Annotated in this window: 50 protein-coding genes and 1 pseudogene; 45 read left to right on the forward strand and 6 right to left on the reverse strand. The window is 40.7% G+C overall.

Annotated features, from left to right (window positions below):
- Positions 1 to 323 precede the first annotated feature (323 nt).
- The 11 genes and pseudogenes from LI074_RS10450 to LI074_RS10500 all read left to right on the forward strand — a co-directional run bounded on the left by LI074_RS10450 (position 324) and on the right by LI074_RS10500 (position 8619).
- Entirely contained in the window at positions 324 to 584 is a 261-nt protein-coding gene (locus LI074_RS10450; protein WP_173698163.1) for a hypothetical protein, read from the forward strand.
- Between the two features lie 3 nt (positions 585 to 587).
- A complete protein-coding gene (locus tag LI074_RS10455; protein ID WP_173681576.1) occupies positions 588 to 878 on the forward strand; it encodes a hypothetical protein in 291 nt (96 codons plus the stop codon).
- A gap of 19 nt (positions 879 to 897) precedes the next feature.
- Positions 898 to 1203, forward strand: a complete 306-nt coding sequence (locus tag LI074_RS10460) for a hypothetical protein (protein ID WP_173681577.1) — start codon at positions 898 to 900, stop codon at positions 1201 to 1203.
- Between the two features lie 13 nt (positions 1204 to 1216).
- A complete protein-coding gene (locus LI074_RS10465; RefSeq protein WP_173681578.1) occupies positions 1217 to 2155 on the forward strand; it encodes a phage major capsid protein in 939 nt (312 codons plus the stop codon).
- Between the two features lie 267 nt (positions 2156 to 2422).
- On the forward strand, positions 2423 to 2632 hold the full coding sequence (locus LI074_RS10470; RefSeq protein ID WP_173681579.1) for an excisionase: 210 nt from the start codon (positions 2423 to 2425) through the stop codon (positions 2630 to 2632).
- Between the two features lie 108 nt (positions 2633 to 2740).
- Positions 2741 to 2950: a DNA-binding protein gene (locus LI074_RS10475; RefSeq protein ID WP_173698164.1), complete on the forward strand. Its 210-nt coding sequence runs from the start codon at positions 2741 to 2743 to the stop codon at positions 2948 to 2950.
- Positions 2950 to 4230 (forward strand): annotated as a pseudogene (locus tag LI074_RS10480) (tyrosine-type recombinase/integrase). Before LI074_RS10475 ends, LI074_RS10480 begins: the two are co-directional and overlap by 1 nt.
- A 117-nt stretch (positions 4231 to 4347) precedes the next feature.
- Positions 4348 to 5712: a KAP family P-loop NTPase fold protein gene (locus tag LI074_RS10485; protein WP_243246275.1), complete on the forward strand. Its 1365-nt coding sequence runs from the start codon at positions 4348 to 4350 to the stop codon at positions 5710 to 5712.
- 22 nt (positions 5713 to 5734) lie between these two features.
- Positions 5735 to 6838 carry a TIR domain-containing protein gene (locus LI074_RS10490; protein ID WP_173681581.1) on the forward strand — a complete coding sequence of 368 codons (1104 nt, stop codon included), beginning with the start codon at positions 5735 to 5737 and terminating at the stop codon, positions 6836 to 6838.
- A gap of 177 nt (positions 6839 to 7015) precedes the next feature.
- Positions 7016 to 7492, forward strand: a complete 477-nt coding sequence (locus tag LI074_RS10495; RefSeq protein ID WP_120062321.1) for a low molecular weight protein-tyrosine-phosphatase — start codon at positions 7016 to 7018, stop codon at positions 7490 to 7492.
- Between the two features lie 176 nt (positions 7493 to 7668).
- A complete protein-coding gene (locus LI074_RS10500; RefSeq protein WP_022380368.1) occupies positions 7669 to 8619 on the forward strand; it encodes a DUF5688 family protein in 951 nt (316 codons plus the stop codon).
- Between the two features lie 73 nt (positions 8620 to 8692).
- Here the strand turns inward: LI074_RS10500 and LI074_RS10505 are convergent, their stop codons facing one another.
- From LI074_RS10505 to LI074_RS10515, 3 genes are all read right to left on the reverse strand, one after another.
- A complete protein-coding gene (locus LI074_RS10505) occupies positions 8693 to 9487 on the reverse strand; it encodes an ABC transporter ATP-binding protein (RefSeq protein WP_008703743.1) in 795 nt (264 codons plus the stop codon).
- Positions 9488 to 9489: 2 nt separating this feature from the next.
- Positions 9490 to 10407 (reverse strand): ABC transporter permease, encoded by a 918-nt coding sequence (locus LI074_RS10510; RefSeq protein ID WP_118520985.1) that lies wholly within the window; start codon positions 10405 to 10407, stop codon positions 9490 to 9492.
- A 150-nt stretch (positions 10408 to 10557) separates the two neighbouring features.
- On the reverse strand, positions 10558 to 11622 hold the full coding sequence (locus LI074_RS10515) for an ABC transporter substrate-binding protein (RefSeq protein ID WP_062807804.1): 1065 nt from the start codon (positions 11620 to 11622) through the stop codon (positions 10558 to 10560).
- A gap of 263 nt (positions 11623 to 11885) precedes the next feature.
- Between LI074_RS10515 and LI074_RS10520 the strand changes: the two genes are divergently transcribed.
- Both LI074_RS10520 and LI074_RS10525 read left to right on the forward strand, forming a co-directional pair.
- Positions 11886 to 12650, forward strand: a complete 765-nt coding sequence (locus LI074_RS10520; RefSeq protein ID WP_008703740.1) for an N-acetylmuramoyl-L-alanine amidase — start codon at positions 11886 to 11888, stop codon at positions 12648 to 12650.
- A gap of 278 nt (positions 12651 to 12928) precedes the next feature.
- Positions 12929 to 13531 (forward strand): YdcF family protein, encoded by a 603-nt coding sequence (locus LI074_RS10525; RefSeq protein WP_330597711.1) that lies wholly within the window; start codon positions 12929 to 12931, stop codon positions 13529 to 13531.
- A 3-nt stretch (positions 13532 to 13534) separates the two neighbouring features.
- Here the strand turns inward: LI074_RS10525 and LI074_RS10530 are convergent, their stop codons facing one another.
- Positions 13535 to 14818, reverse strand: a complete 1284-nt coding sequence (locus LI074_RS10530) for an HlyC/CorC family transporter (protein WP_022380371.1) — start codon at positions 14816 to 14818, stop codon at positions 13535 to 13537.
- Between the two features lie 344 nt (positions 14819 to 15162).
- On the opposite strand from LI074_RS10530, the gene LI074_RS10535 reads away from it, so the two are divergent.
- The 14 genes from LI074_RS10535 (at position 15163) to LI074_RS10600 (ending at position 32768) form a co-directional block, all read left to right on the forward strand.
- Positions 15163 to 16671: a hypothetical protein gene (locus tag LI074_RS10535; protein ID WP_173702686.1), complete on the forward strand. Its 1509-nt coding sequence runs from the start codon at positions 15163 to 15165 to the stop codon at positions 16669 to 16671.
- 49 nt (positions 16672 to 16720) lie between these two features.
- Positions 16721 to 17071 (forward strand): TIGR04086 family membrane protein, encoded by a 351-nt coding sequence (locus LI074_RS10540; RefSeq protein ID WP_118610898.1) that lies wholly within the window; start codon positions 16721 to 16723, stop codon positions 17069 to 17071.
- A 73-nt stretch (positions 17072 to 17144) separates the two neighbouring features.
- The gene (scfA, locus tag LI074_RS10545) at positions 17145 to 17285 is read left to right on the forward strand and encodes a six-cysteine ranthipeptide SCIFF (protein WP_008703734.1); all 141 of its coding nucleotides are present in this window, start codon (positions 17145 to 17147) and stop codon (positions 17283 to 17285) included.
- 80 nt (positions 17286 to 17365) lie between these two features.
- Positions 17366 to 18733, forward strand: coding sequence for a thioether cross-link-forming SCIFF peptide maturase (scfB, locus tag LI074_RS10550; RefSeq protein ID WP_008703733.1), 1368 nt, complete (start codon positions 17366 to 17368; stop codon positions 18731 to 18733).
- Positions 18734 to 18844: 111 nt separating this feature from the next.
- Positions 18845 to 21253, forward strand: a complete 2409-nt coding sequence (secD, locus tag LI074_RS10555) for a protein translocase subunit SecD (RefSeq protein ID WP_118610897.1) — start codon at positions 18845 to 18847, stop codon at positions 21251 to 21253.
- A gap of 81 nt (positions 21254 to 21334) precedes the next feature.
- A complete protein-coding gene (gene recJ / locus LI074_RS10560) occupies positions 21335 to 23047 on the forward strand; it encodes a single-stranded-DNA-specific exonuclease RecJ (RefSeq protein ID WP_173698166.1) in 1713 nt (570 codons plus the stop codon).
- 147 nt (positions 23048 to 23194) lie between these two features.
- Positions 23195 to 23719 carry an adenine phosphoribosyltransferase gene (locus tag LI074_RS10565; RefSeq protein ID WP_008703730.1) on the forward strand — a complete coding sequence of 175 codons (525 nt, stop codon included), beginning with the start codon at positions 23195 to 23197 and terminating at the stop codon, positions 23717 to 23719.
- Positions 23720 to 23756: 37 nt separating this feature from the next.
- Positions 23757 to 26087 carry a RelA/SpoT family protein gene (locus tag LI074_RS10570; protein ID WP_008703728.1) on the forward strand — a complete coding sequence of 777 codons (2331 nt, stop codon included), beginning with the start codon at positions 23757 to 23759 and terminating at the stop codon, positions 26085 to 26087.
- Positions 26088 to 26151: 64 nt separating this feature from the next.
- The gene (locus LI074_RS10575; RefSeq protein WP_022380375.1) at positions 26152 to 26781 is read left to right on the forward strand and encodes an MBL fold metallo-hydrolase; all 630 of its coding nucleotides are present in this window, start codon (positions 26152 to 26154) and stop codon (positions 26779 to 26781) included.
- Positions 26753 to 28288: a coproporphyrinogen dehydrogenase HemZ gene (gene hemZ / locus LI074_RS10580; protein WP_173698167.1), complete on the forward strand. Its 1536-nt coding sequence runs from the start codon at positions 26753 to 26755 to the stop codon at positions 28286 to 28288. The genes LI074_RS10575 and hemZ overlap by 29 nt, the downstream gene beginning before the upstream one ends.
- 17 nt (positions 28289 to 28305) lie before the next feature.
- Positions 28306 to 28968, forward strand: coding sequence for an HD-GYP domain-containing protein (locus LI074_RS10585; protein ID WP_022380377.1), 663 nt, complete (start codon positions 28306 to 28308; stop codon positions 28966 to 28968).
- On the forward strand, positions 28901 to 30157 hold the full coding sequence (hisS, locus tag LI074_RS10590) for a histidine--tRNA ligase (RefSeq protein WP_026648797.1): 1257 nt from the start codon (positions 28901 to 28903) through the stop codon (positions 30155 to 30157). Before LI074_RS10585 ends, hisS begins: the two co-directional genes overlap by 68 nt.
- A 53-nt stretch (positions 30158 to 30210) precedes the next feature.
- Positions 30211 to 32007, forward strand: coding sequence for an aspartate--tRNA ligase (gene aspS / locus LI074_RS10595; RefSeq protein WP_173698168.1), 1797 nt, complete (start codon positions 30211 to 30213; stop codon positions 32005 to 32007).
- 2 nt (positions 32008 to 32009) lie between these two features.
- Positions 32010 to 32768: a sulfite exporter TauE/SafE family protein gene (locus LI074_RS10600; RefSeq protein ID WP_173698169.1), complete on the forward strand. Its 759-nt coding sequence runs from the start codon at positions 32010 to 32012 to the stop codon at positions 32766 to 32768.
- 167 nt (positions 32769 to 32935) lie between these two features.
- Here LI074_RS10600 and LI074_RS10605 read toward each other — a convergent pair whose 3' ends face one another.
- Positions 32936 to 34147, reverse strand: coding sequence for a hypothetical protein (locus tag LI074_RS10605; RefSeq protein ID WP_025578890.1), 1212 nt, complete (start codon positions 34145 to 34147; stop codon positions 32936 to 32938).
- 283 nt (positions 34148 to 34430) lie between these two features.
- On the opposite strand from LI074_RS10605, the gene LI074_RS10610 reads away from it, so the two are divergent.
- From LI074_RS10610 to LI074_RS10695, 18 genes are all read left to right on the forward strand, one after another.
- A complete protein-coding gene (locus tag LI074_RS10610; protein WP_020994015.1) occupies positions 34431 to 35909 on the forward strand; it encodes an efflux RND transporter periplasmic adaptor subunit in 1479 nt (492 codons plus the stop codon).
- Entirely contained in the window at positions 35906 to 36577 is a 672-nt protein-coding gene (locus tag LI074_RS10615) for an ABC transporter ATP-binding protein (RefSeq protein ID WP_008703710.1), read from the forward strand. Before LI074_RS10610 ends, LI074_RS10615 begins: the two co-directional genes overlap by 4 nt.
- Positions 36578 to 36582: 5 nt before the next feature.
- Entirely contained in the window at positions 36583 to 38604 is a 2022-nt protein-coding gene (locus LI074_RS10620; protein WP_173698170.1) for a hypothetical protein, read from the forward strand.
- A gap of 19 nt (positions 38605 to 38623) precedes the next feature.
- Complete coding sequence (locus LI074_RS10625; protein ID WP_173698171.1) at positions 38624 to 39883, forward strand: ABC transporter permease; 1260 nt, start codon at positions 38624 to 38626, stop codon at positions 39881 to 39883.
- 297 nt (positions 39884 to 40180) lie between these two features.
- Positions 40181 to 40438 carry an HPr family phosphocarrier protein gene (locus LI074_RS10630; protein WP_008703704.1) on the forward strand — a complete coding sequence of 86 codons (258 nt, stop codon included), beginning with the start codon at positions 40181 to 40183 and terminating at the stop codon, positions 40436 to 40438.
- Positions 40439 to 40492: 54 nt separating this feature from the next.
- Positions 40493 to 42109: a phosphoenolpyruvate--protein phosphotransferase gene (gene ptsP, locus LI074_RS10635; RefSeq protein ID WP_062807796.1), complete on the forward strand. Its 1617-nt coding sequence runs from the start codon at positions 40493 to 40495 to the stop codon at positions 42107 to 42109.
- Between the two features lie 208 nt (positions 42110 to 42317).
- Positions 42318 to 43190: a DegV family protein gene (locus LI074_RS10640; RefSeq protein WP_173698172.1), complete on the forward strand. Its 873-nt coding sequence runs from the start codon at positions 42318 to 42320 to the stop codon at positions 43188 to 43190.
- Positions 43191 to 43214: 24 nt separating this feature from the next.
- Positions 43215 to 44981, forward strand: coding sequence for an arginine--tRNA ligase (gene argS / locus LI074_RS10645; RefSeq protein ID WP_173698173.1), 1767 nt, complete (start codon positions 43215 to 43217; stop codon positions 44979 to 44981).
- A 423-nt stretch (positions 44982 to 45404) separates the two neighbouring features.
- Positions 45405 to 46661, forward strand: coding sequence for a serine/threonine protein kinase (locus LI074_RS10650; protein ID WP_173698174.1), 1257 nt, complete (start codon positions 45405 to 45407; stop codon positions 46659 to 46661).
- Positions 46645 to 47658, forward strand: coding sequence for a hypothetical protein (locus LI074_RS10655; RefSeq protein ID WP_118341848.1), 1014 nt, complete (start codon positions 46645 to 46647; stop codon positions 47656 to 47658). The genes LI074_RS10650 and LI074_RS10655 overlap by 17 nt, the downstream gene beginning before the upstream one ends.
- Before the next feature lie 66 nt (positions 47659 to 47724).
- Positions 47725 to 48372 (forward strand): HAD-IA family hydrolase, encoded by a 648-nt coding sequence (locus LI074_RS10660; RefSeq protein WP_008703695.1) that lies wholly within the window; start codon positions 47725 to 47727, stop codon positions 48370 to 48372.
- 68 nt (positions 48373 to 48440) lie between these two features.
- Positions 48441 to 49211, forward strand: a complete 771-nt coding sequence (locus tag LI074_RS10665) for a CPBP family intramembrane glutamic endopeptidase (RefSeq protein ID WP_265107670.1) — start codon at positions 48441 to 48443, stop codon at positions 49209 to 49211.
- A gap of 44 nt (positions 49212 to 49255) precedes the next feature.
- Complete coding sequence (locus tag LI074_RS10670) at positions 49256 to 50023, forward strand: pseudouridine synthase (RefSeq protein WP_055053986.1); 768 nt, start codon at positions 49256 to 49258, stop codon at positions 50021 to 50023.
- A 215-nt stretch (positions 50024 to 50238) separates the two neighbouring features.
- Positions 50239 to 50982: a 30S ribosomal protein S2 gene (rpsB, locus tag LI074_RS10675; protein ID WP_008703689.1), complete on the forward strand. Its 744-nt coding sequence runs from the start codon at positions 50239 to 50241 to the stop codon at positions 50980 to 50982.
- A 100-nt stretch (positions 50983 to 51082) separates the two neighbouring features.
- Positions 51083 to 52021 carry a translation elongation factor Ts gene (tsf, locus tag LI074_RS10680; protein WP_008703687.1) on the forward strand — a complete coding sequence of 313 codons (939 nt, stop codon included), beginning with the start codon at positions 51083 to 51085 and terminating at the stop codon, positions 52019 to 52021.
- A 472-nt stretch (positions 52022 to 52493) separates the two neighbouring features.
- On the forward strand, positions 52494 to 53021 hold the full coding sequence (locus tag LI074_RS10685; RefSeq protein ID WP_022380889.1) for an O-acetyl-ADP-ribose deacetylase: 528 nt from the start codon (positions 52494 to 52496) through the stop codon (positions 53019 to 53021).
- Positions 53022 to 53024: 3 nt separating this feature from the next.
- Entirely contained in the window at positions 53025 to 53579 is a 555-nt protein-coding gene (locus tag LI074_RS10690) for an SGNH/GDSL hydrolase family protein (protein ID WP_022380888.1), read from the forward strand.
- Between the two features lie 24 nt (positions 53580 to 53603).
- A complete protein-coding gene (locus tag LI074_RS10695) occupies positions 53604 to 53867 on the forward strand; it encodes a hypothetical protein (protein ID WP_147419030.1) in 264 nt (87 codons plus the stop codon).
- A 273-nt stretch (positions 53868 to 54140) separates the two neighbouring features.
- On the opposite strand, the gene LI074_RS10700 is transcribed toward LI074_RS10695, so the two are convergent.
- Positions 54141 to 54399: hypothetical protein (locus LI074_RS10700; protein WP_330597709.1), on the reverse strand; the 259-nt coding region annotated here is incomplete at its 5' end.

Here is a 54399-nt window from a genome sequence, read left to right on the forward strand (position 1 = left end):
TCATAGTTTTATAAATACTTACGATTTCTGCTTTTTGCTAAAGTTAATGACATTGAGTAAACACAAGGCTTTGAGTATATTGGTAGCAATGGGTAGCAGAGTTTTTAACTTCTTAGCTGAAAAATAAAAAGTTTAATGCAGAAATAAAACGGCATATAAAAAGAGTAATTGTGATTATAAAACCGTGAGAACTGCTACCTTCTGCTACCGAATAGCCGGAAACCCTTGGTAAACAAGGGATAAGCCGGGTAGCAGTTACAGAAATTGCTGCTACCTCGGAAGATAGAACTGCTACCCACAGATAAAAGAAAGGAGAGAAGAAGATGACACACAGAATATTTTGTGGAATTGATTTCAAGTTGACAGATTATGATAAGAAGATGTTTTCAAGAAAGGGTTATGAATGCAAGGATTTATTGCAGGGTAGGGCAGGATTGCCTGTGGTGGTATCTCAGAAACAGGATATGGATTTTCCAATATGGAAAGTGCAGTATGGATTTTCGTGTCTGGTGTTCCCTACTTATGAAGATGTAATGGATTTCTGCAGAGACAGATTTACAAGATTAGATGGAAAGGCGGTGTAGTGGATGCAGATGATAAGATACCATCCTCTGATTGATGGAGATACAGATGGACTGGAAAAGGTACCGATGTTTTTATCAACAGACAAGGAAACAGTACGGCAGAACAGTAGAATGTACCTGTCGGAGATTATTTCCAATTATTACAGGCTTTATTCAAAAGAGCCGATGAGCCAGAATGCTACTGACAGCATAGAAATTCACTGTCCTTTGTGCGGTGCGGTATTAAGGCAGATGGCTCAAAACCATGATGCAAATAAATTTGGTCTGTACACCTGTGACAGGTGCAGACAATAGAAAGAAGGAGGATTTTACTATGGTATTTCCATTAACAAAACTGAATAAGGAAGGAACATTGTTGAATGCGTCCCATTCCTATTATTCTGAAGAATATGCACAGAGAATGTGTAGCTTGTATTTGACGGATGAACTGAGCCGGGATGAGATCGGAAAGATAAAGAGAACGTACAGACTTCATGCGAGCAATGATCATACAGAGGAAATGGCATTTGCGTATGAAATTCATTGCCCTAAGTGTGGCAATCATCTGAAACAGATTGGGAGACAGCTGACATTAAATACACTTGGACTTTATAAATGCCCTGTGTGCGACAGAAATTAAGGAGGAGAAGATTATGATTAGTAATACGAAGATTACGGCACAGCCAGAATATGATATTCAGTTCTGGAATGCGATGAGAAACAAAGAGGCGAGAGAGGATATTCTTGCAAAGGGCAGGGATATTAGCACAGGAACTTACAGTATGCCGACTGTTGCAGCCGGAAAGGTCATGAATGAAATTGAAAAGGAATCTGATTTCAGAAAGATAGCGACAGTTATTCGTGCATACAAAAACGGATATAGAATCTTTGCAAAGGACTGCAAGGATAGGGCGGAATTTGTAGCGGAGGGGGCTGCAATTCCGGTATATGAAAGTGCTGGAGATTTCAATGAAAAAACGATTGAAAGCTATAAGCTGGCATCTATCGTTACATTGGATGAGGATTTTGTAAATGACGCAGGATTCGATATTGAAAAGTATCTGACACAAAAGCTTGGAAAGTTATTTGGAAAAGCAGAGGATAACGCATTTATTAATGGAACCGGAGCAGATGAGCCTATTGGTATCCTTCATAATACAGATGGAGCCAAAACAGCTCTGACAGTAGAAACGTTGACTTATGATGATGTGATTTCTTTATATTTTAGTGTTGATAAGGAATATAGAAGAAAGGGTATCTGGCTTATGAATGATAAGACTGCACTTGCACTCAGAAAGCTGAAGGATAATGATAGCAATTATTTGTGGAATCAGGCAAATGATACAATTCTTGGCAAACAGGTTATTATTTCGGAATATATGCCGGATATTGAAGCAGGTACTAAGCCGATTGCATTTGATGACTTTTCTTATTACTGGATTGTGGGAAGAAAGCCTGTGACGGTAAGAACATTGTTGGAAAAATTTGTACTGTATGATCAGATTGGATATCTTGCATTTGAGTTCCTTGACGGAAAACTTGTAAGAAATGAAGCAATCAAGGTTATTCAGATGGCAGATGTAGGAAAATAATCATAGAATTGTTTGATTTTATTTCTATCATCTTGAATGGGATATATGCCCTTTGTATGGTATTTAGCTGTATTGGGGGTTAATACCCCGTTTAAATTCGCAATTTTTGTGCGTGAAGGGGCGGCACCGTTGCCCTGCATAAAAGGTGACAGAGATTCAGACCGCCCCTGGGGGCAAGTATCACAGAATCAGAGTGAAAATGACAAAAAAGAAAAAATAGTACAAAGGAGTCAGCTGTGTGACCACCTTGTCGGAAGGAGAGATACTATGAATGCAGAAAGCAATGAAACGTTTCCTGTTAGTGAGAAGTATATGCTCACCATCAAGGAGGCAGCAGCTTATTTTAATATTGGTATAAAGAAACTGAGAAGAATTGCAGAGGACAACCTTGGAACAGTGGCGGTGTACTGTGGAAACAGATTCCTGATCATCCGCCCGAAGTTCGAAGAATTTATCCTTAATTCTTCAGAAATATAGTTCCTTTTATCTGCCAAAAGTAGTTGCTATTACAGGGCATAAGAGCGAACATAGGATGACCCCGAAAACCCCTGAAAACAGCCACTTTTGGCAGAAAGGAAGTGCTTTATGGCAAGACCAGATTTAGGAGAAAAGGATATTTTGAATCCTTCTGAGGCAATTGAACATTTTGTTTTGAGCCGGAGAAAATTTTATGATTTATTGAATAATACGGGTGGAGAAGATTTTCTGGCATACTACGGAGAACGCAAGCTGATTCTTCGTGTAGCCTTTGAAAGGTATCTGCGTAACCATCCAGAGTTGAGGAGGCGGGTATAATGGCAAAGGCAGGAAGAGGACAGATAAGGCGGGATTCCAAGCGTAGAGTATTAAGACCGGGAGAAAGTGTAAGAGCGGATGGAAAATATTAATATAAATATCATATTGATGGAAAACCACATTTTGTATACAGTTGGAAACTGGAGCCTACGGACAAACTTCCAAAGGGCAAGAAGCCATGCCTCTCCCTTCGTGAATTGGAAAAACAGGTAAACACAGATTTGGATTTGCTTGTAAATATCGTGGACGGACAGATGACAGTCTGTGAACTGGTAGATCGATATTTGAAAACAAAGACAGGAGTAAGGCAAAGCACGAAACAGGGATATGTTACAGTACAGAGATTACTTGCGAAGGAAGCATTTGGCAAAAAGACGATACGAAGTGTGAAAACATCCGATGCAAAGCTGTTTCTCATAAAATTGCAACAGGAAGATGGGAAAAGCTACAGTTCCATTCATACCATCCGGGGAATGCTGCGACCAGCCTTTCAGATGGCAGTGGATGATGACATTCTGGTAAAGAATCCATTCGGATTTCAGCTTGCCGGAGTGTTGGTAAATGATGCAGTTACAAGAGAGGCAATTTCCAAAGACCAGATGAGAAAGTTCTTAAAGTTTGTGCATGACGATGTGGTGTATTGCAAATATTATGAAGTGGTGTACATACTCTTTCATACGGGAATGCGAATATCGGAATTTTGTGGCTTGACGCTGAAGGACATTGATCTTGAGAACAGAACTGTAAATATTGACCACCAGTTGCAGAGAACATCGGATATGCGGTACATCATAGAAACCACAAAAACGGATGCTGGAACAAGAGTATTGCCGATTACAGAGGATGTGGCACAGATGTTTCAGGCAATCATTGAGGATAGAAATGCATCAAAAGTGGAAAAATCCATAGACGGATATAGTGGATTCCTATTTTACGATGATAATGGAATGCCACTTGTTGCAATGCATTGGCAGCACCGCTTTAATCATATGGTTGGCAGATACAATGACATTTACCGAGTACAGATGCCAAATATTACACCTCACGTATGCAGACACACCTATTGCTCGAATATGGCAAAATCGGGAATGAATCCTAAGACACTACAGTACCTCATGGGGCATTCGGATATATCGGTTACAATGAATGTGTACACGCATATCGGATTCGATGATGCTGAGGAAGAATTGAAACGGATGGAAGAGTTTAGGAAAGCACAGGCGGAGGTTGAGCAGAAGAAAGAGAAACCTATGTCGCAGAAGATGTTTAAGGTAGTTTAATATGGAAAAGAGATGACGCTCCGGCTTAGGCTGGGGCATTTTTTCTATGGAAAAAAGTCGGCTTTGAGGATATAATATATATTAGACATGTTTATAAAAAGGAGAGTGCTCTTATTTATGAAAAAGTATGAAATGCTACCTACAGAGGAAAATATTATAGAAACTTTGTATAATGACCCGATCAATAGAAATAAAGATATTGTTTATTTTTATAATATTTTGCAAGCTCAAGAATCAGCTAGTGCAATTGCAATTGATGGAAGATGGGGAAGTGGTAAGACTTTTTTTGTTAGACAAACCAAAATGGTTATCAATGCATTGAACCCGTCAAGTACAATAGATGAAGAAACAAAAGCAAAAGCTACTGTTAGACTTCCTTTTTCTAAAAATGACGAAGAAAATGAAAATTATAGTATAGCCGTATATTACGATGCATGGGAAAATGATAATGACACTGAGCCAGTGCTATCATTAATTTATGAGATTACGAAGCAGCTAAGTGTTGATTTTTCATTGTCCGATATAAGTGTTGTCAAAACAGCAGGAGCAATTATTGAGGCAATAAGTGGTCATAATATAAATGGAATAAAGGATGCTCTTACATCAGAAGATCCATTTAAAAAGTTTAAAGAAGAGAAAGATGTAGAACAAAAAATTAAAGATTTTTTTGCTAGTATATTGGTAGAAAGAGGAAATAGATTAATTATATTTATTGATGAATTAGATAGATGTAAACCAACTTTTGCAGTTCATCTTCTTGAACAAATAAAGCATTATATATTTGATGATAGAATTACATTTGTGTTTTCTATTAATTTGGAACAGTTGCAACATACAATAAAACAATATTATGGTGCGGATTTTGATTCTTGTAGATACTTAGATAGATTTTTTGATTTGAGAATTTCTATGCCGCCTGCTAATATGGAAAAATTTTATAGTGAGATTGGGCTTGAATCTAGATATTATGTTGATATAGTAACAAAAAGAATCATAAACATGTATAATTTTGAATTGCGCGAAATAACACGATTTTATTCACAGATTAAAGCTGCAGTGTATGAGCCGACTCACGATAGTGAAAAATATGATTTTATGTTTCCTGATGGTAAAGGTCGACAAATTATCCTGATATATATAGTACCTTTGCTAATAGGATTGAAGATTGCTGATATTTCAAAATATGATCAATTTATTAATGGACATAACAGCGAGCCTTTAAAAGAATTATTAGATTTTGATAATGACAATCGCTTGTTGGAAAACATGTTAAATCGCGATGAGTCATTTACAAAAGAGGAAGGAAAAACGTTAATAACAACTGATGAAATGATAGATAAATTCTATAATGCGATTTTTGTAGATCAGTATGATGGAAGAAAGTATAACACAACGTTAGGACAGTATGAGTTTACTAAAGAATCAAAAGGATTTGCTATCAGCGCATCGAGTATGCTATCGCGATTTGCAGAATTATCTTGAACAATAGGGGAGGTGGGATAAAATGGAAAAACCTACAGTCTTTATTTCATATAAACGAGATAAAAGCGATATAGTCAATAAATTGGAAGTTAAAATTGGCGGACGAGCAGAAATAAAAAGAGATACAAAAGAAATTGGGGCATGGGAAAGCATAACTACATTTATGAAGAGTATAAGAACACAAGATTTTGCGATTCTTGTTATTTCTGATAATTACTTAAAATCTGTTGCATGTATGTATGAAGTGATTCAACTTATGAAAGAGGACGATTGGTTGAGTAAAACAATGATAATGTTAGCTGATGACATTAATATTTTTGGAACAAAGGAGCAGCTAGTATATATTAAATATTGGAATGATGAATATAACAACGTTTCTGAGTTAATAAAATCATTACCACCAGAAACTGTAAGTAGTCAGTCAGAAGAGTTGAAAAAGATATCAAGGATAAAAGATGAAATAGGTTTGTTTTTACATATTATTTCGGATAGAAATATTCCGGCAGATGATGTTTATGAACAAATCAATTTACGCTTGGATAAGTATGTTGTACTTCCTAAAGAAGATAATGCCGAGGAAACTGTAAAGTTAGGAAGGGATGCAATTGCGTTGTTAGTTACTGTTTGTAATGCTTCAGGTATATTGCAAATTTCAACATCGTTAGAATCGTATTCAATTTTAATAGATTGCAATAATTTTGTTGATTGCAGTTCATTAGATAATAGAACAATTGCAAGGTGGAAAGAAGCACTTAAAAAATTAGAAACTTATGGGCTAATTGAAACAGATGACAATGTTTTATACCGAGTTACACAAAGTGGTTATAATGCTTCTGATGACCTAGAAAAACAGATAGGAACTGAAAAGGTTAGATGCAATAATTGCCATTATCATGGTGCTTCCGACAAAAAGAACAAATGCCCAATATGTAATTGTGAAATTGGTGGAAGAGAAGAAATAATCCTCGATGCAATTAGAAAAGATTCTACAGTTACGAGGAAACAACTTTCAGAATTGTTATCTTGTTCAGAACAAACAGTTTTAAATGTGTTAAACAGTTTGTCAGAGAAAGGAATAATTGAGAGGGTTAGTAGTAACAGAGGTGCGTCTTGGAAAATAAAATAAAAACCCTTAGTAGTAAACATTTTCCTTTTACTACTAATTTTACTACTAACAAGTAGTAACAACATGCTCAATTCTGCTCTGTTTTGCCACAATCTGTAATTTCAGAGCATTTTACCATAACCCCATAACCCCTTGCAAAACAGGGCATTCCGGGGCAAAAGAAGGAGAAACAAAACTATGATTAAAGTACTTTTCATCTGCCACGGCAACATCTGCCGCTCACCAATGGCAGAATTTATTTTTAAAGACATGGTTTCTAAGCAAGGTCTTTCAGACCGATTTTATATCGCATCTGCTGCAACCAGCACTGAGGAGATATGGAATGGAATCGGGAATCCGGTATATCCTCCGGCGCGAGAGGAGCTTGCTAAGCATGGGATTGATTGTAAGGGTAAGCGCGCAGTTCAACTAACGAAGGCAGATTATGATAAATATGATTATATTCTCGGTATGGACCACTGGAATCTGAAGAATATGTTAAGAATATTGAAATCGGATCCAGAGGACAAGGTTAAGCTTCTTCTGGATTATAGTGATGATCCGAGGGATATCGCAGATCCATGGTATACAGGTGGATTTGATGTCACATATTCGGATGTGGTGGAGGGCTGTGAGGCTTTTCTGGAATATCTGAAAGATAAAAAGAAACTGTAATAAATATTGTCGATGAAATTTACTTTACAAATAGCTGTGGCTATTTTATACTATGTCTACAGCGACTCTTAAGGGGGCTTTCGCTCCCTTATTTTCTTTTTTCCGAAAACGGAAAGTCAACATTCAAATCAGGGCATCCTGCCCGTATTATTTTCAAAGCAAGAAAGGAACTGAATATGCAGAAAGACTATGAAACATTCGTAGAGAAACTGGAGATTGGTATTTACGAGGCTACAGGGATTCCGAGGGAAAATATTTCTTTTGAGAAAGAAGGCGGGAGGTTTGCGCCTGTAGGAGACAGACTGCTGGTGAAGTTTGCAGAGCATGATGATGCCTGGGAGGTCTGTGGACTTTATACACAGGAACTTTTTAAATCTTATCAGAATGGCAGTCCGTTTGAGGAAATTATAAAAGAAATCACAGATGATCTGAATCGGATAAAAAAGGCGGATATTTATGAGAAAACAAGAGTGATCAGGGATTATGAGAAGACAAAACCCCGCCTGTTTATAAGATTGCTGAATGCAGATAAATATTCCGCGGATCTTCAGGATGCGGTGTATAAAACTCTTGGTGATATTGCACTTGTGCTTTATATGAAAGTTACGGAATATGAAGGATGTGTGACAAGTACAAAAATCCGGCAGGGAATGCTGGAACAGTGGGGGAAAGAATGTGATGAAGTGTTTAAGGAGGCGATTCTCAATACGTATTTCATGAGTCCGCCAAGAATTTACAGATGGGAACAGATGATTTTTAATCCGGAATATGAAGGTGAAAGTTTTATGAATCTGGGTGATAAGTGTGAATTGAAGAAAGATGCAATGGGAAATTGTCTCAGTACAACGAAGAAAACAAATGGTGCAGTTGCAGTGTTCCTGCCGGGAGTGGCAGAACAATTGGCATATATGCTGGATTCCGATTTCTATATGGTGTTTACCAGTGTACATGAGGTAATGATCCACAATGATAAATTTGTAGAACCTGAAGATTTGCAGTGTGTTTTGCGGGATACGATCAGGGAGGCTACACCGAAAGAGGACTATCTGACGTCGAGAATCTACCAGTACAATAGGGAAACACATAAATTTATCTGTGTAACTCCACTGGAAAAAGATGAGAAATAAAAATATGAGAGTACTCTGTAAAAAGTACTCTCATATAAAGGATATTTAGAAACGTTATGAGTAATTTATACGGTTATCCGAGCAGTGCAGAGTCATTGCTGAACTCTTCTCCGCTTGCTTTTTCAAACTGATCCAGAAGGTTTTTAACTGTCAGTTTTTTCTTTTCTTCTCCCTGGATATCCAGAATGATTTTTCCTTCCATCATCATGATCAGACGATTGCCATGTGCAATAGCGTCCTTCATGTTGTGAGTGATCATCAATGTCGTAAGGTGATCGCGGTTTACGATCATATCTGTAATCTCCAGAACTTTGGCAGCTGTTTTCGGATCAAGAGCTGCGGTATGTTCATCCAGAAGCAGAAGCTTTGGTTTCTGAAGCGTTGCCATCAGAAGAGTAAGAGCCTGTCTCTGACCACCCGAGAGAAGCCCTACTTTAGAAGTCAGTCTGTCTTCCAGACCAAGACCAAGAATTTTCAGGAGCTCTTTGTATTCTTCGCGCTCTGCTTTAGTGATTCCGGAGCGGAGAAGACGGGATTTTCCGCGGCGTTTTGCAAGTGCAAGGTTTTCTTCGATACCCATTGTTGCAGCGGTTCCTGTCATTGGATCCTGAAACACACGTCCAAGGTATGTAGCACGTTTATGTTCAGAAAGTTTTGTAACATCAATATTGTCGATAAGAATCTGTCCTTCATCAACCGGCCAGGTTCCTGCAACAGCATTTAGCATAGTAGATTTGCCGGCGCCGTTTCCTCCGATAACAGTTACAAAATCGCCTTCGTTCAGCTTCAGGTTCAGACCATTTAATGCACGTTTCTCATTAATGGTTCCGGGATTAAAGGTTTTATAGATATTTTTAAGTTCAAGCATTTTTATTTACCTCCCCTTTTGGCTGGTTTATTAAAGTATTTGCCTTTCCAGTATGGGAATGCAAGGAAGAGAGCAACTACGATTGCGGACAGCATCTTCAGCAGGTCAGTGTCGATACCCATCCAGATAACAATCTGAAGTACCAGATAATACAGAATGGAACCGAAGATAACTGCTAACAGGCGAAGGGCAAAGTTGCGGAAAATACGTCCAAAGATTGCCTCACCAATAATAACTGCTGCCAGACCGATAACGATGGAACCACGTCCCATGTTGACATCTGCAAATCCCTGATACTGTGCAAGGAGTGCACTGGAAAGTCCTACCAGACCGTTGGAAATCATAAGTCCGAGAACTTTATTCCTGTTTGTGTTGATACCCTGGGCGCGTGACATATTTGGGTTACATCCGGTTGCGCGAAGGGAACAGCCAAGCTCTGTTCCAAAAAACCAGTAGAGAATGGCAATCAGGAGAATACACATAACTGCTACAATAAAAATTGTGTTTTTGGAAAGAGATGCATTTTTTATATGTCGCAGGGAAACCAGAAGATTATATTTATCAACGTTGATTGCCTGATTTGCTTTTCCCATGATTTTCAGGTTTACGGAATACAGAGATAACTGTGTCAGGATTCCGGCAAGGATTGCGGGAATTCCCATAAAGGTGTGAAAAATTCCGGTTACAAGGCCTGCCAGCATTCCGGCGAGAGTAGCGGCCAACATAGAAATCCAGACATTATGACCGGAAAGCATCATCATAATACACACTGCACCACCGGTGCACATAGTGCCATCAACTGTAAGGTCTGCAATATCAAGAATACGGAAAGTGATATAAACACCGATTGCCATAATTCCCCAGATCAGACCCTGGGCTACTGCACCCGGAAGTGCAGTGATTAATGTTATAATTTGCATTTGTAATTTCCTCCTGTTGAGATGCGAAAAGCGAGAGAGGCGTCAAACCTTTCCCGCTGATCGCATATAAATTGAATTTTTTATAACTGTTTGATAAGCTGTTATTTAAAATCCTGTTGGTGTGAGTATTTTTCAACTGTCTGACCGGATTTATTTGGCAGCTTCTTCAGTTGCATTATCTTCTGTTGTTTCATCAGAAGATTCGTCTGCTGCCGTTGCATCATCAGAAGCCTCTTCTGTGTCTTCAGCAGCTTCACCGATTGCAACATAATCGTCCGGAACTTCGATGCCCAGCTCTTCGCAGATATCTTTGTTATATTCTTTTGTGAAGTTTGGTGCATATTCGATCGGCATTGTGGAAATATCTTCACCGTCCTTTAAAATCTTAACAGCCATCTTACCGGTTGTAACACCAAGGTCATAATAGCTGATGGAAAGTGTCGCAACACCGCATCCGCTGCAGATACCTTCTTCGCCTGTGATTACCGGAACTTTTGCCGGAAGGCAGATGTTGTTGATGATCTCTGTGTTGGAAGCAACTGTATTATCTGTCGGTACATAAATTACATCACTTGCGTCAGTTGCTGTTGTAGCAACAGAAGAGAGATCATTAGAGTCAGAGAATGCATAATATTCACATGTATATCCGAGTTTTTCAAGTTCAGCTTTTACTGTATCTACCTGATACTGAGAGTTTGCTTCGGCAGAACAGTAGAGAAGACCTACATTTTTTGCATCCGGGAAAAGTTCATTGAGCATTGCTGCCTGCTGATCAAGGGGAGCAAGGTCTGCAGTTCCGGAAATATTTCCGCCCACAGTCCCGTCGAAATCATCCAGTCCAAGTGCAACACCGTATTCAGTAACAGAAGTACCAAGAATCGGAATATCGCTTGTTCCTGCTGCAGCTGCCTGAAGAGCAGGAGTTGCATTTGCAAGAATCAGGTCAACATTATTGGAAACGAAGCTGTTAATGATTGTAGAACAGGTGTTGGAATCTCCCTGTGCGTTCTGCTCGTCAAAGGTAACTGCGTCTTCTCCCAGTTCTTTGGTGACTTCATCCTTGAATCCCTGTGTCGCAGCGTCGAGAGCTTCGTGCTGTACAAGCTGACAGATACCGATTGTATATTTGTCTCCGTCAGCAGCACTTGCTGTTACTGCGCAGGTTCCCATAGCCATGGCTGCTGCAAGAGTGATTGCTAATGCTTTTCTTTTCATAATGATATATCCTCCTAATATAATGTTTAAATTAAGTCAGGTAAGAATTGCGTTTATTATTTGATAATATAAAACTTACCTGAATCCGAAAGATTTTCTGCAGGGAAAGCAGTACTGGTAAATGATTCGGATAATGTCATCGGGCTATTCGACTATGACGTTTTAAAGTATAACGCTTTAGTGTGAAAAAGTCAAGCGACCTGCACAATTATATTTTTAATTCATATAGTATAAAGAGTATATGAAGAAAGCAGAGTGTCGTCATGGCATATTCGATCATGCTGGATGCCGGACATGGAGGTCAGGATCCGGGAGCCGTATATAAGGGAAGACAGGAAAAGAATGACAATCTTAAACTTGCTCTTGCGGTAGGTGAGATTTTAAAAAATAAAGGGATTGACATCTCTTATACCCGTACCGGTGATGTCTATCAGACACCTTTTGAGAAGGCACAGCTTGCAAATCAGGCAGGAGTAGATTACTTTATTTCATTTCACCGAAACAGCAGTCCAAAGGAAAATCAGTATAATGGAGCGGAAGTTCTGATTTATGATAAAAGCGGGATTAAATATCAGATGGCTGAGAATATTCTGGGAGCTCTGGGAGAAGTGGGATTCCGCGAAATCGGTGTAAAAGAGCGGCCGGGACTTGTGGTCCTCAGACGAACCAGGATGCCGGCTCTTTTAATAGAAACCGGATTTATCAATTCCGAAGAAGATAATAAACTGTTTGATAACAAGTTTAGCGATATAGCTCAGGGAATTGCAGATGCGATTCTTGGAAGCCTGGATGAGGAAACAGTGCAGGAACCGCTTTATTACAGAGTGCAGACTGGAGCGTTCAGAAAAAAAGAGAATGCGGACCGTATGTTATATCAGTTACTGGAAAAAGGTTATCCCTCTTTTATGTTACATGAAAACGGATTGTATAAAGTTCAGACAGGTGCCTATCAGCAGATTGGTAATGCAGTAAATATGGAGCAGAGACTGAGGGATGATGGTTACAGTACGGTTATTGTGACAAAATAGCCTTCTGGAAATATTGGAAGTCTGTGCATCGCGAAGCGTGTTGCTGTGAACAGAGTGAACAGTAACATAAGCAGTGGGGGACATAGTTTTAAGAATTAACTTGGTTGTACGTTAATAGAAAAAATATGGTACACTGTATCTATCTATAGAAATTCCATAGAAATCTTCGTAAATAATGCATATTGTTCCGGTTCATCAGAGCGTGAATTTTTGTTGGACTGTTACAAACGCATTATTTGAGAGGTGCTGTAGAAAAAACAGATAACGAGGAGTTAGTAATGATGAATAACGTATATGAAAAATTTTTAAAAAGTTCAGAAGAGTTTATTTTTGCAGAAAACAAGCCGGAAAAATCTGACATTATTTTTGTCCCTGGAAATGGTTATCCGCAGATGGCGGAAAAAGCAGCAGAATTGTTTAAGAAAGGGATGGCGGACTGGATTCTGCCCAGTGGAAAATACAGCGTAGTAAATGGAAAGTTTTCAGGCGTTCTTGAAAAAAGCAATGTATATGATAAGGAATATGGAACAGAATGGGAATTTCTCAGGGATGTTCTTATAAAAAACGGAGTTCCGGATCAGAAAATCCTGAAAGAAGATCAGGCAACCTTTACTTATGAGAACGCAATTTATTCCAGACAGGTGACAGATCATGCAGAACTGGAAATAGAAAGAGCGATTTTGTGCTGCAAATCTTACCATGCAAGAAGATGTCTGATGTATTATCAGCTCTTGTATCCGGAAACAGAATTTTATGTGGTGCCTGTGAATGCAGATGAAATTACCAGAGAAAACTGGAGAAAGAACGAAGAAGGAATTGATGCGGTTACAGGAGAACTCTCCAGAATCGTGAAACAATTTTCACTGATGCTGGAGAGATGACAGTTACGGCTGTTCTTCTGTTTCGGTTTTCTTCTCGGGAAGCCAGATGTGGACAAGTTCGATTCTGTTCTTGTCCAGACGGTCAACAACCAGGCGGATGCCACTTTCAAGTGTGACAGACTGACCCTCTTTGGGAAGGCAGTCAAGCTGTTCAATAATATATCCGCCAATAGAATCATAATCTTCAGATTCCAGATTAATATGGAGGGCTTCGTTGATATCATCCAGCTTGGCAGAACCCTGAACAACATATTCTCTTTCAGGCTGGATTTCTTTAATATCTTCGACTTCATCCTCATCGTATTCGTCGCGAATCTCACCTACGATCTCTTCCAACAGGTCTTCCAATGTGACCAGACCGGCTGTGGCACCGTATTCGTCCAGAACGATTGCCAGATTGACGGATGCTTTACGCATTTCGATCATCAGGTCTGCTGTAGCTTTGTATTCATAGGTAAAATAAGGCTCACGCAGGATGTTGCGGATTGAAAAAGGTTTGTCCTTTGGATAAACAAGAAGATCTTTCATATTGATAATACCGATTACGTTATCAGTGTTGTCCTCATAAACCGGAAAACGGGTATGCATATCTTCACTGAAGACCGCCATAAGTTCATCATAGGAAAAATTGATATCTATAAAGGTCATGTCGATTCTGGGAATCATGACATCTTTTGCAGTTGAATCGCCAAAATCAAACACATTGTAGATCATCTGTTTTTCTTCGTTTTCAATGACGCCGTCTTTTTCACCTACATTGACCAGGGTACGCAGTTCATGTTCAGTCATGGCATTTGCCTTTTCGTCCGGGTTAACATGCAGAATGACCAGTACACCTTCTGTTATTTTATTTACAATGAAAACAACGGGAGTAAGGAGAATCATAAGTCCGTATATTATTCTTGAATAGGCCAGGGACAATTTTTCAGCATGGATTGTTGCCAGGTTTTTGGGGGTTATCTCACCGAAAATGAGAATCAGCAGAGTCAGGATGCCGGTTGTGATTCCTACATATGCGTTTCCCAGAATCTTTATGGTGAGTGTAGTCATGAGAGAAGAAACAGACATATTTACAATGTTGTTTCCGATTAATACGGTACTGAGCATCTTTGGGGAATTGGAAATTATTTTTTCCAGAATAACAGCACGTTTGTTGCCCTGCTCGGCAAGAGACTGTATCCGAATCTTATTTACGGTTGTCATAGCGGTTTCCGCAGAAGAAAAAAATGAAGAAAGTGCGATCAGTATCAGAATCGCCACCGCCTGAAAGGCAATACTTGAATCCAAGATTTATTCACTCCTTTTGATTATCTTTATTGATTGAATCATATCATAAAACATTTAAGCAAAATATACATGATTTCATATAAAAAATCAAGAAAAAGCTTTTGGTTCAAAGATAGTATAAAAAAATTTAAAAGAGGACTGTCGAAAAAGTAAGATTTGTGTTATAATTCACTCGATTAAAATGAAAAAAAACATTACAGAATATTTACAAAATGATAAAAGTTTGATAATATACAGATATGTAATATTATTGTATTACGTAAAAAGAGAACTGATATTTGGCTGAAAGTAAAAAAATGATTATCAGGAAACATAAGAATCGAATATAAATATAGAGGTGCGATATGTCCAATAATATAAATAGAATAAGAAAAAATAAATTAAAAGGAACGGGTATTTTTGCGGCAGCGGCTTTAACAGCGGCTTTGATTGCAGGAAATAATATACCGGGTGTAACAAGACAGGTCAGTGCGGCTGAGTCACAGGAGAATACTGTGTCTTCTCTGATCCCGGACAACATCACGCTTGATAAGCCTGTAGAACTTGCGGATGTAGAACTTCCGGCAACGGAATATGGAACTTTTGAATGGGCAGATGGAAGTTTCGTTCCTGCACAGCGTGTACAGAGCTGTGAGGTACTTCTTATACCGGCAGAAGGGCAGGATTTAAGCCATGTGGATGGATGGGATCCGGAGAGCGGCGCGGTTGTCGGTTACATCAATGTAATAGTGAACAGTATTACGGATGGTGATAATGTTGATAAGACAGAAGGCTCAGGTAAAACAGATCCAACAGAAAATGCAGATCCAACAGAAACGCCTGAAACTTCGTCAGAAAAACCTGCCGCAGATGAAAACGCTGATACAGACAATAAAGAAGATAAGGAAAGTAAATCAGATCAGGATAATAAAACTGATACAGACAATGAAGAGAATGAGATTGAAGAAGATAAAACAGATAATAAAAACAACAAAGATAATAACAGCAATGCAGATAAGACGGATAAAGATACAGAAACTACCGGTAAGCTGGAACCTGCAGATGATATGACACAGGATAAAGAAGATACGAAGAAAGATGATGAAGATGGCGCAGATGATAATATCTTTGATAATCCTGTTCTGCCGGACGATAAGGATGACCGTCCTACAGATGCAGAGGATTCTCTTTCTGATGAAGAAAAAGAAGAGAGGGCCGCACTTAATCATACCTGCGACGGTATTACAGTAAGCGGAGTTAATCTTCCATGGTATGTACAGTTCAGAGTTTCAAGCGGTGACAGCTATCAGTTTACCAATGAATCAGATGCAATGATTTTCCAGTCTTATGAATTTGAACTCTGGGATCTTAAGAATAATACAGAATATGAGATCCCTAATGGAGATTATATCAGTGTCACTGTGCCGGTAAAATCCGGATATCAGTATACTATCGAACATCTCCTGGACAACGGGGCAACTGAGACGATTATTCCGAGTGTAGAGAATGGTATTATGGTATTCAGCACACATTCTTTCAGTCCATTTGGAATTGCAGGAAGCAGACAATTAGTAGGACCTGATGCGGGGAATGATACGGACGACACAGATGCGGTAACTCCTGCACCGGCTTCCTCCGACAGTCAGAGCTCTGATTCCGGAAAGAACAATACAGTATCTGTGAATGACAGTTCTGACAGCAAAAATGGTTCTTCTTCTGATCAGAATGATAATTCAACGGAAAATAAAGCTGTGAAAAATAACAATACAGTAAATACCGGAGATACAACATCAATTATGCCGTTTGTGATACTGTTTGTGGCAGCTGCAGTGATCGCCGGTGTGGCTGTATTTATAAAAAAGAGAAAGAAATAAAAGAATAACACTGATTCCTCCCCCATATAGTTTAACAGGAGGGGGAGCAATGAAAGTCAGAGCAATTTTGAAATCACTATTATTTGCATATGCATTAACAGGAGTGGCATTACTGCTTTTGGCCCTGGTACTGTTTGCTTTTGATCTGGGAGAAACAGCTGTAGATGCGGGGATTATTATAATTTATGTACTTGCATGTTTCATGGGAGGCTTTATGGCAGGCAGAATTGTGCGTAAAGACAAATATCTCTGGGGTGTTATCACAGGTCTGGCTTACTATGTATTACTGTTGACTGTCTCTGTTATGGCAAAAGGCGGCTGGGATATGAGTGCAGCGCATGCAGTTACAACATTTTTTATGTGCACAGGCGGTGGAACACTGGGTGGAATGCTGTCGTAAAAAAAAGCTTTTAAAATGAAAAGATATATGATATACTATGCCAAGAATATAATTACATAAGGAGGATAGAGTTATGGAACATATCAAAACCCTGAATACAAAGAATTTACAGAACACTGTAAAAAAAGGTGGATGTGGCGAGTGCCAGACTTCCTGCCAGTCCGCATGTAAAACTTCCTGTACAGTAGGAAACCAGAGCTGCGAGCAGAAATAAGATCAGCTATGGAGAAATGAGATAAGCAGCGGAACTTTTATTCCGCTGCTTATCTTACGCTTAGAAAGGATTTTAGTAAAATGAGTCTGATTCACCGTTATAAAAGCAATGGCTTTAATATTGTACTGGATATCAACAGTGGATGCATCCATCTGGTAGATGAGGTTACATATGAGGTTCTTCCATATCTGGAAGAGGGCCTTGGCACAGAAGCTATTGCAGAGAAACTGGAAAACAAATATAACAGAGAAGATATTGAGACATCTGTAAGAGAATGTAATAAGCTGAAAGAAGATGGAATGCTTTTTACAAAAGATGTTTATGAGAATGTAATTGAAGAATTTTCAAATAACCGGCAGACCGTTGTAAAAGCATTGTGCCTGCACATTGCTCATGACTGCAATCTGGCCTGCCGTTATTGTTTTGCCGAAGAAGGCGAATATCATGGCAGAAGAGCTCTTATGTCTTATGAAGTCGGCAAAAAAGCTCTTGATTTCCTGATCGCGAACTCCGGTTCCAGAAAAAACCTGGAAGTAGATTTCTTTGGCGGCGAGCCGCTGATGAACTGGCAGGTTGTAAAAGATCTGGTAAAATATGGCAGAGAGCAGGAAAAGCTTCACAATAAGAAATTCCGTTTCACTTTAACAACAAACGGAGTTCTTCTGAATGATGAAGTAATGGAATTCTGCAATAAAGAGATGGGCAACGTTGTACTGAGTGTGGACGGACGTAAGGAAGTACATGATTACATGCGTCCATTCAGAAAAGGTGCAGGAAGCTATGACCTGATCATGCCGAAGTTCCAGAAGTTTGCAGAATCCAGAAATCAGGACAAGTATTATGTAAGAGGTACTTTTACTCACCATAATCTTGATTTCTCCAAGGATGTGCTTCATCTGGCAGATCTTGGATTCAAACAGATTTCTGTAGAGCCTGTAGTTGCGGCTGATACGGAGGAATATGCGATCCGCGAGGAGGATATCCCCCAGATCATGGAAGAGTATGATACTCTTGCAAAAGAAATGATTAAAAGAGAGAAAGAGGGAAAAGGATTTAACTTCTTCCATTTTATGATCGACCTTACAGGTGGCCCTTGTGTATACAAGAGACTGTCAGGCTGCGGTTCAGGAACAGAGTACCTGGCTGTAACACCCTGGGGTGATTTTTACCCATGTCACCAGTTTGTTGGTGAAGAACAGTATCTCATGGGAAATGTAGATGAAGGCATCACAAAGCCGGAAATCCAGAAGGAATTCGGCGGATGCAACGTTTACACAAAGAAAGACTGCAAAGACTGCTTCGCACGTTTCTACTGTAGTGGCGGATGTGCGGCAAATGCATTCCATTTCCAGGGAGATATCAAAGGCAATTATGAAATCGGATGCGAACTCCAGAGAAAACGTGTGGAGTGCGCCATCATGATAAAAGCCGCACTGGCATGTGATTAGTGGGCAGTAATCTGTCTGACTGATACCGCCGTCGGCTGTTATCATAACAGAAAATGGCTGGCAGGCGGATGAACATGACCGCGGACAAAAAATCAAGAAGGGAAAAGAACTATGAAGAAAAGTAAAGGAATCGTAGTGCTGCTTCTGACACTGATCCTGACTGTGTTCTTTTGCTTTACTGCAGCCGTAGGTATCGGTCCTACCGGAACCGGTGCAGCAAAACATATCAACACGGGTCTTGATCTTGCCGGTGGTGTCAGCATTACCTACCAGGCTAAGGAGAGCAATCCGACAAGCGAAGAGATGTCAGATACGATCTACAAGCTTCAGAAGCGTGTAGAGCAGTACAGTACTGAGGCTCAGGTATACCAGGAAGGATCAGACCGTATTACAGTTGAAATTCCTGGTGTTACAGATGCAGATACTATTCTGAATGATCTGGGTAAACCAGGTTCCCTGTATTTCATCACAAAAGAAGATGCTGACGGAAACCAGAACTTTACTACAGGACAGGATGGATATGTTCTCTCCAGAACTATGGATGAGATCAAGGAATCCGGAAGTGTTGTTCTGGAAGGTTCTGATGTAGCAGATGCCCAGGGTGGTGCGATCCAGAATCAGAACACAAGTGCAAAGGAATATGTGGTAAGTCTTACTCTTACTTCTGATGGAGAAAACAGTGGTAAAACAAAATTTGCAGAAGCTACAAAGAATAATGTAGGCAAGCAGATCGCTATCGTCTATGACAATAACATTATCAGTGCTCCGAATGTAAATGAAGAGATTTCCGGCGGAAAAGCACAGATCAGCGGAATGTCTGACCTGGAAGAAGCACAGAACCTTGCTTCTTATATCCGTATCGGTTCTCTGGGACTGGAACTGGAAGAACTTCGTTCCAGTGTTGTAGCTGCACAGCTTGGTGAAGAAGCAATCTCTACAAGTGTTCTTGCAGGTGCGATCGGTCTGATCATCGTTATTATCTTTATGATCATTGCATACCGCATACCTGGTATAGTTGCAGGTATTGCACTGATTCTTTATACATCATTAATGCTGATCACGCTGAATGCCTTTGATATTACTCTTACTCTTCCGGGTATTGCGGGTATTATCCTTGGTATCGGTATGGCGGTGGATGCCAATGTTATTATTTATGCCCGAATCAGAGAGGAAATTGGTGCAGGAGTTTCAGTAAGGAATTCTATTAAGTCCGGTTTCAGCAAAGCTTTCTCTGCAATCTTTGATGGAAATATTACAACACTGATCGCAGCCTTTGTGCTGATGTGGCTTGGTTCAGGTACTGTTAAGGGATTTGCTTATACACTTGCCCTTGGTATCGTGATCTCCATGTTTACAGCACTGGTTGTATCCAGACTGATTGTAAATGCACTTTATGCAGTTGGTGTACGTGATCCGAAATTCTACGGATCTGCAAAAGAACGTAAGGCAGTTGATTTCCTTGGAAAGAAGAAAGTATTTTTTGCTATTTCCATTATCCTGATCCTCTGCGGTCCGGCAGCGATGTTTGCTAATTCGCATGCAGGAAACAAAGCGTTAAATTACAGCCTTGAGTTCTCAGGCGGTACTTCTACAACTGTTACATTTAACGAAGATATGGATATTAAGACCATTGATTCTGAAGTAACTCCTGTTGTAGAAGAGGTGACAGGAGATAAAAATGTTCAGCCTACAAAGGTAGTCGGAACAAATCAGGTTGTGATTAAGACACGTTCTCTGAATCAGAGCGAACGTGAAGCTCTGCAGAGTGCACTGGTCGAGAAATTTGGTGTAGATGACAGCACGATTTCCACAGAAAGTATTTCTTCTACAGTAAGTAGTGAAATGCGTCGTGATGCGATCGTAGCCGTTATAGTAGCTACAATCTGTATGCTTCTTTATATCTGGTTCAGATTTAAAGACATCCGTTTTGCAAGCAGTGCGGTATTGGCGCTTCTGCATGATGTTCTGGTTGTACTTGCATTCTATGCTATTGCCAGAGTATCTGTCGGTAATACATTTATTGCCTGCATGCTTACGATCGTAGGTTATTCTATCAATGCTACAATCGTTATTTTTGACCGTATACGTGAGAACCTTCACAGTGGTTCCAGAGAAAAACTGGCAGAAATTGTAAACACAAGTATCACCCAGACTCTTACAAGAAGTATTTATACCTCTTTTACAACTTTTGTTATGGTAGCTGTTCTTTATATCATGGGTGTTTCTTCTATCCGTGAATTTGCAGCACCTCTGATGGTTGGTGTTCTTGTCGGTGCATATTCTTCTGTATGTATTACAGGTGCGTTGTGGTATGTGATGAAAAAGAAATTTGCAGGAAAAGGACAGCCGGCAATTGCTGCAGCTTCCGCATCTGCAAAGTCCTCTTCAAAGCCGAAGAAAGCACGTGATGTATCACAGAAAGATCCGACTCAGCCAAAGAAGAAAAACAGAAAAAGAGTAGCTGAACGTCTGGCTGCCGAAGAAGCAGCTAAAAAACAGCAGAATGATGATGCTGAATAAAACAATAAGTGTCTGAAAAACAGGCAGACAGAAATATCCCGGGGTAAAACTCCGGGATATTTTTATGAGGAGAGAAAATATATGGAGAAATGGGTAATAGCAGCAAAAAGAGCAGATTTTAACCAGATCGGTCAACAGTTTCATATTGATCCGGTGATTGCGAGACTGATCAGGAACAGAGATGTGATCGGAGAAGATAAGATAAGAGAGTATCTGTCAGGAACAGTACAAGAGCTTCCTTCTCCCTGGCTGATGAAGGATATGGAAAAAGCTGTAGATATCCTGGAGAAAAAAATATCGCAGAAAGCAAAAGTCCGTATTATTGGTGATTATGATATTGATGGTGTGACCTCTACATACATTTTAATGAAAGGCCTTGCGAGAATCGGAGCAGATGTGGATACTTATATTCCGGACAGAGTTGCAGACGGATATGGGATTCATGCACATCTTATAGAAAGAGCGGAAACGGACCGGATCGATACAATCGTGACCTGTGATAATGGAATTGCTGCGGCTGCTGAAATCCAGATGGCAAAGGATAAGGGAATGACAGTGATTATTACAGATCATCACGAGGTTCCTTACAGGGAGGAAAAGGGAGAACGCCAGATGGTGCTTCCTCCGGCAGATGCGATTTTGAATCCGAAACAATATGATTGTCCATACCCGAATAAAAACCTGTGTGGGGCAGTGGTGGCCTTTAAATATATTGCAGCACTTTACGAGAGATTTGGTGTTCCGGCAGAGGAGCTGGAAGATTATTATGAACTGGCGGCTATTGCAACAGTAGGAGATGTTATGGATCTTCAGGGAGAGAACAGGATTCTGGTAAAAGAAGGGCTGTGCCGTCTGAAAAATACCAAAAATCAAGGATTGCAGGAACTGATCCGTGCAAATTCTCTGGAAGATGCTAAAATCACAGCTTATCATATCGGATTTGTGCTGGGACCATGTATCAATGCCAGTGGCAGACTGGATACAGCTGCCCGTTCTCTTGCACTTCTCAATGCAAAAACAAAGGAAGAAGCAGCAAGGCTTGCCGGAGATCTTACAGCTCTTAATCAGAGCCGAAAAGCTCTCACTGAGAAAGGAAAAGAAGAGGCAATCCGGATCATAGAGACTACAGAGCTGAAAAATGACAGAGTACTGGTAGTTTATCTTCCGGATTGTCATGAAAGTCTTGCCGGTATTATAGCAGGCAGGATCAGGGAAAAATATCACAGGCCTGCCTTTGTATTGACGGGCGGTGAGGCAAGTGCAAAAGGAAGCGGAAGATCAATAGAAAGTTACTCTATGTATGAAGAACTGGTAAAATGTGCAGACCTGATGATACAGTTTGGAGGTCATCCGATGGCAGCAGGTCTTTCTATAGAAGAAAAAAATATAGAAGAATTCCGGAGACGCCTCAATGTCAACTGTACGTTGACGGACGAAGAATTGCGTCCTAAGATCGTGATTGATGTGCCGATGCCTGTGTCTTATATTACAAAAGAACTGGTAGAACAGATTTCGCTTCTGGAACCCTTTGGAAAAGGGAATACAAAACCGGTCTTTGCACAGAAAAATCTCAGAGTGCTTGATTACAGTATTATCGGGAAAAATAAAAATGTAGTAAAACTAAAACTTCTCGATCCGCAGGGGATTTCAGTGGAAGGCATTTATTTCGGAGAAGCAGAGGATTTTGTGAACTTTATCAGGGAAAAAGACAGTATTTCTGTTACTTATTATCCGGAGATCAACAGATTCAGGGGACGAGAGAGTCTTCAGATTATTATTCAGAATTACTGTTAATATTACCGCCTGTTTTGTAACCGCCGGTAAGCCTGGAAATACAAATGTCAGGGCTTAACAGTAACTTGATTCTGAAATAAAAAGGTGATATACTATAAAATATTTATGAGCGAACAGCAATATAACACACACTGGAGGAGAAATAAAATGAAGAAAATTGAAGATTATGTATTAAGTATACCGGATTTTCCTGAACCGGGGATTATTTTCAGAGATATTACAAGTGTTCTGCAGGATGCGGATGGCCTGCAGTTGGCAATCGACTCCATGCAGGACTGTCTTAAGGATATAGATGTGGACGTGATTGCAGGAACAGAGTCCAGAGGCTTTATCTTTGGTGTACCGATCGCATATAATCTTCATAAACCATTTGTACCGATTCGTAAAAAAGGCAAACTTCCCCGCGAAACAGTATCTGTAAGCTATGATCTGGAATATGGCAGTGCAGAGATTGAAATGCATAAAGATTCCATAAAACCAGGTCAGAAAGTGGTTATCGTTGATGATCTGATCGCAACAGGCGGTACGATCGAAGCAGCGATCAAGCTGGTGGAACAGCTTGGCGGTGAGGTTGTCAAGGTTGTATTTCTCATGGAACTTGCAGGTTTAAAGGGACGCGAAAGACTGAATGGGTATGATGTAGCGTCCGTAATTTGTTATGATGGTAAATAAGCACAGCTGATTGTGCAGGACAGGCAGGTGGGAGCATATGACAGAGATAACAAAAAGTACAGAAGCAAAAAAAGATGAAATGCAGGTTGAAAAAGAGAAGCTGGAATCTGTAAAGAGAGCAGATGCGGCAGTAAAGACCATGCATGATTTTACAAGTCCGGAGGTGCTTTATAAAGAACTGATAAACAGTGTTCTGAAGTATCATCCATCAACAGATATTTCCATGATAGAGAAGGCATATAAGGTTGCAAGTGAAGCTCATGAAGGACAGAAGAGAAAGTCCGGAGAGCCATATATCATTCATCCTTTGTGTGTTGCCATCATTCTGGCAGATCTGGAACTTGACAAAGAAACGATAGTTGCAGGTCTTCTTCATGATGCAGTTGAAGATACCTGGATGACCTATGAGGAAGTGGAGAAGGAATTTGGTTCAGAGGTTGCACTTCTTGTGGATGGTGTTACCAAGCTGGGACAGTTATCTTATTCTGCGGATAAAGTAGAAGTTCAGGCAGAGAACCTCAGAAAGATGTTTCTTGCCATGGCTAAGGATATCAGAGTTATTCTGATCAAGCTTGCAGACCGTCTTCATAATATGCGTACCTTACAGTATATGCGTCCTGAAAAGCAGCAGGAAAAGGCCAGAGAGACCATGGATATTTATGCTCCTATTGCCATGCGTCTGGGTATTTCCAAGATAAAGGTAGAGCTGGATGACCTGTCGCTGAAATACCTTAAGCCGGATGTATATTATGACCTGGTGCATAAGGTTGCCCTGCGTAAAAGCGAGAGAGAACAGTTTGTAGGTGCGATTGTAAAAGAAGTTAAGAAACATATGGATGATGCCAATATTAAGGCGCAGGTGGACGGACGTGTAAAACACTTTTTCAGCATCTACAAGAAGATGGTAAATCAGGATAAGACTATTGATCAGATTTATGATTTATTTGCTGTCCGTATTCTTGTAGATACAGTGAAGGATTGTTATGCTGCCCTTGGTGTGATCCATGAGATGTATAAGCCGATTCCGGGAAGGTTTAAAGATTATATTGCCATGCCGAAACCCAATATGTATCAGTCATTGCATACCACATTGATCGGACCTAACGGACAGCCCTTTGAAATCCAGATTCGTACTTATGAAATGCACAGAACTGCAGAATATGGTATCGCTGCACACTGGAAATATAAGGAGTCGTCTGACGGAAAAGCTCCTGTAGGTAAGAGTGAGGAAGAGAAACTGAACTGGCTGCGTCAGATTCTGGAATGGCAGAGAGACATGTCTGATAACAAAGAATTCATGAGTCTTCTGAAGAATGACCTGGATCTTTTTGCGGACAGTGTTTACTGTTTTACTCCACAGGGAGATGTTAAAACACTTCCAAGTGGTTCTACACCGGTGGATTTTGCATACAGTGTTCACAGTGCAGTCGGAAATAAGATGGTAGGTGCCAGAGTTAACGGTAAGCTGGTTCCTATTGAATATGAGATCAAAAACGGTGACCGTATTGAGATCATTACTTCCCAGAATTCTCAGGGACCAAGCCGCGACTGGCTGAAACTGGTTAAGAGTACTCAGGCAAAGAACAAGATTAACCAGTGGTTCAAGAAGGAATTAAAAGAAGATAATATTCTTAAGGGTAAGGAGATGCTTGCGCAGTATGCGCGCGCAAAGGGATTTAAGATTGCAAATTATACAAAAACCCAGTATCTGGAGGCTGTTTTGCGTAAATATGGTTTCAGGGACTGGGATTCAGTACTTGCTGCAATTGGTCATGGCGGATTGAAAGAAGGTCAGGTTTTCAATAAGCTGGTAGAGGCTTATGATAAGGAAAATAAGAAGAATCTGACAGATGAGCAGGTTCTTGAGGCTGCTTCTGAGACACAGGAGAAGCTTCACATTGCCAAGAGCAAGAGCGGCATTGTGGTAAAAGGAATCCATGATGTGGCAGTCCGTTTTTCCAAGTGCTGTAATCCAATCCCGGGTGATGAGATTGTAGGCTTTGTTACAAGAGGACGTGGAATCACAATTCATCGTACAGATTGTGTCAATGTGCTGAATATGTCTGAGACAGACAGGACACGACTGATCGAGGCAGAGTGGCAGCAGCCTGATACCAAGGAAAAAGAGAAGTATATGGCTGAGATTCAGGTTTATGCAAATAACCGTACAGGGCTTCTTGTGGATCTTTCTAAAATATTTACAGAACGTAAGATCGACCTGCGAAGTATCAACAGCCGTACAAGCAAGCAGGAGAAGGCGACTATTTCCATGAGTTTTGAGATTGGAAGCAAAGAGGAACTGCGTTCCCTGATCGAGAAGATCCGTCAGGTAGAGAGTGTCATTGACGTAGAGAGAACTACAGGCTGATCATGGAAAAATCTGCTGAAACATTATTTTATGGAACTGCTGCAGATTGACAGAAAGGAATAACATGAAGAATTTAGAATTACAGAAATGTATATTAGGACCTGTATATACAAATTGCTATCTCCTTAAGAATAAAGAAACCGGAGAACTGATCATTGTTGATCCCGCAGATTGTCCGGAGAAGATTGAAATGAAGATTTCCCGGATGAATGGAAAACCGGTGGCGATTCTTCTTACCCATGGACATTTTGACCACATTCTGGCTGCACAGGCAGTAAAGGAGAAATATAATATTCCGATTTATGCCTGTCGTCAGGAAGAGGAGATGCTCCGCGAACCTTCGATCAATATGACTGTACATTATGGACAGGGATGTTCTATTGTGCCGGATGTATTTCTGGAGGATCTGGATGTTATCAGACTGGCGGGATTTTCCGTTCAGATGATCCATACACCGGGACATACCAAAGGAAGCTGCTGTTATTATCTGAAAGATGAAGGTGTATTGTTCAGCGGTGATACAGTGTTCTATGGCTCTGTTGGAAGAACGGATTTTCCGGGTGGAAGTACAGCAGAAATCGTGAGAAGTCTCCATAAACTGGTAGATTCGCTTCCTGAAGAGACCGAGGTTTTCCCCGGACATGATGCGTCTACCACTATTGGTTATGAAAAGAGGTATAATCCATTTGTGTAAAATAGGCATTCTGTTTGAGAACAGAGATTTTGAACATGATGTTTATGAACTGATCAAAGCGTTTTATCCCGAAGCGGAGATACATACTCTTTATGAAAATGCTGAAGCAGAGTATGACCTCCGCTTCAGTGTGGAACAGGATAATGACAGTTATATCATAAAATACGAAAGGACAGAGAATCTGTCGAAACAGGAAACAGAGCAAAAAGGGGTAATTTCCGCAGACATACTTTCTAAAGAGAATGCAGGCTGTGGAATACAGGATGCTCATGCTCTGAGAAAAGAGAATAAAGATAATATCAAATATGCTCTGTATCAGTTGTTGGTAAAACTGACGGGCAGAACTCTTCCATGGGGAAATCTGACAGGAATACGTCCTGCCAAACTGGCAATGGGAATGATCGAATCCGGAATGAAAAATACGGAAGCAGCCCGGGAGATGCGTGAGAGATATCTGGTAAGTCCGCAGAAAACAGCGCTTGCCATCACTATTGCAAACAGGGAAAGAGAGATTCTGAAGGATATTGACTATGAAAATGGATACAGCCTTTATATTGGAATCCCGTTTTGCCCAAGTATCTGTCTGTATTGTTCCTTCAGCTCCTATCCGCTGAAAGTGTGGGAGAAGAGAACAGATGAATATGTGGAAGCTCTCTGCCGGGAGGTAAGAGAGACTGCTCTTATGATGAAGGGAAGAAAACTGGACACCATCTATATTGGCGGCGGTACCCCGACTACACTGCTTCCACATCAGATCCGTAAGCTCCTGGATACAGTGGGAGAAGCTTTTGGCTATGAAGGACTGGCAGAGTTTACTGTGGAAGCCGGCAGACCGGACAGTATTACACGTGAAAAGCTGATGGCGATCAGGGAGTATCCGGTAACAAGAATTTCCGTAAATCCACAGACTATGAATCAGGAAACCCTGGATATTATCGGCCGCAGACATACTGTGGAGCAGACAAAAGAAGCGTTTCATCTGGCACGAGAGCTGGGATACGATAACATTAACATGGATCTGATCGTAGGTCTTCCGGGTGAGGATATTCACATGGTAGAGCGGACTCTTGAACAGGTTCGTGAACTGGCACCGGACAGTATTACCGTACATTCACTGGCAGTGAAACGTGCAGCAAGGCTGAATATTTTTAAAGAGAAATATCAGGAAATGTCTTTTGAGAATAATCAGGAAATTATGGATCTGACCATGAAAACTGCGTATGAAATGGGAATGGGTCCTTATTATCTGTACAGACAGAAGAATATGAAGGGAAATTTTGAAAATGTTGGCTATGCAAAGGTTGACAAAGCGGGAATTTACAATATACTGATTATGGAGGAAAAACAGCCTATCATCGCACTGGGGGCAGGCGGTTCTTCCAAGCTGGTCTTTGACCATGGACAGAGAATTGAACGTGTGGAGAATGTAAAAGACGTTTCTAATTATATTTCCCGCATTGATGAGATGATCGAGAGAAAACGGACAGCAATAGCTACCTGGCTGTAGGATGTGGAGGTAACATTTTGGACACAGTACAAAAGACAGCGGCAGGTTCACAGCAGAGGATCCTGGAATTTGACCTTGCTTCTGAACTGCATCATGGAATGCTGGTAAGTAATCTGGCTTATGCGGTTGCAGAGGAGATGGGACTGCCGCATGAACAGTGCTATGAGCTTGCAATAGCAGGAATGCTCCATGATATAGGAAAGCTGAAGCTGACAAGTTATATTAACGGACAGGAGCAGGATCCTCTGGTGATCGAGGAACTGAAGTATGTCCGGATGCATTCTACATTGGGATATGAGGAACTTAAAGGGCAGGGATATTCGGATTTTGTATTGGAGAGTATCCTGTACCATCATGAGAATTATGATGGCAGTGGATATCCGTCCAATAAAGCAGGTGATGACATACCCATAGGTGCCCGGATACTCAGAGTCTGCGATGTATATGCAGCATTGATCTCTGACAGACCATACAGAAGAGGATTTGATATTTCTTCAGTTATGGAGTTGATGATTGATGAAGTAAAAAATTTTGATATGCAGGTTTTTCTTGCGTTTCAGAGAGTGGTTCATAATGGAGACGGGCAGAATTTTTATAAAAGAGGAGGACAACATGGCATTAAAGAAGAAACCGGTAACCGGTATGAAGGACATTTTACCAAAAGAGATGGAAATCCGTAATTATGTGATGAACATGATTCGTGAAACATACGGAACATTTGGCTTTTCATCTATAGAGACACCATGTGTGGAGCATATTGAAAATCTTTCCAGTAAACAGGGCGGAGAGAATGAGAAACTTATTTTCAAGATCCTGAAACGTGGGGAGAAACTGAAACTTGCGGAAGCAGAGAAAGAAAGTGATCTGGTTGACTCCGGACTTCGCTACGATCTGACTGTGCCGCTTTCCAGATATTATTCAAACAACGCAAATGAGCTTCCGGCTCCTTTTAAGGCACTTCAGATGGGAAATGTGTGGAGAGCAGACAGACCGCAGAGAGGACGTTTCCGTCAGTTTATGCAGTGTGATATTGATATTCTGGGTGAGCCTACTTATCTGGCTGAGATCGAACTGGTTCTTGCTACCACAACGTTGCTTGGAAAGCTGGATTTCCACAACTTTACGATTCGCATCAATGACAGAAAAATCTTAAAAGCGATGGCGCAATACAGTGGATTCCCACAGGAAAGCTTTGACACTGTGTTTATCATTCTGGACAAGATGGACAAGATTGGTCTGGAAGGTGTTGCAGAAGAACTGGAGAAGGAAGGATTTGCAAAAGAGAGCATTGATACTTATCTTGGACTTTTCAAAGAGATCACTTCTGACATTGAGGGTGTCCGTTATTGCAAGGAGAAATTAAAAGATGTTCTGGATCCTAAGGTTGCCGAGGATCTTGAGACTATTATTTCTACTGTGGATTCTGTTAAAACAGCAGACTTCAGGATGTCCTTTGATCCGACTCTGGTACGTGGAATGTCCTACTATACAGGTCCGATCTTTGAGATTTCTATGGATGAGTTCGGCGGCAGTGTAGGCGGCGGCGGACGTTACGATGAGATGATCGGTAAATTTACCGGAAACAATACATCCGCATGTGGTTTCTCCATTGGATTTGAGAGGATCGTAATGCTTCTCCTTGAGAGAAATTACGAAATTCCGACAAAGAATGGAAAGAAAGCATATCTTATTGAGAAGAACATGCCGGCTGATAAGATGCTGACTATTCTGAAACAGGCTCAGGAAGAGCGTAATGCAGGAACTCAGATCAATATTTCTATTATGAAGAAGAATAAGAAATTCCAGAAAGATCAGATGACGGCAGAAGGTTATACAGAGTTTGTTGAATTCTTTAGAGACAGAGTGTAAAGGTCGTTAAATTTTATAATTAATATAGAAAAGCATGAAAAGAGGAAAAAAACATGGCTGAAAGTATGCAGGGACTGCACAGAACATGCCGATGTGCAGAAGTGACAAAGGAAATGATCGGAAAAGAAGTCGTCCTTATGGGATGGGTTCAGAAAGCTCGCGATAAAGGCGGAATTATTTTCGTAGATTTAAGAGACCGCTCAGGTATCATGCAGCTGATCTTTGAGAATGGCAGCATTGATGAAGAAGGTTTCGCAAAAGCGGGAAAACTCAGAAGTGAATTTGTGATCGCAGTTACCGGTGTGGTAGAAGAAAGAGGCGGTGCTGTCAATAAGAATCTTGCAACAGGTGAGATTGAACTGCGTGTAAAATCTCTCCGCGTGCTGTCCGAGGCAGAAGTACCTCCTTTCCCAATCGAGGAAAACTGTAAGACAAAAGATGAAATCCGCCTGAAATATCGTTATCTGGATTTAAGAAGACCTGATCTTCAGAAAAATATTATGCTTAAAAGCAAAGTTATGATGCTCACAAGGCAGTTCTTTGCAAAAGAAGGTTTTCTTGAAATTGAGACACCTATGCTTGGAAAGAGTACACCGGAAGGTGCAAGAGATTATCTGGTACCGTCACGTGTTCATCCGGGACATTTCTATGGTCTGCCACAGTCTCCGCAGCTGTATAAACAGCTTCTGATGTGCTCTGGTTATGACCGTTATATTCAGATAGCAAGATGCTTCCGCGATGAAGACCTTCGTGCTGACAGACAGCCGGAATTTACACAGATCGATATGGAACTTTCTTTTGTAGATGTTGATGATGTTATCGATGTAAATGAGAGATTTCTTGCATATCTGTTTAAAGAAGTTCTTGATATTGATGTAAAACTCCCAATCCAGCGCATCACATGGCAGGAAGCTATGGACAGATTCGGTTCAGATAAACCGGATATGCGTTTCGGAATGGAACTGCACGATGTAAGCGATGTTGTTAAGAACTGTGGCTTCAGTGTATTTACTTCTGCTCTGGAAAACGGCGGCAGTGTCCGCGGTATCAATGCAGAAGGACAGGGCTCCATGCCTCGTAAGAAAATCGACAAACTGGTTGACTTTGCCAAAGGTTACGGTGCAAAAGGTCTGGCATACATTGCAATCGCTGAAGATGGCACAAGAAAATCTTCTTTTGCCAAATTTATGACAGATGAAGAGATGGATGCTCTGGTAGCTGCTATGGATGGTAAAGCCGGTGACCTGCTTCTGTTCGCTGCAGACAAGAAGAAACTGGTTTATGATGTACTTGGTGCACTTCGTCTGGAACTTGCAAAACAGATGGATCTGCTTGACAAGAATGAATACCGTTTTGTTTGGGTAACAGAATTCCCGCTTCTTGAGTGGAGTGAAGAAGAGAACCGTTTCACAGCAATGCATCATCCGTTTACCATGCTTATGGAAGAGGATCTTCCGCTTCTGGATACAGATCCCGGAAAAGTTCGTGCAAAAGCATACGATATCGTATTAAATGGTAATGAAATCGGTGGTGGTAGTGTGAGAATCCACCAGGATGACATTCAGGAGAGAATGTTTGAGGCACTTGGATTCACCAAAGAAGCGGCCCATGAACAGTTCGGATTCCTTCTGGATGCATTCAAATACGGAGTTCCGCCTCACGCAGGACTGGCATACGGACTTGACCGTCTGGTAATGCTTATGGCTAAGGTTGACAGTATTCGTGATGTCATTGCATTCCCGAAAGTCAAAGATGCATCCTGCCTGATGACACAGTCACCAAGTCGTGTAAGTGAAGATCAGTTAAAAGAACTGGAACTGGAAGTCAGACCTGAGGAAGTAACTGAATAAGGATGGAGCTTACAATTCAGACGTTTTTGATTGTATGCCCGTTGGTATTCCTTGCAGGATTAGTTGATTCTATCGCAGGCGGGGGTGGTTTGATCTCCCTGCCTGCGTATCTGCTTGCAGGGGTTCCGATGCACAATGCGATAGCAACGAATAAATTATCCTCGGCAACTGGGACAGCGATTTCAACAGCACGTTTATGTAAGAATAAATTTGTAGACTGGGGAGTTGCACTGCCATGTATTTCCATGGCTCTTGTCGGTTCTTTTGCAGGCGCTCATATTGCGCTTCTTGCCAGTGATAAGATATTAAAATGGATGCTGATTACAGTACTTCCTATTGTTGCGTTTTATGTAATGAAGAAGAAAAATCTGGATGATAACAGCAATGTAGAGATTTCCAGAAAGAAACAGTGGATTTTGTGTGCGGTGTGTTCTCTGGCTGTTGGCTGCTACGATGGCTTTTATGGGCCGGGAACTGGTACGTTTCTGCTTATTTTATATACAGGAGTAGCAAAACTTCCCGTAGCGAAAGCTTCCGGAACTATGAAACTTGCAAATCTTTCTTCTAATATAATGGCATTAGTTGTTTTTTTATTTAGTGGAAAGATTGTCATATATCTTGGACTTGCAGCTTCTGTTTTTTCCATTGCAGGGCATTATGTAGGATCTGGAATGGTAATGAAAAATGGAAATAAAATCGTAAGACCGATTATTCTGATCGTTCTGGTTTTACTGTTTATCAAAATTATAACGGGGATGTAAAAAGAATAAGACAAAGGTTAAAAAGACCACCATATCATAGAATGATTCGGGAAAGGAACATTTCTGTGATATGGTGGCCTTTTTAGTTGTTTAACCAAACTGCGAAGCAGTTATTTGGTTATGAGCAAGTAGCGGAAGCGGATTGCGAATATCCGATTGACTAATCGTTAATTGGAACTGCTTTCAGTAGAAGTATTATCATCTGTCTGCTTATCTGTATCGGCAGAAATATTTTCATCCTCAGAATCAGAAGTCTCGAGAGGAGAATCTGTCAAAGTACCGAAAATAGCATTTCCCAAAGTATTTCCCTCATCCTGAAGTTTCCAGGATACCCCATCATTGATTAGAACAAAATCTACATCATTGACGGTAGTAACGGTATTATCATTGATGCTGTTCAGAAGAATTTCGAAAGATTTCTCGTATCGTTTCTGGGAGCCATCGATAACTGCGTCAGCAGAAGCCAGATATTTATCAAGCTTTTCCTGATAATCAGCCAGGATCGAATCACTGTCAAAGGTTGTAATTTCAGTTGTAACAGTGGCATTGTATCCATTTTCACTGCTGGATTTAATGACATAATTAAAATTTTTATGAATCTGTTCGGCAAGTGCTGAGGCAATGGAATTTTTTGCAGTATCGGATGTATTCATGATATTTACTACCCCCAGATAAGATGTCATTTCTTTCAAATCCAGTTTCTGTAGAGTGTCAAGATAGACGGTCAGGGTATCTTCCGGTGAAAGGATATCCGGATCTGCCAGATCAGCTATAAGACCGCCGACAAGGTCATCTTCCAGAGAATTGGTACGCTGGATCTTCCATTTTTCCTTTTTATCATTGCCTGTATTGACAAGCTGTATGTTACAGTCTGTCTCAGCTGTATCATAGTCATTTGTGTTTAAAAGGTGATTCAGGATCAGATAATGAGCCTCAAGAGATCTGGAAGAATCTTTGATATTTCCTTTTTGTGCCTGGGCTGACTCTGTGATCTGTGTCCGGAGAAGTTCTGCTTTAAAATCTCTGGCAAGAACTTTGGAATCGATTGTGGTCAGTTTGACAGAAACAGTGGCAGAATGATTGGCTGTGCCGACGATGACATCCGAAATTTTGTAATTAAATTTCCGGAAAAAGAGAGAAAAGGTTTCATTGATTTCATCAGTTAAATCAGTATTCTCTGTGGCATCGGGGAACAGCTCTGTATAGGGTATGTATTTTTGCGTAGTTTCTGAATCGAGATTTTTTAACTGATCCAGTTCATTTCTGACTACACTCTTTACATCTGACTCATTTTTGCGGAAACAGCCGCTGCTTACAGATACAGCAAAAAGAAAAAATAAGACAGAGAAAAGAAGAATCAGGTGTTTGTTTATATTCATACGTGTTCTTTCCTTTCACAGTGCTTTCTGTGCAACTGTTTGACAGTTACTTTTCTGTTTATTTTAACAGATTTTGTACTGACTGTCAAAAAAGTGAAAAAGATGAACGAAATTCATAAAAAAAACGTGAAAAAATTGTGAAAAATGTTGCCATTTGATTACAATGCTTTTATTTTAAGGCAGAATCTGCTATGATAGGAAAGTGAATAATAATGATATAAAAAAGCAGTAGTGTATAATAGATGTTAGCCTGAACAAGGTGATAATATCAAGGAGGCAACTTATGAAGAAGCGTATTATTATCGTTTTGGGAATCCTGATCGCAGCAGGTGGTATCGGAACCGGTGTCTGGTATCACTTTAAAGGAAACGGTCAGAGTGGAACCGGTGATTCTATTGTGTATGTGTCAAAAGTAAGTGTGATCACCGGATCTGAAACAACAGCGGTAAATCGGTTTGCCGGTGTGGTAGAACCGCAGAAAACTGTAAACGTAAAAATAGAAAGTGGACGAAAAGTAAAAGAAGTGGAAGTTAAGACCGGAGAAGAGGTAAAGGCCGGACAGCTTCTTTTTGAATATGATCTCAGCAGTATTGAGGATGATCTGAAGCAGGCGCAACTGGATCTGGACAGATTAAAAAATGAACAGATCAGCCTGACAGAACAGATAGCTACGCTGGAAGCGGAGAAGAAAAAAGCAAAGGCCGAAGATCAGTTGTCCTATACCATTGAAATCGAGACTAACAAAATGAATCTCAAGAAGAATGAATATAGTCAGAAGAGTAAACAGTCTGAAATTGATAAACTTCAGAGCGCAACACAGAATACAGAGGTTCGAAGTGAAATAGATGGTGTGATACAGAAAATTGACACTTCCAAAATGACAAGTGACGACGGTGATTCTGTGGATGACAGCAGTGCAATGGACAGTAGCATGTCGTCAGGTGACGGAAGTTCGGACAGTTCTGCATTTATTACAATTCTCAGTACAGGTGCTTACAGAGTAAAAGGTAAAGTTAATGAACAGAACAGGGATTCTATTGTACCCGGAGAGGCAGTGATCATCCGTTCCAGAGTAGACAGCAGTAAAACATGGAAAGGAACGATGGGATCCGTAGATGTGAATAATGGAACTTCAGATGACAGCAGTAATGATATGTATATGGGTATGGCAAGTACCAGTTCCGATGATCAGACAACGTCTACTTCTTATCCTTTTTATGTGGAATTGGATTCCTCTGAGAATCTGATGCTTGGACAGCATGTGTACATAGAACGTGACATCGGACAGGATGAGAAAAAAGACGGTCTGTGGCTCAGTGATTACTATATTCTGGACACAGATACCAATGAACCGTATGTATGGGCAGCCAGCGATAAGAACAGACTGGAGAAGCGTTATGTAACACTTGGAGAACATGATGATGATCTTGGAGAATATAAGATTGTTGAGGGCCTTACAAAGAAAGATGCGATTGCATTCCCGACAGCGGCTCTGGAAGAAGGCGAAAAAACAGAGATCGGAGATCTGGCTCAGACAATGAGCGGAGGCGCGGACGGGATTACAGATATGGATGCTGATCATGGAAATATGGATGATGAACAGCCAGATTCCGCAGATGGGGAAGCCTATACAGATCCAGATATGGAAGAGGGTTCTGAAGATGACAGTTCGGATGACTCGATTGATCCAAATGAGGAACTTGTACCAATCGATGAGGCACCTGGTATGAGCGCAGGTGAAGACGTGGAGGGGATCGAATGATACTGGAATTAAAGGGTATATATAAAGAATATCAGCAGGGTAAAATGAAAGTTCCGGTATTAAAAGATGTGAATTTCTCCATGGAAGAAGGAGAATACGTGGCAATTATGGGACCATCTGGTTCGGGAAAAACTACTCTGATGAACATTATCGGATGTCTGGACAAGCAGACAGAGGGGACTTTTTTTCTGGATGGAGTGGATATTAAGGCGTGTTCGGAGAATGAAATGTCAGATATCCGGCTGAATAAGATAGGGTTTGTTTTTCAGAGTTTTCATCTTCTCCCTAAGCAGAGTGCTCTGGCAAATGTTGAGATGCCATTAAATTATGCGAGGGTACCTAAGAAGGAGAGAAGAGAACGCGCTCTGAAAGCACTTGACAGAGTGGGCCTGGCGGACAGAGTGGATTTTAAGCCAAATCAGCTTTCAGGAGGTCAGATGCAGAGGGTTGCCATTGCCAGGGCGATCGTCAATAACCCGAAACTTCTTCTTGCAGATGAACCTACAGGTGCTCTTGACAGTAAATCAGGTGCGCAGGTTATGGAACTTTTCCAGAGGCTGAATGATGAGGGGGTATCTGTATTGATGATCACCCATGATGCGGATATTGCCGCACATGCGAAGAGGGTGGTTACGATCAAAGATGGTATCCTTCAGGAAAAGAGGTGATCTTCATGGGCAAAGTAAAGAAAATCCTCGCAGGAGTGCTTGTGGTGGTAATCGCAGGAAGCGGAATTACAGCGGGATTGATGCAGCTGAAGAAAAACAGCCAGAAAACAGTGGCGGTTACTCCTGTGAGCGGATTACTGCAGGAATTTTATACACCTTCCACCACGCTTGACGGAACCATTACATCCAGTGCAACACAGACAGTAAACGGTGATAAAGACCTGATTATTGATCAGATTTATGTGACAAAGGGAGATGCCGTAAAAAAAGGGGATCCTCTGATTTCTTTTGATACTACTCTGGTGGAAATGGAACTGAATATAGCAAAGCTGAAAAAACAGAAACTGGAGCAGGATTTAAATAAAGCAGTGAACAGATTGAACAGCCTTCAGAATGGTGGACCTGTAGAGGAAACAGATGCGGGTACAGACGCCGATAACCTGAATTCAAAAACAGGAAGAACTGATAATGATACAGGCGATGATGATATGAAACCGGATGATACGTTATCATCCGCAACAGATATGTCCGGTAATTATCTGGCAGCAGCCATGCATCCGTTTTTGTTATCTGCTTTTACAGATGGAGATGCAGTGGATAATGCGGGCTCAGACAATTCTTCATCCAAGTCAGATTTACCGGGAGATGATGCTTCAACAGATACCGGAAATACAGGCGGTTCATCAGACGGAACATCTGCGGATAATGATACTCCGGTATATTCGGATCCCTCAGCGAATGGATTCAGTGACGGAGAGAAGGATGATTTTAATTCAGGAAAAAATGATACACCGGAATTATCACCAACGCCAACGCCAACACTGGATGATCGTACCACATATTTTGATCCTTATTACCGAAAAGGTGATCCGAATATCACAGATGGTGACGAGCCGTTTTATCAAAAACTGGATGCAGATTCCGTTCCGTTTACAGGAAGTGGCACAGAGGACGATCCATATGTATATCTGTGTAGCAGTGCAAAAGAAAAAGTAACAGTAATGGGTTCATTCTTTAATAAACTTGCAGGATACAGTCCTGATGGAACCAAAGTTGTTAATCAGGGTGGTTACTGGTACCGTCTGGAATTTCATCAGAATGATACAATAGCGGACTATGATGATCTGAAAACCTCCTGCACAGGTTATTATCTGGTAAACGGAAGTTTTCTGGAGAAACCGGTATATGAATTTGCAGAGGTGGAATTTACACTGGCAGATGCAGATAAATATGATGAGAATCCAGATGATGGAGGAGATGATAATCCTGGTGGGAATGATGAACCTACCGGAACCCCTGTTTCCAGGGCAGATGCTATTAAGTATCAGAAGAGTAAGATTGCCAGTCTGAAGCTGGATCTCCAGGAAAGCGATATCAAGATATCACAGCTGGAAAAGAAAGCTAATAAAAAGCTTATCACTGCAAAACTGGATGGTACGGTTACTTATGTGGGGGATTCCGGAAGTGGTGAGACAACTGACGGTAAGGCTCTGATCAAGATAAAAAGCAGTGATGGATTTTATGTGGTAGGTTCTGTGAGTGAACTGATGCTCGATGATTTTAAAGAAGGCACAAAGCTTAATTGTACAAGTTATACCAGCGGATCTTTTGAGGCAGATGTTATGGATGTTTCGGAATATCCTGTAACCGGTAACAGTTCTTATGGAGGCAGCAATCCCAATGTATCTTATTATGCATTTACAGCAGTGGTGACTGATAAAACTCTTCAATTGGAGGATCAGGACTGGGTTACTGTTAATTATGAAGCATCTGCTGCAGAGAACATTATGGTCATCCAGAAAGCTTTTGTCAGAAATGACAATAATAAAAACTATGTATATAAAGATGATAAAGGCGTCCTGAAGAAGCAGGAGATTTCTGTAGGTGCAACTGTGGACAGCGGTTACAGTGTGATTGTCAAAGGTGGACTCAGTGAAGATGATCTGATTGCATTTCCTTATGGAAAAGATGTGAAAGAGGGCGCAAAGACAAAAGAAATTACTCTGGATCAGATGTATGGATATTAATTGAGAAAGGAGACATTTTATGCTTGAAAATATACGCCTGGCTTTTCAGGGAATATGGTCACATATGATGAGATCCTTCCTGACTATGCTGGGTATCATTATTGGTATTGCGTCTATCATTGCAATTGTTTCTACCATCAAAGGAACCAGTGAGCAGATTAAGGAAGACCTGATAGGTGCAGGTTCCAATACAGTAAATATTTATCTGTATGATGGAGATAATCAATATGATGCGGAATATGGAAATTCTTCAAAAGCACCGATTCTGACAGATGATGTAAAAGAAGAAGTGAAAGATCTGGACCATGTTGAGAATGCAACTTTTTATTATAACAGTACCAGCGCATCTATTTATAATAACAATAACAGTCTGGAGGGTGGAAGTGTTTACGGGATTGATGTGAACTATCTGGCTACTTGCGGATATATAATTCAGTCAGGACGGGGATTTGTAAAAGATGACTACAAAAATTACAATAAAGTTGCGCTGATCGATGACAATGCGGCACAGAATCTGTTCCCGTCACAGAACCCGGTAGGGCAGACTGTGGAGATCAATCAGGAACCATATACGATTGTGGGAGTGATCCGGCAGGATGAGAATTATCAGCCGACGATCAACAGTATTGACGAATATTACACTTATTATCAGTCGATTGTAGGAAGTGTAATGATTCCGGACAGTTGCTGGCCGATTTCCTTTAAATTTGATGTTCCTCAGAATGTAATTGTGAAAGCAGACAGCACAGATACCATGAGTTCGGTGGGAAATGCAGCAGCAGATGTGCTGAATAATTTAATTGCAGCCTTAAATACAGACGGAAATACAACCATGAAATACAAAGCCGATAATATTATGGAGCAGGTCAAGAATATGCAGAAACTCAGTGAGAGTACGAATAATCAGCTGATCTGGATTGCAAGTATTTCTCTTCTTGTAGGCGGTATTGGTGTCATGAATATCATGTTGGTTTCTGTTACAGAGCGTACCAAAGAGATTGGATTGAAAAAGGCTATCGGGGCACGTAAGAAGACGATTCTGGGACAGTTTCTGACAGAGGCTTCCGTACTTACCAGTATTGGCGGTATTATCGGAGTAATAACAGGAATCGGGCTGTCGAAAGTGGTGGGAAAGGTTACCGGTTCGCCTACTGCGATTAGTGTGCCATCAATTGTGATCGCAGTATTGTTTTCTACAGTGATAGGCGTGGTATTTGGACTGCTTCCTTCTGTGAAAGCAGCAAATTTAAATCCTATTGATGCGTTGAGAAGTGAATAAACACTGCACAGATAAAACAGACTTGATGTACAATACCTTTGTATATTGAGTCTGTTTTTCTGTAACATTTTTAGTTACTGTTTACTGGCAATATCCTGCAAAGCGTGTTATTGAAAACGAAGTGAACAATAACCATTTTTCTGTGGATTTTAAACAGAAAAACAATCAAATTTGTTTAGATGTCAAGAAATGTGCTAAAATTTGTACAAAAAATAAAAAAATATGGAAGTACAAAGACAGGTTGTGCTATAATGGAGTATCTCAAAAAGAATTATTTATACAGGAGAAAGTTCGCGGATGGTATCATTTACCTATATCATCAAAGATAAATTTGGAATACATGCAAGGCCCGGACTGCTTCTTGTGCAGGAAGCCGGAAAGCTTACGAGCAATATCACTATTTTTAAAGGAACAGACAGTGGTGATGCGAAGCGGATGTTCTGTGTTATGAATCTTGCAGTAAAACAGGGAGATCAGATAACAGTACATGTGGAAGGCGAGAATGAAGAGGCAGATGCCGAAGTAATGAGAGAGTTTTTGAAAAATAATCTGTAACTGTGAAGATGTCAGACAGTTATGCCATAATCTTTAATAAGGAGAATTGGAGTAATGAAAGTATTAGAAGGTAAGTCCGTATTTTCAGGAATCGCAATTGGAAAGATTTCTATTTTGCAGAAAGCAGACACAAGTGTAAAGCGTACGAAGGTAGAAAATCCGGAGGCAGAGATCACACGTGTGCAGGAAGCAAAAGAGAAAGCAGTTGAACAGCTTCAGAAACTGTATGATAAGGCACTCCGGGAAGTTGGAGAATCAGGTGCTGCTATTTTTGAAGTGCATCAGATGATGCTGGATGATGAGGACTATCTGGATTCTATTGATAACATTATCCGTACGGAGAATGTAAATGCAGAGTATGCAGTAGCAACAACAGGCGATAATTTTGCAGACATGTTTGCGCAGATGGATGATGACTACATGAAAGCAAGAGCGGCAGATATAAAGGATATTTCAGATCGTCTGGTACGTGTATTATCAGGACACGATGAGGGAGATATGGATGCTGCAGAACCATCTATTATCGTTGCTGAGGATCTGGCTCCAAGTGAAACTGTACAGATGGACAAGAGCAAAGTTCTTGCATTTGTTACAAGGAAAGGTTCTTCCAATTCCCATACAGCAATCCTTGCAAGAACTATGAATATCCCGGCGCTGATCAATATTGAATATGATGACAGCATGGATGGGAAAATGGCAGTTGTAGACGGTAAGACCGGTTCTCTTATTGTGGAACCGGATGCAGATACCCTGAAGAAATATCAGGATCAGAAAGACGAGGAGTTGCGCCAGAGAGCAATGCTCAAAGAATTAAAAGGCAAAACTACAGAGACAAAGAGTGGACATAAGATTCATCTGTACGCAAACATCGGAAGCACAGGCGATGTAGCCAGTGTACTGGCTAATGATGCAGAAGGTATTGGTCTATTCAGAAGTGAATTCATTTATCTGGAAAAAGATAATTATCCGACAGAGGAAGAGCAGTTCCAGATTTATAAAGCAGTAGCACAGAATATGGCAGGAAAGAAAGTAATCATCCGTACACTGGATATCGGCGCAGACAAGCAGATTGATTACTTTGATATGGCACACGAAGAGAATCCGGCAATGGGTTATCGTGCAATCCGTATCTGCCTGGACAGACCAGAAGTATTTAAGACACAGCTTCGTGCACTGTTCAGAGCAAGTATGTTCGGAAATATCTCCATTATGTATCCGATGATCATCTCTGTAACAGAAGTAAAACAGATCAAGGCTATTGTTGCAGAGGTTAAGAAAGAGCTGACAGAGCAGGGCATTCCGTTTAAAGATGACGTAGAGCAGGGTGTAATGATCGAGACACCGGCTGCAGTTATGATCAGTGATCTTCTTGCAAAAGAAGTTGATTTCTTCAGCATCGGAACTAACGATTTAACACAGTATACACTGGCAATCGACCGTCAGAATGCAAAACTGGATAATATTTATGATTCTCATCATGAAGCTGTACTTCGTATGATCCAGATGGTCATTGATAATGCACATAAAGAGGGAATCTGGGCAGGAATCTGCGGAGAGCTCGGAGCAGATACTACATTGACAGAACGCTTTATCCAGATGGGGATTGATGAATTATCTGTATCACCTACATTTGTTCTGCCGGTACGTAAGATCGTAAGGGAACTGGACTGATTCTGGCATAAATATCGCAAAAGAATAGAAACAGGCAGTCAAAATTCCGCATGGGTCAATCTATGCGGAATTTTTTTGCAATAAATTAGCGGTTCCTGATTGTGATACATAAAAAAATATGATAAACTGAACATAATCTGTAATTTTATGAAAAGATAATTGATACATAAAAAATCTGAAGTGGATCAGAAGCAAAGGAGATATGAATATGGGAAAAATTGCCATTGTCACAGACAGTAACAGCGGCATAACACAGGACCAGGCAAGAGAACTTGGAATCAGCGTAATTCCAATGCCTTTTTATATTAACGAGAAGCTTTATCTTGAAGGAATCACTCTTTCACAGGAAGAGTTTTATGAGAGACTTAAGAATGATGAGGCTATTTCTACTTCACAGCCGGGGCCGGCAGATGTATGCGGACTTTGGAATACATTACTGGAAAAGTATGATGAAGTAGTGCACATTCCAATGTCAAGCGGACTGAGTGCATCCTGCGATACAGCAATGGGACTGGCTCAGGAATATGACGGAAGAGTACATGTAGTAGACAATCAGAGAATTTCTGTTACGCAGAGACAATCTGTACTGGATGCCCTCACATTAAGAGATGCGGGCAGAAATGCGATACAGATCAAACAGGTTCTGGAAGAGCAGAAGCTGGATTCCAGTATCTATATTACTCTGGAAACTCTGAAATACCTTAAGAAAGGCGGAAGGATTACCCCTGCAGCAGCAGCAATCGGAACAGTTCTGAACCTGAAACCTGTGCTTCAGATCCAGGGTGAGAAGCTGGATGCATATTCCAAAACAAGAGGCAAGAAGCAGGCAAAACGTGTCATGCTCAAGGCTATGCAGAATGACTGGGAGAACCGCTTCGCAGAATACGTAAAACGTGGCGAAATGTGCCTGCAGTCTGCTTATACAGGAAATCAGGAGGAAGCAGAGGAATTTAAGAAAGAAATTGCCGAAGTATTCCCCGGAATTGAGATTGTGCAGAATCCGTTATCATTAAGTGTTGCATGCCATATCGGACATGGTGCTATTGCAGTTGCATGTTCAAGAAAAGTGGTAGTAGAATAAAACAATCTGAGGAGTTAGGAAAGAATGAAGAAACTTATGGAACAGATGGCGGAAGAACTTTCCGCAGCATTTGAAAAATCCGGATACGACCCATCCTACGGAAAAGTAACCGTATCCAACAGACCGGATCTTTGCGAATTTCAGTGCAACGGTGCTATGGCAGGAGCCAAAGCATACAAGAAGGCACCGTTTATGATCGCTGATGATGTAGTAGCATACTTAAAAGACAGCCAGGTTTTCTCCATGGCAGAAGTCGTAAAACCGGGATTTATCAATTTAAAAGTAAAAGGTGAATTCCTTGCAGATTACTTAAAGGAAATGGCAGCAGACGAGAAACTTTCCGTATCTGCAGCAAAAGAGCCGAAGACGATCATCATCGACTACGGTGGACCAAACGTTGCAAAACCTCTTCATGTAGGACATCTTCGTTCTGCAATCATCGGAGAAAGTATTAAGAGAATCAGTCGCTTTGTAGGACATAAAGTGATCGGTGATGTTCATCTGGGAGACTGGGGTCTTCAGATGGGGCTGATCATTACGGAACTGAAACACAGAAAACCGGAGCTGGTTTATTTTGATGATTCTTACACAGGAGAGTATCCGGAGGAAGCACCATTTACGATCAGCGAGCTGGAAGAGATCTATCCATGTGCAAGCGGCAAGTCCAAAGAGGATGAAGCGTACAGAAACGAAGCTCTGGAAGCAACTCATCTTCTTCAGCAGGGCAAACCGGGATACATGGCTCTCTGGAACCATATTATGAACGTATCCGTTACAGACCTGAAGCGCAACTATGACAAATTAAATGTGTCTTTTGATCTCTGGAAAAAGGAATCCGATGCACAGCCATATATTCCTGGAATGGTTGAGGAGATGAAAGAAAAAGGATTCGCTTATGTAGACCAGGGTGCACTTGTAGTAGATGTAAAAGAAGAGAACGACACAAAAGAGATTCCTCCATGTATGCTTCTGAAATCAGACGGAGCTTCTCTTTATACAACTACAGACCTTGCAACAATCGTAGAGCGAATGAAATTATTTAACCCGGATGAGATCTTGTATGTGGTAGACAAACGTCAGGAACTTCACTTTATCCAGGTATTCCGCTGTGCAAGAAAGACCGGGCTTGTAAAAGATGATACAAAGCTTTCTTTCCTTGGATTCGGAACCATGAACGGAAAAGACGGAAAACCGTTCAAGACAAGAGAGGGCGGCGTTATGCGTCTGGAAACTCTCATTAAAGACATCAACGAAGAGATGTTTACCAAGATTGTTGAGAATCGCAGCGTGAAAGATAAAGATGCGAAAGAAACTGCAGAGATCGTAGGGCTTTCCGCGATCAAATACGGTGACCTTTCCAATCAGGCTACCAAGGATTACATTTTTGATATTGACAGATTTACATCATTTGAAGGTAATACAGGTCCGTATATCCTTTATACGATCGTTCGTATCAAATCTATTCTGAACCGTTTTGCAGAAGAGGGCGGCAACCTTGAAGCAGGTGCAATCCTTGATCCAGTAAACGACAGCCAGAAGAACCTGATGCTTCAACTGACAGGTTTCGGTGCAACTGTAGAGAACGCTTTTGAAGAAAAAGCACCGCATAAGATCTGTGCATATATTTATGAAGTATCCAATGCATTCAACAGCTTCTATCATGAGACAAAGATCCTCAGCGAAGAGAACGAAGCACAGAAAGCTTCCTTCATCCAGTTGTTGAAACTCACTAAGAAAGTTCTGGAGACATGTATCGATCTTCTTGGATTTTCTGCACCGGACAGAATGTAAAAATAAGATTCATCAATAAATCAACTTGTTGGTATACTAGTTACTGTTCACACACCACTATCCCGCGAGGTGTTTTGGCATGAATATGCCAAAATCCCGAGACATACAAGCCAAAAATTCATTGCCGCAGGCAATCTGGAATGAATTTTGGCTATGTTACTGAGAACGGAGTGAACAGTAACGTATACTAAGCCCTGTTTACATATATTGTAAATGGGGCTTTTCAAAAAGAACGAAATGTGCTATCATGTATTTATCTAATCTATACGTGATGAAATTCTTTCATCACATTTTCCATTTTTGTTTTAAACGAATTGTGAATATCTGCTTGGCTCAGATAAACTGCGGAGCAGTTATTCGGTTATGAGCAAGTAGCGAATCTGATGATTTTATCTGTTTGACAATTGAACAGGAGGTGAACCAGTGAATTTATCTGGAACTGTATTAAAAGGGCGTTACTGTATTCTGAATCCTGTTGGAAAAGGCGGCGGAGGGAAAGTTTACCTTGCCAGAGACCTGGAACTGGGCGTTTTGTGGGCGGTAAAAGAAATACCGGTATCCGACAAAAGTGAAGCTCGTATGCTTTTGAAACTTTCGCATCCGTCTTTGCCAAAGATGATAGATTACATAGAAGATAACCGAAAATGTTACCTTGTTATGGAATATGTCAGGGGAAAATCTCTGGGTGAGTATTTAAGAGGCGGAAAACATTTTTCCATAAATGAAATCGTTAAATATGGAATGGAGATTTCAGATGTATTCTCCTATTTTCATGGTCGGAAACCACCGGTTTATTATGGAGATCTGAAGCCTGACAATCTGATGCTGGGTGAGAATGGAAGATTATATCTGATCGATCTGGGCGGTGCTGTAAACGGATATAAATATCACCATAAAGTATGTACAGGCACTGCCGGTTTTGCTGCGCCGGAACAATATGAGGGAAAGATAAATGCAGCAACAGATATTTATACATTTGGAAAAACATTATCTGCCTTATGTGGAAAAACAGATTGTCTGTTATTCATCCGGAACATGTCATTATTCTGGCTTATTTTCAGATGCTGCATGAAGAAACCGGAAATGCGTTATCAAAATATGAAGACTGTACAGAAAAAACTAAGCAGAATCCAGAAGAGACAAAATCAGAGTAAAATTAAAAACATGTTGGTTTTGGCAGGGAGCAGTATTGCTTTTGCAGTAATAACTGTTTTTCTTCTGTTTAGTTCTGATCTGGTATCCGGCTCCAAAACATTTGATTTTTATGAAGAGCTAACTGATATTACAGACCTTTATTATCAGGAAGAATTTCAAAACGACAGTAAAGCGGACAGGGAAAAAATTTGTGAACAGGCAGATACCGGACTGCGGAAATTACAAAAACAATGCACTGAAAAAGAGGAGTCAAGAAAGATATTACAGATTCTGGCAGTAAACAGTGAGTATCAGGAAAATTATGAAAATGCAGGATTCTACTATGAGCAAATGCTTCTTTATGATGAAACTTACAGAGCCGGATACGGTGAATATGGAATGTTCCTGTTCCGTACCGGGCAAAAGGAAGCCGGTCAGGCACTATGGACAGAATATAAGTCGAAAGAAACAATGTTAGACGATACAGTCAGCAGAAATCTGAGATTGTGGGAAAAGGAGATGACTAAGAGTGAAGAAAAATCATAACAGACTCTGGATTGTGACATTTGTATGTTTATGTCTGTGTCTGACTTCGACTATCTCTGCCATGCAGATGGGAGGTTTTGATATTGATGTAGGAAATGGAGAAAACAGCAGCTGGCAATGGCATGAGGAACAGCAGTGGAATCAGAGCAGTTGGGAGAATACGTGGGAAAATAACCGGCAGACTGGAGACAACACATCAGAAACTCCTGTACAGAACGATCAGGCCCAGGACAATGGATATCAGTATGATTCTGATATAGAAAACGGAACACAGGATAATATACAGCAATGGGATGGTGTACAGCAGAATAACACTGACTGGAATAACAGCAGTCAATGGAACAATAATTCTCAGTGGGATAATAATTCTCAGAATAATAATGTCCAGAATAATAACGTTCAGAGTAATAATGCCCGGAATAATAATTCTGCATGGAACGCTCAACCTCAGACAGATAACAATATGCAGATAACATCCCGGACGGATAATGAATCCGCTGTTAAGATATCAGAAAAACCCACCCCAACATCAATACCTGTACCAACACCTAAACCTGCGAAAAATCCGAAGCCGACAAAAACACCCAAATCAACTCAGCCCCCAACTCCTAAGCCGTCAAAAAAGAAAAATAAGAAGAAACAAAATAAAGCAAAGAAAACAGAAAAAGAAAACAAGAATACAGGTAATTCCAAAGTGTTTCAGAATAAAGAAAACCAGGGGGATACTGTTGAATACACGCATGTAAAAGATGAAGCTGTTAAGTTTCATTGCACACAAAATACAGATAGTTTCCATACCCCGCGAATTCAGATAATATCCCGGGGCTCTGTTCAGATTCTTTCTTTTCGGCTTAACAAAACAGAATGTCCCTGGCATTGGGAAGGAGACTGGATCATACCGGATACGGAAGATGAAAATGTAAAAGAAATAGAATTGTTGGTTATCTCTCAAGGCGGAAAGCTGATAAAAATGAATCCCCGGATTTTTTCCTCATAGACGCTTCAGGAAAACAATGCTATAATTTATCATATTATATCAATTTTTCTGAGACAGGAGGAACCTATGTACAAAGTAATTTTGTTTGATTTAGATGGAACATTAACAGAATCCGGAGAGGGTATCACGAAATCTGTTCAGTATGCACTGGAGAGAATTGGAAAGCCTGAACCGGACCTTGAGAAACTGAAGGTTTTCATAGGACCGCCGCTTATGGAGATGTTTATGCAATATGCACAGATTGATGAGGCAACCGCAAAACAGGCGGTGGAAATTTACAGAGAACGCTATTCTGTGACAGGAATCTTTGAAAATGCCGTATATCCGGGAATTGAGAACATGCTGGCACAGTTGGAGAAGAAAGGATATATTCTCGCAGTAGCATCCTCTAAACCGGAAGTATATGTGAGACAGATCCTGGATCATTTTGGACTTACCCGGTACTTCACAGAAATCGGCGGAAGCGAATTGAATGGTCGAAGAACAAACAAGACAGAAGTGATCGAAGATGTTCTGAAACGTCTGAATATGGACAAACACAGAGATCAGGTTATTATGGTTGGAGATAAAGAACATGATGTATACGGAGCACGCAAAGCTGGCCTGGAATGTATTGCAGTTTCTTTCGGATATGGAACTGAAGAAGAGCTTAAACAGGCAAAACCTCTGAAAATCGTTGATTCTGCAGAAGGAATCGTAGATTTTTTCGCCTGAGCCCTCTGCGAAAACAAAATATTGTTTCTAAAATCTGGAGGGCAGGATATCCGGCAGGAATCCATTTTGTGATTTCGCAGATCGTTGCAGGGACTGCGTTGGCAGTATTTGCAAGAACAGCAGAAAATTCGGCAGAGACATACTATAATTACACGATTTTTCTCACAGGCTTAACAGGAATCCTGGCTATGATCCCGGCATTGTATTTTTATCGAAGAGATAAAGTTAGAAGAATTGCCGGCGGTCTGATCCCGGCACAGAAAAAAGTACCGCTTTCCTTACTGGAAATAATTCTTCTGCTTCTGGCAGGAGCCGGACTTGCACAGTATGGAAATTTCCTGATGGCAATTCTTCAGTCATTTATCAACAGCAGTGCCTACCAGGAAAGCATGACCAGAATTACAGAAGGAAAATCACTTTTTATGATGATTTTCTGGATGGGAATCGTTGCGCCGGCAGCAGAGGAAATGATCTTTCGCTGGTTAATCTATCTGCGTCTGCGTGACTGGATGAAGCTGCCGGTGGCAGCAGTGATTTCCGGAGTGGTCTTTGGTATATATCACGGAAATATCGTGCAGGGAATATACGCAAGTATCCTTGGAACAGCATTTGCATGGATACTGGAAATGAGTGGAAATATTTACAGCAGTATGCTGCTTCATATGGGAGCGAATATCTGGTCATTGCTTATTACAGAATATGCACTGGATCTGTTTTCCATGAAATACGGTGTGCAGATTTTGATATTGATCTATCTGATTCTGCTGGCCGGCGTAGTGTGCTGCCTTACTCATTTCGAAAAAGTGTATAGTGTAAGAAAAAAGAAGAGAATGATATAAAAAATCTGCCATAAAAAGCAGATGATGATTAACAGGAGAATGTGATGGGAAAAGCAGTTCGTCTGGATAAGTTTCTGGCAGATGCAGGAGTAGGGACCAGAAGTGAGGTAAAAAAATATATTCAAAAAGGAAAAGTACAGATCAACGGTGTACCTGCAAAGAAACCGGAGATCAAGGTTAGTGAAGAGGATGAAGTAATTCTGGATGGAAACAAAGTTTCCAGGGCACCGGAATTCGTCTATTATCTTCTGCACAAACCTGCAGGTTATATCAGTGCGACTGAGGATAAGCGTGACAGAACAGTGATGGAACTGGTGCCGTCAGACAGGAAAGATATTTTTCCTGTAGGGAGACTGGATAAAGATACAGAGGGCCTGCTTCTGATCACAGATGACGGAGCATTGGCACATGAACTTCTTTCTCCGAAGAAGCATGTAGACAAAACTTACTATGCTGTCACAGATGGTTGCGTGACAAAAGAGGATGTACAGAGATTTGCTGAGGGTCTGGAGATTGGAGAAAAAAATCCGACTATGCCAGCGAAACTGGAAATCCTCAGAACCAGAAAAGTGGAAGAGGCAGAACTGGAACAGTATCCGTCAGGATGGTCTTCGGAAATTCAGCTTACGATCAAAGAAGGCAAATTCCATCAGGTCAAGCGAATGACAGAAGCAGTAGGAAAGAAAGTGGTCTATCTGAAACGAATTTCCATGGGAGTATTAACATTGCCGGATGACCTGAAAAAAGGAGAATGCCGTCAGTTGACTGCTGAAGAAGAGAAAAAACTGAAAGACAGCATTGGCAGATCCTGAAAAACCTGTAAAAATAATAAAAAATTTGCAAAAAACCCTCTTTACATGGAGGGTTTTTGTATGCTATACTACAGAAGTTGCGAGTCATGCGCATCTATTGTGCATGCAAAAATATACACGTTCGGAGATTCCCGCGGATGGTGCCCTGCGGTGTGAGGCTGGGTCCCCAGGAAAAAGAACCGGGCGGAAGAAATTAACCAAAAAGGAGAACAAACATGAGCGTTATTTCAATGAAACAGCTTTTAGAAGCAGGCGTACATTTCGGACATCAGACAAGAAGATGGAACCCTAAAATGGCTCCATACATCTACACAGAGAGAAACGGTATCTACATCATCGACTTACAGCAGTCTGTAGGTATGGTTGACGATGCTTACAATGCAATCGCTGATATCGTAGCAGACGGTGGAAGCATCTTATTCGTAGGAACAAAGAAACAGGCTCAGGATGCTATCAAAACAGAAGCAGAGCGTTGCGGACAGTTCTATGTAAACGAGAGATGGTTAGGTGGTATGCTTACAAACTTCAAAACTATCCAGAGCCGTATTGCAAGACTGAAAGAAATCGAAGCTATGGAAGCTGATGGAACATTTGACGTTCTTCCTAAGAAAGAAGTTATTGAGCTGAAAAAAGAACTTGCAAAATTACAGAAAAACATCGGCGGTATCAAAGAAATGAAGAGACTTCCGGATGCAATCTTCATCGTAGATCCTAAGAAAGAAAGAATCTGCGTACAGGAAGCTCATACATTAGGAATCCCGCTTATCGGTATCTGCGATACAAACTGCGATCCGGAAGAACTGGATTATGTAATTCCGGGTAACGATGATGCAATCCGTGCAGTAAAATTAATCGTTTCCAAAATGGCAGACGCTGTTATCGAAGCAAAACAGGGTACTGCAGATGCAGACGGTGAAATCGAAGCTGAATCTGAAGAGTTCGCAGCTACAGAAGAATAATTTTTTGAACCAGTACAGGAAAGCCGACAGGCTTTCCTGTCATTGAAAAAGGAAAAGCCCCTCCGGGCGATTTACGAATATTATTCAGGAGGAAAATGAAATGGCTATCACAGCAGCACAGGTAAAAGAATTAAGAGAAATGACCGGCGCCGGAATGATGGATTGTAAGAAAGCTCTTACAGCTACAGAAGGTGATATGGATAAAGCAGTAGAATTCCTTCGCGAAAAAGGTCTTGCTACAGCACAGAAGAAAGCAAGCCGTGTAGCAGCAGAAGGTCTTTGCAAAACTTTAGTTTCCGAAGACGGAAAGAAAGCAGTTGTTGTAGAAGTTAACGCTGAGACAGACTTCGTAGCTAAGAATGAAAAATTCCAGAACTACGTTGCAGATGTAGCAGCTCAGGCTATGAACACAACAGCAGCAGATATCGATGCTTTCCTTGCAGAAGCATGGGCACTTGATACAACTAAGACTGTTAAAGAAGCTCTTGCAGCTCAGATCGCAGTTATCGGCGAGAACATGAACATCAGAAGATTTGCTCAGGTTACAGAAGAGAACGGTTTCGTTGCTTCCTACACACATATGGGCGGTAAGATCGGTGTTCTTGTAGACGTTGAAACAGACGTAGTTAACGATGCTGTTAAAGAAATGGCTAAGAACGTAGCAATGCAGATTGCAGCTCTGAAACCACAGTACACAAGCGATAGCGAAGTAAGCGCAGAATACATTGAGCATGAGAAAGAAATCCTTATGGCTCAGATCCAGAACGATCCGAAAGAATCCCAGAAACCGGCTAAGGTTATCGAAGGAATGATCACAGGACGTATCAAAAAAGAGCTTAAAGAAATCTGCCTTCTTGACCAGACATACGTTAAAGCTGAAGACGGAAAACAGTCTGTAGCTAAATACGTAGAGCAGGTTGCTAAAGAAAACGGTGCTAAGATCACTGTTAAAGGTTTCGTACGTTACGAGACAGGTGATGGTATCGAAAAGAAAGAAGAGAACTTTGCAGAAGAAGTTGCAAAACAGATGGCACAGTAATCTGGTTTTTGCAGAACTTTAAAAAGAGTCTTAAAACCCTTGAAAATCCAGTATTTTCAAGGGTTTTTCTTATATACACCACTTCATATATTGCATTATAAATTCATGTAACTTTTTAAACGGATTTTCGTAAAATGTTCGTCATGGTTTTCGTAAAACCTGCGTACGAACTTCTTAACGAAAACTTCGCATGATTTTTAAGAAAAATGTGGCGATTTCGGTAGCTAACTATAAAGCAATTTATAATACTTGCAGGAATAGAGGTTCAAATTGCAAAAAGATTTGGGCAGTAGTAGGAAGGTTGGAAATGTGGTATGATTGAGAACAGGACATAAGAGAAAACAGGAACTGAATAGAGTGTGAGTAAAGAAGAAATCTTTGAATATGTGCAACAGCAATATGGAACACTCCCAGAATATCTATGGAGCAAATGACATTTTGGAAGAATACAGAAAGTGTGAGTAAAGAAATTATGGAATTGTTGAAAACAATCAGAGGAGACATTACAAAAATTACAGATGTTCAGGCAATCGTAAATGCTGCGAATAATTCACTTCTTGGTGGCGGAGGTGTGGATGGAGCAATTCACAGAGCAGCAGGACCAGAACTTTTGGAAGAATGCAGAACATTACATGGATGTGAGACAGGGAAGGCAAAAATTACAAAAGCATATAAGCTCCCTTGTGAGTATGTTATCCATACAGTAGGACCAATATGGAATGGTGGGAATCAAAATGAAAAAGAATTACTTGCAAGCTGTTATTTATCTTCTATGCAGCTGGCACTGGAACACAAAATCAGAAAAATCGCATTTCCGTCAATTTCTACAGGAGTGTATTCATTTCCGGTTGGACTTGCAGCAAGAATTGCAGTAAATACAGTTGCTGGATTTTTGAAGGAACATCCAGATGATTTTGATCTGGTGGAGTGGGTTTTGTTTGATGAACATACGGAATTGGTTTATGCGATAGAAGTAAATGCGCATAATAAAGGAATATAGAAGATGAGAATATTGATGTTAGGAAACAGTTTTACAACGGCAAATCATATGCCGGACATGTTGGATGAGTTGACCGGTGCAGAGATTGTGCAACATACCCGTGGAGGGGCACGATTGGCAGAGCAGTTAAATCCGAAAACAAAGATGGGAAAGCGTACACAGGAAGCTTTGCAAAATGAAAAATGGGATTTTGTCATTTTACAGGAAATGAGCAATGGTCCAATTACATCAAAAGCCAGTTTCCTTGAAAATGCAGAAAAACTCTGTGAGAAGATCAGGGAGAATGGAGCAAAGCCAGTTTTTTATGCGACCTGGGCATATCAACGTGGAGGAAAGAAGTTGGAAACTTTTGGAATGGATTATGATGAGATGTATCAGAAACTGTATGAAGCTTATCACCTGGCAGCAGATAGAAACCATACTTTGATTGCAGATGTTGGAAAGAAATTTTATGAACTTTCAGATAAAGTAAATCTTTATGCGGATGATGGGTGCCATCCAAATGAAAAAGGTTCCCAGATAGCAGCAGAGATAATTGCAGAAGTCTTGATGAATTGAATAACGTGATATGAAAAAAGCAGCTTGATTATCGAGTTAGTTACTCTCGGTTCAAACTGCTTTTCTTTTGGGCTTTATCTCTCATACAGGAGTATTGTCATCATCAAGTTGAAAAATATCGGCTATCTGGGATTCTATTTTTATGAAATCGTGGTGCCACAGGCAAAAGAAACTGCTTTGTCCATGGCTGCGGATGGAATGAAAGCTGAAAAAATAGCCCACTATCTCAAAGTAAGTGTTGCGATGGTTCAGAACTGGATCGATGAAAGCATGAGTGTTGTACAATAATTTAATGATATAATGAAGAGAAGCTGCCAGGAGATAAGAAAAATCTCTTGGTGGTTTTTGGGAATTAAACCTATGATTTTTTTGTAAAATAGTTCTATAGAACTACTACTTGATTTGCAGATTCTGTATCTTTCAATTATCCATAGGTATACTAATTTTAGGGATTTTTTTAAAGTTTAAACTATCTTCATTTTGCGGCAAAAAATAAATTTCATCTTTCAATTACTACTGGGGATGTCGAAATGTGGTATTAACCGACATCCTCTTATGATATCATCCTGCATATCTAACTTCCATAAATTGTCTTTCGTTATCAGAAATTGGTGGATTTTCCAGCGCTTTAATCCAGTAGATTTCTCCATCGCATTCTAACTGAATATACATCTTTTCGTTTATGAGTGCGCATTTAATGATTTTTGTTAATGATCCGGTTTTCAGTGTCGTGTTCACCGCAGTAGCATCTGGTCTGGTATATGTCGGAAGATCACTGTTTACTGTGAAATATCGGCTGCTTCCGTCTGCGGAATATATT

Origin of the sequence: Blautia sp. MSK18_10, from assembly GCF_020553185.1 — a bacterium.
Classification (GTDB): Bacteria; Bacillota; Clostridia; order Lachnospirales; family Lachnospiraceae; genus Blautia_A; species Blautia_A wexlerae.

What these genes read in the sequence shown, in the direction of transcription:
- LI074_RS10570 (WP_008703728.1), top strand. Translation starts at nt 23,757, where the DNA reads ATGACAGAGATAACAAAAAGTACAGAAGCAAAAAAAGATGAAATGCAG.
- LI074_RS10525 (WP_330597711.1), top strand. Translation starts at nt 12,929, where the DNA reads ATGATGAATAACGTATATGAAAAATTTTTAAAAAGTTCAGAAGAGTTT.
- LI074_RS10495 (WP_120062321.1), top strand. Translation starts at nt 7,016, where the DNA reads ATGATTAAAGTACTTTTCATCTGCCACGGCAACATCTGCCGCTCACCA.
- hemZ (WP_173698167.1), top strand. Translation starts at nt 26,753, where the DNA reads ATGAAAAGAGGTATAATCCATTTGTGTAAAATAGGCATTCTGTTTGAG.
- LI074_RS10625 (WP_173698171.1), top strand. Translation starts at nt 38,624, where the DNA reads ATGCTTGAAAATATACGCCTGGCTTTTCAGGGAATATGGTCACATATG.
- LI074_RS10460 (WP_173681577.1), top strand. Translation starts at nt 898, where the DNA reads ATGGTATTTCCATTAACAAAACTGAATAAGGAAGGAACATTGTTGAAT.
- LI074_RS10470 (WP_173681579.1), top strand. Translation starts at nt 2,423, where the DNA reads ATGAATGCAGAAAGCAATGAAACGTTTCCTGTTAGTGAGAAGTATATG.
- LI074_RS10465 (WP_173681578.1), top strand. Translation starts at nt 1,217, where the DNA reads ATGATTAGTAATACGAAGATTACGGCACAGCCAGAATATGATATTCAG.
- tsf (WP_008703687.1), top strand. Translation starts at nt 51,083, where the DNA reads ATGGCTATCACAGCAGCACAGGTAAAAGAATTAAGAGAAATGACCGGC.
- LI074_RS10685 (WP_022380889.1), top strand. Translation starts at nt 52,494, where the DNA reads ATGGAATTGTTGAAAACAATCAGAGGAGACATTACAAAAATTACAGAT.
- aspS (WP_173698168.1), top strand. Translation starts at nt 30,211, where the DNA reads ATGGCTGAAAGTATGCAGGGACTGCACAGAACATGCCGATGTGCAGAA.
- LI074_RS10670 (WP_055053986.1), top strand. Translation starts at nt 49,256, where the DNA reads ATGGGAAAAGCAGTTCGTCTGGATAAGTTTCTGGCAGATGCAGGAGTA.
- LI074_RS10690 (WP_022380888.1), top strand. Translation starts at nt 53,025, where the DNA reads ATGAGAATATTGATGTTAGGAAACAGTTTTACAACGGCAAATCATATG.
- LI074_RS10500 (WP_022380368.1), top strand. Translation starts at nt 7,669, where the DNA reads ATGCAGAAAGACTATGAAACATTCGTAGAGAAACTGGAGATTGGTATT.
- LI074_RS10610 (WP_020994015.1), top strand. Translation starts at nt 34,431, where the DNA reads ATGAAGAAGCGTATTATTATCGTTTTGGGAATCCTGATCGCAGCAGGT.
- LI074_RS10475 (WP_173698164.1), top strand. Translation starts at nt 2,741, where the DNA reads ATGGCAAGACCAGATTTAGGAGAAAAGGATATTTTGAATCCTTCTGAG.
- LI074_RS10605 (WP_025578890.1), bottom strand. Translation starts at nt 34,147, where the DNA reads ATGAATATAAACAAACACCTGATTCTTCTTTTCTCTGTCTTATTTTTT.
- recJ (WP_173698166.1), top strand. Translation starts at nt 21,335, where the DNA reads ATGGAGAAATGGGTAATAGCAGCAAAAAGAGCAGATTTTAACCAGATC.
- LI074_RS10490 (WP_173681581.1), top strand. Translation starts at nt 5,735, where the DNA reads ATGGAAAAACCTACAGTCTTTATTTCATATAAACGAGATAAAAGCGAT.
- rpsB (WP_008703689.1), top strand. Translation starts at nt 50,239, where the DNA reads ATGAGCGTTATTTCAATGAAACAGCTTTTAGAAGCAGGCGTACATTTC.
- LI074_RS10575 (WP_022380375.1), top strand. Translation starts at nt 26,152, where the DNA reads ATGAAGAATTTAGAATTACAGAAATGTATATTAGGACCTGTATATACA.
- LI074_RS10535 (WP_173702686.1), top strand. Translation starts at nt 15,163, where the DNA reads ATGTCCAATAATATAAATAGAATAAGAAAAAATAAATTAAAAGGAACG.
- LI074_RS10505 (WP_008703743.1), bottom strand. Translation starts at nt 9,487, where the DNA reads ATGCTTGAACTTAAAAATATCTATAAAACCTTTAATCCCGGAACCATT.
- scfA (WP_008703734.1), top strand. Translation starts at nt 17,145, where the DNA reads ATGGAACATATCAAAACCCTGAATACAAAGAATTTACAGAACACTGTA.
- LI074_RS10640 (WP_173698172.1), top strand. Translation starts at nt 42,318, where the DNA reads ATGGGAAAAATTGCCATTGTCACAGACAGTAACAGCGGCATAACACAG.
- LI074_RS10540 (WP_118610898.1), top strand. Translation starts at nt 16,721, where the DNA reads ATGAAAGTCAGAGCAATTTTGAAATCACTATTATTTGCATATGCATTA.
- LI074_RS10615 (WP_008703710.1), top strand. Translation starts at nt 35,906, where the DNA reads ATGATACTGGAATTAAAGGGTATATATAAAGAATATCAGCAGGGTAAA.
- ptsP (WP_062807796.1), top strand. Translation starts at nt 40,493, where the DNA reads ATGAAAGTATTAGAAGGTAAGTCCGTATTTTCAGGAATCGCAATTGGA.
- LI074_RS10620 (WP_173698170.1), top strand. Translation starts at nt 36,583, where the DNA reads ATGGGCAAAGTAAAGAAAATCCTCGCAGGAGTGCTTGTGGTGGTAATC.
- scfB (WP_008703733.1), top strand. Translation starts at nt 17,366, where the DNA reads ATGAGTCTGATTCACCGTTATAAAAGCAATGGCTTTAATATTGTACTG.
- LI074_RS10630 (WP_008703704.1), top strand. Translation starts at nt 40,181, where the DNA reads ATGGTATCATTTACCTATATCATCAAAGATAAATTTGGAATACATGCA.
- LI074_RS10455 (WP_173681576.1), top strand. Translation starts at nt 588, where the DNA reads ATGCAGATGATAAGATACCATCCTCTGATTGATGGAGATACAGATGGA.
- LI074_RS10510 (WP_118520985.1), bottom strand. Translation starts at nt 10,407, where the DNA reads ATGCAAATTATAACATTAATCACTGCACTTCCGGGTGCAGTAGCCCAG.
- LI074_RS10520 (WP_008703740.1), top strand. Translation starts at nt 11,886, where the DNA reads ATGGCATATTCGATCATGCTGGATGCCGGACATGGAGGTCAGGATCCG.
- LI074_RS10660 (WP_008703695.1), top strand. Translation starts at nt 47,725, where the DNA reads ATGTACAAAGTAATTTTGTTTGATTTAGATGGAACATTAACAGAATCC.
- hisS (WP_026648797.1), top strand. Translation starts at nt 28,901, where the DNA reads ATGGCATTAAAGAAGAAACCGGTAACCGGTATGAAGGACATTTTACCA.
- LI074_RS10450 (WP_173698163.1), top strand. Translation starts at nt 324, where the DNA reads ATGACACACAGAATATTTTGTGGAATTGATTTCAAGTTGACAGATTAT.
- LI074_RS10485 (WP_243246275.1), top strand. Translation starts at nt 4,348, where the DNA reads ATGAAAAAGTATGAAATGCTACCTACAGAGGAAAATATTATAGAAACT.
- secD (WP_118610897.1), top strand. Translation starts at nt 18,845, where the DNA reads ATGAAGAAAAGTAAAGGAATCGTAGTGCTGCTTCTGACACTGATCCTG.
- argS (WP_173698173.1), top strand. Translation starts at nt 43,215, where the DNA reads ATGAAGAAACTTATGGAACAGATGGCGGAAGAACTTTCCGCAGCATTT.
- LI074_RS10600 (WP_173698169.1), top strand. Translation starts at nt 32,010, where the DNA reads ATGGAGCTTACAATTCAGACGTTTTTGATTGTATGCCCGTTGGTATTC.
- LI074_RS10515 (WP_062807804.1), bottom strand. Translation starts at nt 11,622, where the DNA reads ATGAAAAGAAAAGCATTAGCAATCACTCTTGCAGCAGCCATGGCTATG.
- LI074_RS10565 (WP_008703730.1), top strand. Translation starts at nt 23,195, where the DNA reads ATGAAGAAAATTGAAGATTATGTATTAAGTATACCGGATTTTCCTGAA.